At 61.4% G+C, this 57,671-nt stretch carries 45 protein-coding genes, 3 tRNA genes and 3 rRNA genes (2 of these 51 cut by a window edge); 26 read left to right on the top strand and 25 right to left on the bottom strand.

Annotation, left to right across the window (positions count from 1 at the left end; genetic code table 11):
• From MUY37_RS02935 to MUY37_RS02995, 13 genes are all read right to left on the bottom strand, one after another.
• Nucleotides 1-1,299 carry the 5' portion of an indolepyruvate oxidoreductase subunit beta family protein gene (locus MUY37_RS02935; RefSeq protein ID WP_499193921.1) on the bottom strand. 138 nt of this gene lie to the left of the window's left edge, so 1,299 of the gene's 1,437 nt are visible here — the first part of the coding sequence; its start codon is at nt 1,297-1,299; its stop codon lies beyond the left edge, outside the window.
• Nucleotides 1,299-3,422 (bottom strand): thiamine pyrophosphate-dependent enzyme, encoded by a 2,124-nt coding sequence (locus MUY37_RS02940; protein WP_499193922.1) that lies wholly within the window; start codon nt 3,420-3,422, stop codon nt 1,299-1,301. The genes MUY37_RS02935 and MUY37_RS02940 overlap by 1 nt, the downstream gene beginning before the upstream one ends.
• Nucleotides 3,423-3,426: 4 nt before the next feature.
• The gene (locus MUY37_RS02945; protein WP_499193923.1) at nt 3,427-4,200 is read right to left on the bottom strand and encodes a cyclase family protein; all 774 of its coding nucleotides are present in this window, start codon (nt 4,198-4,200) and stop codon (nt 3,427-3,429) included.
• 56 nt (nt 4,201-4,256) lie between these two features.
• Complete coding sequence (locus MUY37_RS02950; RefSeq protein ID WP_499193924.1) at nt 4,257-6,071, bottom strand: tetratricopeptide repeat protein; 1,815 nt, start codon at nt 6,069-6,071, stop codon at nt 4,257-4,259.
• Between the two features lie 335 nt (nt 6,072-6,406).
• A complete protein-coding gene (locus MUY37_RS02955; protein WP_499193925.1) occupies nt 6,407-6,925 on the bottom strand; it encodes a MarR family winged helix-turn-helix transcriptional regulator in 519 nt (172 codons plus the stop codon).
• 291 nt (nt 6,926-7,216) lie between these two features.
• The gene (locus tag MUY37_RS02960; protein WP_499193926.1) at nt 7,217-8,401 is read right to left on the bottom strand and encodes an acyl-CoA dehydrogenase; all 1,185 of its coding nucleotides are present in this window, start codon (nt 8,399-8,401) and stop codon (nt 7,217-7,219) included.
• A complete protein-coding gene (locus MUY37_RS02965) occupies nt 8,401-8,811 on the bottom strand; it encodes a RidA family protein (protein WP_499193927.1) in 411 nt (136 codons plus the stop codon). The genes MUY37_RS02960 and MUY37_RS02965 overlap by 1 nt, the downstream gene beginning before the upstream one ends.
• Nucleotides 8,808-9,230, bottom strand: coding sequence for an acyl-CoA thioesterase (locus tag MUY37_RS02970; RefSeq protein ID WP_499193928.1), 423 nt, complete (start codon nt 9,228-9,230; stop codon nt 8,808-8,810). Before MUY37_RS02970 ends, MUY37_RS02965 begins: the two co-directional genes overlap by 4 nt.
• Nucleotides 9,230-10,396 (bottom strand): acyl-CoA dehydrogenase family protein, encoded by a 1,167-nt coding sequence (locus MUY37_RS02975; protein ID WP_499193929.1) that lies wholly within the window; start codon nt 10,394-10,396, stop codon nt 9,230-9,232. The genes MUY37_RS02970 and MUY37_RS02975 overlap by 1 nt, the downstream gene beginning before the upstream one ends.
• Nucleotides 10,396-11,205: an enoyl-CoA hydratase family protein gene (locus MUY37_RS02980; protein ID WP_499193930.1), complete on the bottom strand. Its 810-nt coding sequence runs from the start codon at nt 11,203-11,205 to the stop codon at nt 10,396-10,398. The genes MUY37_RS02975 and MUY37_RS02980 overlap by 1 nt, the downstream gene beginning before the upstream one ends.
• Nucleotides 11,202-11,699 carry a MarR family winged helix-turn-helix transcriptional regulator gene (locus MUY37_RS02985; RefSeq protein WP_499193931.1) on the bottom strand — a complete coding sequence of 166 codons (498 nt, stop codon included), beginning with the start codon at nt 11,697-11,699 and terminating at the stop codon, nt 11,202-11,204. Before MUY37_RS02985 ends, MUY37_RS02980 begins: the two co-directional genes overlap by 4 nt.
• A complete protein-coding gene (locus MUY37_RS02990; RefSeq protein WP_499193932.1) occupies nt 11,696-12,472 on the bottom strand; it encodes an SDR family NAD(P)-dependent oxidoreductase in 777 nt (258 codons plus the stop codon). The genes MUY37_RS02985 and MUY37_RS02990 overlap by 4 nt, the downstream gene beginning before the upstream one ends.
• A gap of 1 nt (nt 12,473) precedes the next feature.
• A complete protein-coding gene (locus MUY37_RS02995; protein WP_499193933.1) occupies nt 12,474-14,774 on the bottom strand; it encodes a bifunctional salicylyl-CoA 5-hydroxylase/oxidoreductase in 2,301 nt (766 codons plus the stop codon).
• A 136-nt stretch (nt 14,775-14,910) separates the two neighbouring features.
• On the opposite strand from MUY37_RS02995, the gene MUY37_RS03000 reads away from it, so the two are divergent.
• On the top strand, nt 14,911-16,083 hold the full coding sequence (locus tag MUY37_RS03000) for a pyridoxal phosphate-dependent aminotransferase (RefSeq protein ID WP_499193934.1): 1,173 nt from the start codon (nt 14,911-14,913) through the stop codon (nt 16,081-16,083).
• A gap of 34 nt (nt 16,084-16,117) precedes the next feature.
• Nucleotides 16,118-17,773, top strand: coding sequence for a DUF885 family protein (locus MUY37_RS03005; RefSeq protein ID WP_499193935.1), 1,656 nt, complete (start codon nt 16,118-16,120; stop codon nt 17,771-17,773).
• A 170-nt stretch (nt 17,774-17,943) separates the two neighbouring features.
• Here MUY37_RS03005 and MUY37_RS03010 read toward each other — a convergent pair whose 3' ends face one another.
• Nucleotides 17,944-19,233: a pyruvate dehydrogenase complex dihydrolipoamide acetyltransferase gene (locus tag MUY37_RS03010; protein ID WP_499193936.1), complete on the bottom strand. Its 1,290-nt coding sequence runs from the start codon at nt 19,231-19,233 to the stop codon at nt 17,944-17,946.
• A 4-nt stretch (nt 19,234-19,237) separates the two neighbouring features.
• The gene (locus MUY37_RS03015; protein ID WP_499193937.1) at nt 19,238-21,589 is read right to left on the bottom strand and encodes a thiamine pyrophosphate-binding protein; all 2,352 of its coding nucleotides are present in this window, start codon (nt 21,587-21,589) and stop codon (nt 19,238-19,240) included.
• An 836-nt stretch (nt 21,590-22,425) separates the two neighbouring features.
• Between MUY37_RS03015 and MUY37_RS03020 the strand changes: the two genes are divergently transcribed.
• From MUY37_RS03020 to MUY37_RS03045, 6 genes are all read left to right on the top strand, one after another.
• Nucleotides 22,426-23,911 (top strand): 16S ribosomal RNA (locus MUY37_RS03020).
• Between the two features lie 204 nt (nt 23,912-24,115).
• Nucleotides 24,116-24,192, top strand: a tRNA-Ile gene (locus MUY37_RS03025).
• Nucleotides 24,193-24,205: 13 nt separating this feature from the next.
• Nucleotides 24,206-24,281 (top strand) — tRNA-Ala (locus MUY37_RS03030).
• Between the two features lie 271 nt (nt 24,282-24,552).
• Nucleotides 24,553-27,344, top strand: a 23S ribosomal RNA gene (locus MUY37_RS03035).
• A 118-nt stretch (nt 27,345-27,462) separates the two neighbouring features.
• A 5S ribosomal RNA gene (rrf, locus tag MUY37_RS03040) occupies nt 27,463-27,577 on the top strand.
• Together the 16S, 23S and 5S rRNA genes with 3 tRNA genes alongside form the textbook arrangement of a ribosomal RNA operon.
• A 277-nt stretch (nt 27,578-27,854) precedes the next feature.
• Nucleotides 27,855-27,931 (top strand) — tRNA-Met (locus MUY37_RS03045).
• Between the two features lie 155 nt (nt 27,932-28,086).
• Here the strand turns inward: MUY37_RS03045 and MUY37_RS03050 are convergent.
• Nucleotides 28,087-28,962, bottom strand: coding sequence for a LysR family transcriptional regulator (locus MUY37_RS03050; RefSeq protein ID WP_499193938.1), 876 nt, complete (start codon nt 28,960-28,962; stop codon nt 28,087-28,089).
• 98 nt (nt 28,963-29,060) lie between these two features.
• Between MUY37_RS03050 and MUY37_RS03055 the strand changes: the two genes are divergently transcribed.
• The gene (locus MUY37_RS03055; protein WP_499193939.1) at nt 29,061-29,831 is read left to right on the top strand and encodes a hypothetical protein; all 771 of its coding nucleotides are present in this window, start codon (nt 29,061-29,063) and stop codon (nt 29,829-29,831) included.
• Nucleotides 29,832-29,910: 79 nt separating this feature from the next.
• Here the strand turns inward: MUY37_RS03055 and MUY37_RS03060 are convergent, their stop codons facing one another.
• The 4 genes from MUY37_RS03060 to MUY37_RS03075 all read right to left on the bottom strand — a co-directional run bounded on the left by MUY37_RS03060 (nt 29,911) and on the right by MUY37_RS03075 (nt 33,663).
• Nucleotides 29,911-32,031: a TonB-dependent receptor gene (locus MUY37_RS03060; RefSeq protein WP_499193940.1), complete on the bottom strand. Its 2,121-nt coding sequence runs from the start codon at nt 32,029-32,031 to the stop codon at nt 29,911-29,913.
• Nucleotides 32,032-32,109: 78 nt separating this feature from the next.
• A complete protein-coding gene (locus tag MUY37_RS03065; protein WP_499193941.1) occupies nt 32,110-32,589 on the bottom strand; it encodes a hypothetical protein in 480 nt (159 codons plus the stop codon).
• A gap of 82 nt (nt 32,590-32,671) precedes the next feature.
• Nucleotides 32,672-33,010 (bottom strand): ArsR/SmtB family transcription factor, encoded by a 339-nt coding sequence (locus MUY37_RS03070; protein ID WP_499193942.1) that lies wholly within the window; start codon nt 33,008-33,010, stop codon nt 32,672-32,674.
• A complete protein-coding gene (locus MUY37_RS03075) occupies nt 33,007-33,663 on the bottom strand; it encodes a peroxiredoxin (RefSeq protein ID WP_499193943.1) in 657 nt (218 codons plus the stop codon). The genes MUY37_RS03070 and MUY37_RS03075 overlap by 4 nt, the downstream gene beginning before the upstream one ends.
• A gap of 74 nt (nt 33,664-33,737) precedes the next feature.
• On the opposite strand from MUY37_RS03075, the gene MUY37_RS03080 reads away from it, so the two are divergent.
• The 11 genes from MUY37_RS03080 (at nt 33,738) to MUY37_RS03130 (ending at nt 43,016) form a co-directional block, all read left to right on the top strand.
• On the top strand, nt 33,738-34,670 hold the full coding sequence (locus MUY37_RS03080) for an MBL fold metallo-hydrolase (protein WP_499193944.1): 933 nt from the start codon (nt 33,738-33,740) through the stop codon (nt 34,668-34,670).
• The gene (locus tag MUY37_RS03085) at nt 34,667-35,116 is read left to right on the top strand and encodes a YeeE/YedE family protein (RefSeq protein ID WP_499193945.1); all 450 of its coding nucleotides are present in this window, start codon (nt 34,667-34,669) and stop codon (nt 35,114-35,116) included. The genes MUY37_RS03080 and MUY37_RS03085 overlap by 4 nt, the downstream gene beginning before the upstream one ends.
• On the top strand, nt 35,113-35,532 hold the full coding sequence (locus MUY37_RS03090; protein WP_499193946.1) for a DUF6691 family protein: 420 nt from the start codon (nt 35,113-35,115) through the stop codon (nt 35,530-35,532). The genes MUY37_RS03085 and MUY37_RS03090 overlap by 4 nt, the downstream gene beginning before the upstream one ends.
• The gene (locus tag MUY37_RS03095) at nt 35,532-35,945 is read left to right on the top strand and encodes a protein tyrosine phosphatase family protein (RefSeq protein WP_499193947.1); all 414 of its coding nucleotides are present in this window, start codon (nt 35,532-35,534) and stop codon (nt 35,943-35,945) included. Before MUY37_RS03090 ends, MUY37_RS03095 begins: the two co-directional genes overlap by 1 nt.
• Nucleotides 35,946-35,985: 40 nt before the next feature.
• On the top strand, nt 35,986-37,188 hold the full coding sequence (locus MUY37_RS03100; protein WP_499193948.1) for an NAD(P)/FAD-dependent oxidoreductase: 1,203 nt from the start codon (nt 35,986-35,988) through the stop codon (nt 37,186-37,188).
• A 15-nt stretch (nt 37,189-37,203) separates the two neighbouring features.
• Nucleotides 37,204-38,961 (top strand): SulP family inorganic anion transporter, encoded by a 1,758-nt coding sequence (locus tag MUY37_RS03105; RefSeq protein WP_499193949.1) that lies wholly within the window; start codon nt 37,204-37,206, stop codon nt 38,959-38,961.
• A 228-nt stretch (nt 38,962-39,189) separates the two neighbouring features.
• Entirely contained in the window at nt 39,190-39,708 is a 519-nt protein-coding gene (locus MUY37_RS03110) for a ferritin-like domain-containing protein (RefSeq protein ID WP_499193950.1), read from the top strand.
• A gap of 35 nt (nt 39,709-39,743) precedes the next feature.
• Nucleotides 39,744-40,373, top strand: a complete 630-nt coding sequence (locus tag MUY37_RS03115; protein WP_499193951.1) for a peroxiredoxin — start codon at nt 39,744-39,746, stop codon at nt 40,371-40,373.
• A 77-nt stretch (nt 40,374-40,450) separates the two neighbouring features.
• Nucleotides 40,451-41,893, top strand: a complete 1,443-nt coding sequence (locus tag MUY37_RS03120; protein WP_499193952.1) for a cytochrome ubiquinol oxidase subunit I — start codon at nt 40,451-40,453, stop codon at nt 41,891-41,893.
• Nucleotides 41,893-42,888, top strand: coding sequence for a cytochrome d ubiquinol oxidase subunit II (cydB, locus tag MUY37_RS03125; RefSeq protein ID WP_499195104.1), 996 nt, complete (start codon nt 41,893-41,895; stop codon nt 42,886-42,888). Before MUY37_RS03120 ends, cydB begins: the two co-directional genes overlap by 1 nt.
• Entirely contained in the window at nt 42,888-43,016 is a 129-nt protein-coding gene (locus tag MUY37_RS03130; RefSeq protein WP_499193953.1) for a DUF2474 domain-containing protein, read from the top strand. Before cydB ends, MUY37_RS03130 begins: the two co-directional genes overlap by 1 nt.
• Before the next feature lie 18 nt (nt 43,017-43,034).
• On the opposite strand, the gene hutC is transcribed toward MUY37_RS03130, so the two are convergent.
• A complete protein-coding gene (hutC, locus tag MUY37_RS03135; protein ID WP_499193954.1) occupies nt 43,035-43,727 on the bottom strand; it encodes a histidine utilization transcriptional repressor HutC in 693 nt (230 codons plus the stop codon).
• Complete coding sequence (locus MUY37_RS03140; RefSeq protein WP_499193955.1) at nt 43,724-45,094, bottom strand: formimidoylglutamate deiminase; 1,371 nt, start codon at nt 45,092-45,094, stop codon at nt 43,724-43,726. The genes hutC and MUY37_RS03140 overlap by 4 nt, the downstream gene beginning before the upstream one ends.
• 65 nt (nt 45,095-45,159) lie before the next feature.
• Between MUY37_RS03140 and hutI the strand changes: the two genes are divergently transcribed.
• The 6 genes from hutI to MUY37_RS03170 all read left to right on the top strand — a co-directional run bounded on the left by hutI (nt 45,160) and on the right by MUY37_RS03170 (nt 54,122).
• Nucleotides 45,160-46,377, top strand: coding sequence for an imidazolonepropionase (gene hutI, locus MUY37_RS03145; protein ID WP_499193956.1), 1,218 nt, complete (start codon nt 45,160-45,162; stop codon nt 46,375-46,377).
• The gene (hutH, locus tag MUY37_RS03150; RefSeq protein ID WP_499193957.1) at nt 46,370-47,905 is read left to right on the top strand and encodes a histidine ammonia-lyase; all 1,536 of its coding nucleotides are present in this window, start codon (nt 46,370-46,372) and stop codon (nt 47,903-47,905) included. The genes hutI and hutH overlap by 8 nt, the downstream gene beginning before the upstream one ends.
• Entirely contained in the window at nt 47,902-48,690 is a 789-nt protein-coding gene (gene hutG, locus MUY37_RS03155; protein ID WP_499193958.1) for an N-formylglutamate deformylase, read from the top strand. The genes hutH and hutG overlap by 4 nt, the downstream gene beginning before the upstream one ends.
• Nucleotides 48,687-50,360, top strand: a complete 1,674-nt coding sequence (hutU, locus tag MUY37_RS03160) for a urocanate hydratase (protein WP_499193959.1) — start codon at nt 48,687-48,689, stop codon at nt 50,358-50,360. The genes hutG and hutU overlap by 4 nt, the downstream gene beginning before the upstream one ends.
• A 190-nt stretch (nt 50,361-50,550) precedes the next feature.
• Nucleotides 50,551-52,338, top strand: a complete 1,788-nt coding sequence (locus tag MUY37_RS03165) for a DUF885 domain-containing protein (RefSeq protein ID WP_499193960.1) — start codon at nt 50,551-50,553, stop codon at nt 52,336-52,338.
• 8 nt (nt 52,339-52,346) lie between these two features.
• A complete protein-coding gene (locus tag MUY37_RS03170; RefSeq protein ID WP_499193961.1) occupies nt 52,347-54,122 on the top strand; it encodes a DUF885 domain-containing protein in 1,776 nt (591 codons plus the stop codon).
• Nucleotides 54,123-54,192: 70 nt separating this feature from the next.
• On the opposite strand, the gene MUY37_RS03175 is transcribed toward MUY37_RS03170, so the two are convergent.
• The 3 genes in view from MUY37_RS03175 to MUY37_RS03185 are tightly spaced (at most 53 nt apart) and all read right to left on the bottom strand, a layout consistent with a single transcriptional unit that may run on beyond the window.
• Complete coding sequence (locus tag MUY37_RS03175) at nt 54,193-56,250, bottom strand: S9 family peptidase (protein ID WP_499193962.1); 2,058 nt, start codon at nt 56,248-56,250, stop codon at nt 54,193-54,195.
• 53 nt (nt 56,251-56,303) lie between these two features.
• Nucleotides 56,304-57,620 carry a PepSY-associated TM helix domain-containing protein gene (locus MUY37_RS03180; RefSeq protein WP_499193963.1) on the bottom strand — a complete coding sequence of 439 codons (1,317 nt, stop codon included), beginning with the start codon at nt 57,618-57,620 and terminating at the stop codon, nt 56,304-56,306.
• Nucleotides 57,617-57,671: the end of a hypothetical protein gene (locus MUY37_RS03185; RefSeq protein ID WP_499193964.1), read on the bottom strand. The gene runs 506 nt beyond the window's last position; 55 of the gene's 561 nt are visible here — the last part of the coding sequence; its start codon lies beyond the right edge, outside the window; its stop codon occupies nt 57,617-57,619. Before MUY37_RS03185 ends, MUY37_RS03180 begins: the two co-directional genes overlap by 4 nt.

The following is a 57,671-nucleotide window of genomic DNA, read 5'->3' on the forward strand; positions in this document are numbered from 1 at the left end:
CTCGAACGTGTCGCCATAGCCTTTGATCAGGCGCTGGCATTTGACCAGCTCCAGCGCGCTGGCGGGTTCGGCTGAGCGCACCAGGGCCAACCATTCCTCGATCCGCGCCTGTTCGATCCCGTAGCGCAATGTTCCGCGCCGCCAGCGCCGCCAGCCAGCCAGCGCATATAGTGCAAGGAACCAGGGCAAACGGGTCGTCTCGACGTGACGGCCCTTCGCAAACAATGGTTCGAAAAAGCGCTTCGCTCGCGTACTTGCAAGGAGCCGACAACCGATCGACGATGGCAGTGTCTCGCAGATTTCTTCAAGCCGGGGGTGGAGATACTCGGTCAGCTCGACGATCTGGCCATCTTCCGCCTTAACTTCTTCCCACACCCGCGCGAAGCGTGTGCGACGGATTTTGAGCGCAGCGACCCGGATCGTATCCTCGTAAGACATCCATAGCGCCAGGTGACGCGCGGCCTCCGCCAGCAAGGCACCCGTACCGACCAAGGCCTCCAGTCGATCGAGATACAGCTCGGCATAGGCACGATCCTGATACTCAATCAGGCGCCTGACGCCTTCCAGCGCGAAAGCATGCGCTTCGACGGGAAGACGCTGCTCCACCCGCTTTGCTAATGCGCGACCGGCCTTGCTGGTGGGTTCCGGGCGATCCGCCTTGAATACATTGGCTGCGCTGGACGTGCCCTCCGCCGCATCGAACCCCGCGGCGAAACCGCGCAGATTGGCATCAATGGCTTTCCCTCCGTCACGGATCGCTGTCTCGAACGCTTGGCGCGGGAAGGGCAGGCCGCCGCTCCCAGCAAGAGCGCCGAACATGATGGAGCTGATCACGCAGCTGTTTGCCTGTGCGGTGGCTTCCATGTCGAAGCCGATGAAGCGCCTCGCGCGTTCCTTTGCTGCAGCGAGAATGCGCTCGCTGCTGGCGCGCCCATCGCCCATCGCGGTCTTTTCGCTGATCGCGTAGACACGGTGGGTCGATCCGATGAGCAGCGTGTCTGTGGTTACGAAGCCGCGAAGGATCGCGCGGCCCGCCTCCATCAGTTCCGAAGCGACGACGATGTCTACATCGCCTGGGACCGGCATCAGAGCCAGAACAGGGGTCCGCGTTTCCTCGGCGGGAATCATTTCTACGTAATAGACGGTGGCGCCTGTGCGCTGAGCCACACCGGGCACCGAGGTTCCTTGTGCGATGTAGCCACACATCTCGCCCAGTTGTACGATCCAGTTGGCCAGTACGCCCCCGCCCTGTCCGCCCAGGCCCAGGACGGCAATGGTGATTCTCTTTCTTTGTTTCATCAGAAAGCCCTCGCCGCCAGCATGCGTTCGTCGCGCCGCTGAAGTGCGCCGATCACCCATTGCCGTATCCGCTGGCGGATACGGTCGCCCCGGTTAGGATTGGTGATGATTTGTGCCTTATAAAAGGACGGACACAGGATGGCGGCATGGCTCACCTCGCCGCACACGCCGCAACCCACGCAACTGTTCTCCACATGCGCCACCGGGTCTTGCCGCAAGGGGTCGGGGTTCGCACGGATCGAGAGCGAGGGGCATCCCGACAGCCGGATGCAGCTGTGATCGCCGGTGCATGTGTCAGGGTCCACGCCGAAGCGTTCGCGCACCACCCGCTGGCCGTTCTTTAGAGCACGGGCGATCTGCGGCTTGAGCCGGCGCTGTCGGTTTAGCTGGCATTCGGATTGTGCAATCAGAACTTTCGGCCCCTTTTCACGCGAGGTGAGTGCATCGCGAATGGCGTCGCGCATACCGGCGACATCATAGGTCCGGGTGCGCGTCTGCGCCCAGGTGATCCCGACTCCGCGCACCGCGCGTTCGATGGGGTTGTTGGTCTTGCGATGGGGCGGCTTGGCGCGCGATGACGGGATATCCTGCCCGCCCGTTGCCGCCGAATAACCATTGTCGACGATTATCGTCAGATTGTCGTCCTGGTTGAATACCGCATTCCCGATCCCGGACGTCAGCCCGTTATGCCAGAAGCCGCCGTCCCCCATGATCGCCACGGCGCGTTTGCCCTCGGGCTTGAAAGCCGAAGCGCCTGCGGTGCCGAGACCGTACCCCATCGTGGTGTTCCCAATGTGAAACGGCGGCAGGATGGAAAACAGATGACACCCGATATCGGCCGATACGTGAAGCTCGCCGATCTCTTTCTGGACCAGTTTCATGGCCGAAAAGATCGGTCGCTCAGGACAACCAGTGCAGAAGCCTGCCGGTCGGGGCGGGACGGTGGCAGGCGTTAGCGCCGGGGGCGGCGCAGGTTTTGGCTTCGGCGCGCGGCGTGGTGCGTATTCGCGCAGGAATTCCGAAACTCCGTCCCGAATAGCATCGGCAGTATATTCACCGGCTCGCGGCAGAACGTCTTTGCCGCATACCATCGTATCGAGACCGGCGCGACGGATTAGCGTATTCAGTTCGTGTTCGATGAATTCGGGCTGACCTTCCTCCACCACAAGCACAGCCCGTTTGTGGGCGCAGAAGTCGCGTACTTCGTCGGGGATCAGCGGATATGTGACGTTGAGAACATAGATCGGTAGTGACGCCTTGCCATAAGCATCCGACAGATCGAGCAGTTCGAGCGCGCGATTAAGCGAGTTGAATATGCCGCCCTGAACGATGATGCCGATCTCATCTTCTTCAGGGCCGAAGTGTTCGTTCAGGGTGTTCCGCCGGATAAAGTCCACCCCAGACGGCCAGCGTTTGTCAATTTTCTCTATTTCGTGCAGAAAGTTAGCCGGTGGCAAGACGATCCGGTCGACATCGCGCGAAGGCTCGGCCGCTGCTTCGGCCACGGTCAGCGGCGGACGGCAATTGTCGCGCGCGGTGAAGCTTCCGGTGACGTGGCAGGCTCGGACACGCAGTTCCAGCATAACCGGCGTGTTCGATGCCTCGGACAGTTCGAAGCCCTTTTGCACCATGTCGACGATCACCGGCAGGCTGGGGCGCGGGTCAAGCAGCCACATTTGTGATTTCATCGCGAAGGCATGCGTGCGTTCCTGCATGATCGAGGAGCCTTCGCCATAGTCTTCGCCGAGGATGATCAGGGCGCCGCCTGTGACTCCGCCGGATGCGACATTCGACAGCGCATCGGACGCGACATTCGTCCCCACCACGGATTTCCAGGCCACAGCGCCACGCAGCGGGTAATTGACCGAAGCAGCGAGCATGGCGGCGGCAGTGGCCTCGCTGGCCGAACTTTCGAAATGGACGCCCAGGTCGGACATAAGCTCGCTGGCGTCGGAGAACACATCCATCAGATGGCTGATCGGCGAACCCTGGTATCCGCCCACATAGGCGACGCCACTTTCCAACAGAGCTTTGGTAACGGCGAGAATGCCTTCACCATGGAAGGTTTCTCCCTCGCCGAGCTTCAGCCGTTCGATTTCTGCCTTGAAAGAGCGTTCCGCCATGCGTCTAGTCGGCCACCAGCGCCAGGACGCGTAGCGGGCTGCCTGAACCGTCTTCGATCTTGAGCGGCGCTGCCAAGATCATGCTGCCGGTCGCTGGAAGCAGATCGAGGTTTTCAAGGCACTGCAATCCGTAGCGCCCCGCGCCATGGATCAGCGTGTGTGCGGGATAGGCCGGGTCCAGCAGATGAGCCTGCCCGGCATCGGTGCCGATTGTCTCCACACCCAAGCCGTGAATGTCTCGATGCTCCAGAAGAAAGCGAACTGCCTCGGTCGTGGGTCCGGGCGTATGTGCACCGTCTTCGTGCCGGTTGGCGTAGGCTTCGCCCTCTCGTTTCGACCAATCGGTCCGTAACAGGACCCAACTGCGGGGCGGGATGGCGCCGTGGGCTTCTTCCCAAGCCTCTATATCCGCTACGGTCAGCAGGTAATCAGGATCGGCGGCGGACTGCTGCGAGATGTCGATTACGACCGCCGACGCCAAGAAATCCGCGGGGGGGATCGTATTGGTCGAATTATTCGGAAGGTCTTTGCCCGATGCCCAGTGGACCGGAGCGTCGAAATGGGTGCCAGTATGCTCGCTGACGGTGAAATTGTTCCAATACCAGGCGACACCACGCTCGTCGTAGCGCGAGATCTCTTCTTTGCTGAAACCCGCGCACTGATTGAACTCGGGTGGAAGGACGAGGGTAGGGGTGTCAGGCGATAGCGTCTGCGTGAGATCGATCGTGCGGATCGTTCCTGAAGCGATCCCGGCGGCGAGTTGCTGGAGAATGGTCATCTATTGGCTCCTCTCATCTCGGATGTTAGCCATAAAACTTGCATATGCAACCAATATCACGACTTGGGCGTCGGCACCACATCGAATGCGATCGTCGTTCGATGCGCTTCGGCAGCGAATGGAACCGTGCCGTGGTAAAAGTACGAAGGGAACAGGACGAGAAGGCCGGGTTCTGGGCATATGGTGCGTAGGATACGCTCGTGCCGCCCCAAGCGCAGACCGGTCTCGCCGAATTTCAGGCACCCTTCGTCGCCCTCCAGACCGGCAGGCAGCGCGACATAATAGACGGCACTGATCCAGCCGGCGGGATGAATGTGGTTTGTATGGTGTCCGCCTGCGCCCAGCCGCGCCGACCACGAGCCGGAAAAAGAGAAGCCTGCCGCTTTGCGACACAGGAATGGATGGTCCACATCATTAGGCAGCGCGGCGATGTATCGCGCCACCGCTTCTTCGATCATGGCCCGGATCGCTGTGATCTCGGGAATGTCGCTGTTGAATAAGTCGTCGGCAGTCTGCGTGCCGCCGCGCAACGTCTGCTCCAGCGGTGCCCGCTGGCCGCTGTGCAAGGCTCGTAGCGCACGGTTAAGTCGGCTATTGAACCCCTCGGTGTTGCCGTTCCGTGGGCTGAGTCGGAAGGTCCGGATCAGATCGGGGTTCTCGAGCCATTCGTACTTCCGATCGCCTTTCAGCCGCCAGACGATAGCTTGCAATGCCAGCATCTGTTGATCGTTAGGATCGGAGGCGAGCCGACGCCGAATCAGCGACAGCGCATCGTCATACCGGTCCAGGATCAACAAGATGCGAGCATATTCGCGCAAGGTCGGCGCGTGTTCCGGTTCTGCCTCAAGTGCCGCATCAAACGCTCTAGCTGTGTCGGCAGCCCTGCGGGAAGACCATAGCGCTTGGCCGAGGAGGCAGAGATGTTCGGCTCCACTAACGCCGCGAGACATCGCCGTTTCCAGTAGCTCGACAGCCCGCCCAGGCTCTTTCGCCAGCGTCAGACGCCTAGCGAGGCCTTCCAGCAAATCCGGGTGATCCGGATGAGACTCAAGGGCCTCGCGATAGCTTACGACATGCTCCGCGACCCTACCTTGATGCCAGAGCATTCGGCTCAGCGATTCGTGGATGGCCGCATCGGTCGGTGCCAGTTTGATCGCATGACGATAGGCCTGCGCCGCGTCTTCGAAACGGCCCAGATCCTGCAGGCAATGGCCGAGGTTGTAGGGTATCTCAGCCCGTTCGGAAGAGCTCGCCGCGCATTCGAGCAAGATCGGCAGGGCTTCGTGCGCGCGTCCGGCTTGCCGCAGCGCGACCGCCAAATTGTGCCGCCAAGGCAGATGGTCAGGCGTTGCCTGCAGGGCAAGCCGATAGGCCTCGATCGCACCCGGGTGATCCCCGATTGCGCCGCGCATCTCACCCAGGATGGCCCAGGCCCGCCCGTTCGGAGAAGCACGATCGAGGAGTGGGGCGAGACACGTTTCCACTTCCCCGAACTCCTGGAGCCGCGTCAGCGAAAGAGCCAGATTGATACGGGCATCGCTGTAGGCTGGAAGAAGCTTCAGCGCTTCGCGATAAGCCTCGGCGGCTTCGGAAATCTCCCCACGATCCAGCAGGCTGTTGCCCAGATTGTTGAGCACGTGAGGCTGTCGGGGAACCGCCGCCAGCGATCTGCGAAACAGGTCTACGGCCCGGCAATGGTCGCCTCGCTGCCGCGCTACCATGCCGAGCAATTGCAGCGCGTCCGGCTGGCGGGGCGTTGCGTCCAGAACTGCCAGCAGCCTCTGCTCGGCAGCGTTCAGCTTGCCCGCTTGCGCAAGCTGCAACGCGTCGCGAAGCATCGTTTTCTCCATGGATCGCGGTTGTGTTCGCATGTCGCGCTCCCTCTGGCGGACAGTTGAGTTCCCGCCTGACGGAGATCCGAAACCGATCGGACGCTCCCGTCATAAAATCACACGCTAAGTCATGTGTAATTGCACATAATAGTGCTGCGACGCAACGTTTGCCCCGAAAATTGGTGGTAAAGCGTGGGGGCGGCCCATCGCATGGTCAGCGGGAGAGGTATCGCGTCCGCTGCGTCGTCGCGGATCGCGATGAGATCGCCGAGGGTTTGATCATGCGCGCCATGCAGGCTGCTTCGCTACAGAAGCTGCGGGGTGTTCTATGTCTTCGCTGACGACGAAGTTGTTCAGTCGTCAGGCTGGGAACGCTACTCGATCGGCAATTTGCTGAGATTAGCACTTATCTTCTGAAGCGTGCGAAGAAGGTGAGCGATATCGCGGTTGCTGATCCCATCCATCGCCCGCATGAATTGCCGCCCCACTATGGGTGTAAGCTTGCGCAGCCTTTGTTCTCCAGCGGGGGTGAGCGTCACTTCGGTAATGCGGTTATCCTCGGCATTGGGCTCGGCCGTCACCAAGCCCTGCTCGAGCATGCGATCTATGATCCGGCTAATTGTGGAACGTTTGGTCAGTGCGGCTTCGGCGATTGCGCCGATACTCGCAGGCTGGCGTTCGCGAAGGACCGTCATCACTCGATAGATGGGTTTCGAGACCCCGTGCTTGTGCAGCACCTTATCCATATCTTCGTGATACTTGAAATCGGCGTGAGCCATCAGATAAAAAGGTGAATTGGCCAGCCGGAATGTCGCACTGCTGGGGTTGTAGTCACCACGATCTATCTGGTCTTCAACAATATCCTGCGATCTCTTGCCCGACACTGCTTTCATACTGTCCCTCGAACGCTTTTCCTCTCACCCGCATGGACGGCCGACAGAGCCGGTCCAATCGAGCACAGGTCTGGTTTGTCCGCAATCCCATACCCAGAATCCTCTCCGACCGACCGGCGCGAAGGGATTGCTTAACGGTTTTTGCGTGAATTTGATCCTATCCCCGATAGCGATCTTGTTCGGAAAATAAAGCGTTTTCAAGCGAAACCGAACGAAAAACCCGAGAAACGTGCGCCATCGCCTTGGAAAGAGGCATTGTCAGACAGTGGTGGGGCGGGCCTGCTGCCCCTGTCAGAACGCCGGGATTCCGGTGATGGCGCGACCCAGGATCAACGCGTGAACGTCATGCGTCCCTTCATACGTATTGACGGTTTCCAGGTTCATGGCATGGCGCATCACCTGATAATCGGCGCTGATACCGTTGCCACCGTGCATATCCCGGGCTGTGCGAGCGATGGCCAATGCCTTGCCGACGTTGTTGCGTTTGACGATTGATATCATCTCCGGCGCGAACTGTCCTTGGTCAATCAGTCGCCCGACACGCAGGCTCGCCTGGAGCCCCAGAGCGATCTCGCTCTCCATATCGGCGAGTTTCTTCTGATAGAGCTGAGTCGCCGCTAGCGGGCGGCCGAACTGGTGGCGGTCGAGTCCGTATTGGCGGGCGGCGTGAAAACAGTATTCGGCAGCACCCAAGGCACCCCAGCTGATCCCGAAGCGCGCGCGGTTGAGACAGGAGAACGGCCCCTTCAGGCCTGACACTTCGGGGAGCAGTGCCGTTTCCCGCACCTCCACGTCCTCCATCACGATCATGCCCGTAATCGATGTGCGTAGACTGAGTTTGCCGTCGATTTTCGGCGCCGACAGTCCGGGCGTGCCCTTATCGAGCACGAAACCGCGGATCGCGCCCCCGTGGGCCTCGGACTTCGCCCACACGACGAACACGTCGGCGATCGGAGCATTGGAAATCCAAGTCTTCGTCCCATTCAGACAATAGCCGCGCTCGGTCCTGACCGCTTGCGTCCGCATACCGCCCGGGTCAGAACCTGCATCGGGTTCGGTCAGGCCGAAGCAGCCGATCATCTTCCCACTCGCGAGAAGGGGAAGATAGTGGCGCTTCTGTTCCAGCGAACCGAAGGCGTGAATCGGATACATGACGAGACTGGACTGTACGCTCATCATCGAACGGTATCCCGAATCTACCCGTTCCACTTCGCGCGCGATGAGACCGTAAGCCACATAGGATGCTTCCACTCCTCCGTAGGCTTCCGGGATCGTCGGGCCAAGCAGCCCCAAGGCACCCATTTCGCGAAAGATGTCTGGATCGGTTTGCTCCTGAGCGAATGCATCGATCACACGGGGGGCGAGCCGGTCCTGCGCATAAGCCCTGGCGACATCGCGGATCATCCGCTCTTCTTCGTTCAGCTGTTCGTCCAGCAGAAAGGCATCGGACCAATCGAATTTCCGCACACCGCTCATCAGCGTGACGCCGCCGGGATTACCGCAGTGGTCTCGATCTCGACTTTTGCCGCCGCCTCGACCAGCCCGGTGACTTCCACCACTGCCATCGCGGGATAATTGTGTCCAAGAAGTTCGCGATACGTAGCGCCGATTGCGGATAAGCTCGTGAGGTATTCTTCGCGATCGGTGATGTACCAGGTCATGCGAACTATATGTTCGGGACCGGCACCGGCTTCGGCCAAGACGGCCAAGGTGTTTTCCAGCACTTGATGGAACTGGCCGGCAAGGTCGTGACACACGAATATCTCGTTCTCATCCCATCCGACGATTCCGGCCGTGAAGATCATACGACCGTCAGCAGCGATACCGTTGCTATATCCGCGCGGTCGTGGCCAGCCGGGGGGAAGCAGAGATTGATGGGCGCTCATGAAGGGTCCTTGTCGGCAAGTGCGTGTTTTTTAAGGAGGTCGAGAAAGTCGGCAGGCCAGGGGTGTGCGCGCATATTGGCGAGATCGATCAGCACCACGGTCGAGCGAACAGCGAAGCGCGCTTCGCCGCAGCAAGTGACGTCGATGCCAAGATCGAGCGAACTCCTGCCAATCCGCACGATCCGGAGGGTGAAGTCGAGCATGTCGCCCAGTCGGCTCGGTGCCGTGAACTCGGCCTTGAGGTCTACCGTCGGCAGCCCCATGCCCAGTTCGCCATGCATCGTGTTTCTGTCCACTCCGAGCACAGCCGCAGTCCAGTCCTCGACTACCGCGTCGCACAGTTCGAAATAGCGCGGATAGTACGCGATGCCCGCAGGGTCACAGTGCGCAAAGCGCAGGGGCAGTCGAGTGGTGAACATCAGTTAGCGCTTTGTGCAAGATGCTGGCGCGCGATGACCACTTTTTGCACTTCCGATGCACCCTCATAAATCCGCAGAGCCCGGACCTCGCGGTAGAGTGCTTCGACCGGACTGCCGACGGTAACGCCGAGCCCGCCGAACATTTGCACAGCCTTGTCGATCACCTGCTGTGCGCTGTCGGTTGCATGCAGCTTGGCGAGTGCGGCTTCGCGGGAGTTGCGTTCTCCCCGCACGTCGCGCAACCACCCCGCGCGATAGATCAGCAGGGCCGAGGTATCGATATCGAGTACCATTTCGGCCAGCTTGGACTGTGTAACGGCATTGTCCGCCAGTACCCCCTTCCCCAGCTTGCGCACGCGCGCCCGCTCGGTCGCCTCGTCGAGCGCGCGGCGGGCGAAGCCGAGCGCGGCGGCGCCCACCGTCGTGCGGAAAATGTCGAGTGTTGCCATAGCGGCAGCAAATCCGCGCCCCGCTTCGCCGAGCAGAGCTGTTTTCGGCAATTCCATATCGGTGAATGACAAAGTTGCCAACGGATGCGGCGCGATTACCGCGATCCGTTCGGTAACCGCCAGTCCGGGGGTTTCGGCGTCGACGATGAACGCAGATACGCCCTTGGCCCCCGGCGCCTCGCCGGTGCGCGCGAATAAAATATAGTAGTCGGCGATGCCGCCGTTGGAGATATAGGTCTTCGCCCCGTTGATGCGGTATCCCGCCGTTTTGCGATCTGCGCTTGTCTCCATTGCCGCGACGTCGGATCCCGAAAGCGGCTCGGTCAATGCGAAGGCGGCAATTTTCCTTCCGGCGGCAACCTCAGGCAGATAAGCTCGCTTCTGCTCTTCGGTGCCGAAGAGACTTATCGTCCCCGAGCCGAGCCCCTGCATTGCGAAGGCGAAATCGGCCAGGCCTGAATGCCGCGCCAGTGTTTCACGGATCAATGCGAGCGAGCGGATATCCAGCCTTTCGTGGATACCGCCATGAGCAGCCGGCACGCAATAGCGTAACCAACCCGCTTCCCCCAGCATACGGACAAGTGCGCGACATGCGCGGTCGATGTCCTCGGGATGGTCGTCCGTCAAATGGTCACCACACCAGGCTTCCAGATCGATAGCAAGCTGACGGTGACCATCATCGAGGAAGGGCCAGTCGAGAAAACTCCGGTCGGCCATCAGTCGCCTGCAAACTCTGGAGTGCGCTTGGCCGCGAACGCGACGAAGGCGCGTCGGAAGTCGTTGGTCGCCATGCAGATCGCCTGCGCTTGCGCTTCCATTTCGATCGCCGTCTCAATTGAAACTGCCCATTCAGTATTGAGCTGTGTCTTGGTGATCCCGTGGGCGAAAGTCGGGCCGCAGGCTACCGATCGGGCGAGAACAAGAGCCTCGTCTGCCAATGCTTCATGGGCGACCAGACGGTTGTGAAATCCCCAACGTTCACCCTCTTCCGCAGTCATCATCCGACCTGTGTAAAGCAGTTCCGACGCTCGGCCTTGACCGATGATGCGCGGCAATATCGCGCAAGCCCCCATGTCGCATCCCGCCAGGCCAACCCGCGTGAACAGAAACGCGGTCTTGGCTCTCGGCGTCGCGATCCGCATGTCCGACGCCATTGCCATGATCGCACCGGCGCCTACGCAGATTCCGTCAATCGCCGCGACTATCGGCTGCGGACAGGCCCGCATGGCCTTGACAAGATCGCCGGTCATCCGGGTGAACGCCAGCAGTTCGGGCATTGGCATTTCGGTCAACGGCCCGATGATTTCGTGGACATCGCCGCCTGACGAAAAATTGCCGCCGGCCCCGGTGACGATCACGGCCTTGACCGCCGGAGTGTAGCTCAGGACCCTGAAGGTATCGCGCAGTTCCGCATAGCTTTCGAAAGTCAGCGGATTCTTGCGTTCGGGCCGATCAAGCGTGACGGTTGCGACGCCATCGGCAAACTGCCAGTCGAAGTGTTCCGGCGAGAACTGTTCCGGGTTCATGCCTCATCCTTTCCGATTTGTGCCGCAAGCGTCTCTTTGAGCGTGCCGAGAAGATCGTAGAGCGCGGCCTGTCGATCCTGCCCCAGGCCCCCAAACATCGCGTCGATCCAGTCCTGGTGAGCCTCAGCCAGTCCCGCGAAGCATTGGCGGCCCTGCTCGGTCAGACGAACGATCGACGACCGACCGTCGGTGGGGGAAGGGGCGACGCCCACATATCCATCGCGAACGAGTGCCTGGACGACACCGGTAACGTTGCCGTTGGAGACGAGCAGTGCCTGCGACAATTGTCCCATCGTCATCCCTTCCGGATGACGGTCGAGCGCGGCCATCACGTCGAAGCGAGGAAGCGTGATATCGTATTGATCGGCAAAACGCCGCTTGACCTGCTTTTCAATGACCCGCGTACACGCCAGCAGTCGCAGCCACAGCCGTACGCTGTCGCGCTGTTTGGCATCGCTGCTCCGATAATCGAGCGCCAATGAGCTGTCGTTCACATCACTTCTCCACCAGCCACCATAATGGTCTGTCCGGTTATCGATCGGCTGGCAGGAAGGCAAAGCCAGGTCGCCGCATCCGCCACTTCGGTGGGTTCGATAAGCCGCTGCTGTGGGTTAAAGCGCGTAAGTTCAGCCGCCGCCTGTTCCGCACTGCGCCCGGTGGCGGTCTGAATTTTCGCGACCGCCGTTTCCACTATTCCGGTATCAGTAAAGCCGGGGCAGATGGCGTTCACGGTCAGGGGCATTCGCGCATATTCGGCCGCTAGGGCGCGGGTCAGGCCGATGGCACCGTGTTTCGATGCAACATAGGGCGCGGTATAAGCGTAACCTTTGACCCCGGCTGTAGACGCCACGGTCACGATGCGGCCCGCGGGTGCCGCCAGCAGATCGGGAAGTGCCGCCTGGCTACAATGAAACAACGCGTCCAAGTTGATCGCCATCGTCTTCCGCCACGTCTCGGCCGATATGTCGGCGAAGGGGCCGCTCGACGCGATTCCGGCATTGTTGATCAGGATACCAATGGGGCCGTGCTTGGTACGCGCGGATGCGAAAGCGGCATCCACCGCTTGGCGGTCCGCCACGTCCGCAGGCGCTATATGGACCTCGCATGCAAGCTCGGCGCGCAATTTTAATGCTGTCTTTTCCAGCGTTTCGCTTGTTCGGCCGACCAAAGTCAAGCGCACACCTTCGGCTGCCAATGCACGGGCGATGGCCGCGCCGATGCCCGATCCACCTCCGGTGACGACGGCGTGGACGCCCTTCAGCCGCAAGCTAGGCATTCTGTGCTGCTTCCATCTCTGCGGCACGTTTCAGATTGCGGGTCAATTGCGCCATGCCTGCAAGATAAGGCGGCGGCACGGCCGCCCCATCGTATTCGTGCTGCGCTGCTGCCCGCAACGTCCACATAGGATCGATCATGTGCGGTCGGCCCAGCGCGACCAGATCAGCGCGGCCGGCGGCGAGGATGGAATTGACGTGGTCGGTTTCGAAGATGTTGCCCACGGCCATCGTCGATACACGCGCCTCGTTACGGATCTGGTCGGCGAAGGGAGTTTGGAACATCCGCCCATAGACCGGTCGGGATGCCGCCCATGTCTGACCTGCGGAAACATCGATCAGATCGGCACCCGCGGCATGGAAAGCGTCTGCGATCCGCACGGCTTCGTCAGGAGTCACGCCGGCGGCACCCATCCAGTCGGTCGCGGAAATACGAACCGACATGGGGCGTTCGGCTGGCCAGACAGCGCGCATGGCGGTGAAAACCTCGAGCGGATAACGCAAGCGATTCTCCAGCGAACCACCGTATTCGTCGCTACGACGGTTCTGCAGCGGTGTAATGAAGCTCGAAAGCAGATAACCGTGCGCCGCGTGCATCTCCACCATGTCAAAGTCCGCCTCGATGGCGCGCCGTGTGGCGGCGACGAACTGGTCGCGGACCCGGTTCATGTCTTCCCGGGTCATCGGTTGCGGGGCCTGGCTGGCCTCGCTCCACGGCACATCGGAAGCTGCGATTAGCGGCCAGTTGTCGCAGTCGAGCGGTTCGTCCATGCCCTCCCAGCCGATCCTGGTCGAGCCTTTGGCCCCCGAATGGCCGAGTTGGAGGCACATCTTGGCCCGGGTTTCGCGATGTACGAAGTCGGTAATGCGGCGCCACGCCGCAACATGTGCGGAAGCGTACATGCCAGGGCATGCGGGCGTAATCCGACCGTCGGCCGACACGCAGGTCATCTCGGTATAGACGAGGCCAGCACCACCTTGCGCGCGGGTTCCGTAATGCACCAGATGGAAATCGCCGGGCGTGCCGTTCGTGGCGCTGTACATTGCCATCGGTGAAACCACGATCCGGTTGTGCAGCGACATTTCGCGCAGTTGGTAGGGGGCGAACATGGGCGGGGCAATTTCGTCGCACCCGTTTGGTGCCTGGGCCTGGAACCAGCGTTCCACCTCTTCCAGCCACGCTTGGTCCCGAAGACGAAGATTTTCGTGGCTGACGCGTTGAGACCGGGTAAGCAGCGAATAGGCGAACTGGAGCGGAGGAAACGACAGATAGCGATCGAGCGTCTCGAACCATTCGGTCGAGTTGCGCGCGCTGTTCTGCAGCTTCAGCACTTCGACGCTGCGCTCCGCCTGATACTCTGCAAGCGCCTGTTCCCGGTTGAGCCCGGGGCGGTTGAGAACTTCCGCCAGTTTGATCGCATCTTCCAGTGCAAGCTTGGTACCCGAGCCGATAGAAAAGTGCGCGGTGTGAGCTGCGTCTCCGAGCAGCACGAATTTATCGTATGACCAGTTTTCCGTTACGATGCGGCGGAAATTGAGCCAAGCCTGCGGCCCCGGGAGATGCGAGGCGTTGGACATCAGTTCGTGCCCGTCCAGATGGCTGGCGAAGATCGATTCGCACAGCGCAATGGCTTCTGGCTGATCCATTCGATCAAGGCCGAGCCGTCGCCAGGTTTCTGGCTCCATCTCCACGATGAAAGTCGATAGATCGCCATCAAAGCGATAAGCATGGGCCCATACCCACCCAGCTTCGGTCTGCTCGAACGCAAAAGTGAAGGCATCGAACCGCTTGGCTGTCCCGAACCAGAAGAATTTGTTTTTCCGGACCTGAATGTCAGCATCGAAATGCTCGGCGTGGACGGTGCGAATACGGCTGTTCGCCCCATCTGCGGCAATCACCAGATCGTAGCCATCCCAAGCGGCGAGCGCCGGGCTGGCTTCGTGCTCGAAATGCAAGCCAATGCCGAGTTCGCGGGCACGTTCCTGCAGTATCGCGAGCAGACGTTTGCGCCCGATGCCGATAAATCCATGCCCGCCAGAGCGGATGCACTGACCATGGATGTGAACCTCGATATCGTCCCAATGGGCGAATTCGTCGCGGATAATTTCCCCGCTGACCGCGTCGTTGGCCATCAGGTTTTCGACTGTCTGGTCAGAAAAAACGACACCCCAGCCGAACGTATCGTCTGCTCGATTGCGTTCGAATACGTCAATCTCGTGAGACGGATTGCGTAGTTTCATCGAGATGGCGAAATAGAGGCCCGCCGGGCCTCCGCCTGCGCATGCGATCTTCACTTCGCCAACTCCCTCATCATCATGTTGATGACCGCATGGCTAGGTCGACAAGCAATATATTTCAACCCTAAAATTTTAGGCTTGAAATATCGTATATCACACAATTATGCACATGTATGAGGGAATTGGAGATGCAATGATGAAATGGCCTGCACGACGCCTCGCGGCGGGATCGAAGAAAAGTTTCGGGATGTACGATGCTGCGTGCAAGCTCGATGCAAAAGGCGTGGATCTGATCCATCTCGAATTCGGACGTCCGCACGCCGACACGCCCGATCATATCAAGGAGGCCACCAAGGCAGCGCTCGATGCTGGCATCGTCCATTATGGTGATTTCCGTGGGACGCTGTCGTTTCGAGAATCCCTGGTTCGCAAGTTGCGCGATTTCAACGGTTTGGATTACGGGGTCGATGAAGTGTTGGTGACGAATGGCCTGACGCATGCCTCTTTCGCAGCTTTCATGGCCGCGATCGATCCGGGCGATGAAGTAATCCTGCTCGACCCGTTCTATCCGCAACATGTCGGGAAGACAGAACTGGCTGGCGGCAAGGTGGTGATCGCCGAGCTCGACAAGGCCAATGGGTTTGCCATCTCGCGTGAGACCATCGCGGCAAAAATTACTGATCGAACGCGTATGATCGTTCTGGTCAATCCGGCCAATCCTACCGGCAGGGTCTATACCCGTGAAGAGCTGCAGCATGTCGCCGACCTCGCGATCGAGCATGATCTGCTGGTCCTGTCGGACGAAGTTTACGAATATATCACATATGGCGCTGCCCGGCATGTCAGCATCGCAAGCCTGCCCAGAATGCGCGAGCGAACTATCAGCTGCTATGCCTTCACAAAAGCCTATTCCATGGATGGCTGGCGCATCGGTTATCTCGCTGCGGACTCCCGTCTCATGCCTGCTATCCTGCGCGTCGCCATGACCGATGTTACGCATGTCAATGTTTTCGTTCAGGAGGGCGCGCGTGCCGCTGTAGACGGACCGCAGGATGGTATGCAGGCAATCGTCGAGGCCGATCGGCGCAAGCGCGACATCGTGGTCCAGGCGTTGAATCAGATGCCAGGCGTCTCCTGTGTGGAGCCGGAGGGAACAATCTATGCCTTTCCCGATATCACCGGCACCGGGTTCAAATCGCAGGATCTGGCGATGCGCATACTCGAGGAGGCGCATGTCGTCGTCGAGTCGGGTGCGTTCTATGGCCCGGGCGGCGAGGGCCATTTACGCGTATGTTTCGGCTCGGAATCGGAAGCGCGGATTGTTGAGGGAATGAACAGGCTCGCGCGCTTTTTCAACGACCTGTGAGGAAGATTGACCGGGTACCGACTGGGAGGGATTGATGAAACTTGTCTTACGCGCTGCCGCTGCCCTGATGTCGATCGTAGGCATGCCGATGATGCTTGCGACGCCCGCTGCCGCGCAGGACCAGACCGAGCCGAGCGGCTATCGTGCGCTTCAGCTGCTCTATTCGCAGTTTCGGGCTATCGTGCCACCGCCGATGGTAAAGGGCGTTCCCGACTATTCGCCAGAGGCCATGGCGCGCCAATATGCGGAGCTGAAGACTCTTCAATCCCGATTGCGCGCTATCGACGATAACAACTGGCCGATTTCGCAGCGCGTAGATTACATGGTCGTGCTGGCCGAGATGCGGGGGTTCGAATTTCAGCACCGCGTTCTTCAGCCGTGGAAGCGCGATCCAGCGTTCTACAGCACGACCAACCTTGGCTTCGGGCCGAAGATGCACGGTGCGATCGCCATTCCCGATCTGCCGCTTGATCAGTTTGAGGCGACCGAACTGGCGGCCAGACTCGACGCTGTACCGGAGGCATTGCGGCAGGCGCGGGACAACCTCACCGACGCGCGCGGCGATCTTGCGCGCCTCGGGATCGCCCAGAAGCAGGTTGAAGTGAACGTCTATGGCCAGCTTGCCGAAGAAGCGGGGCGATTGCAGCCCGAACTGGTCGCGCCGGCACGCCGTGCGCAAACCGCTGCCCGCGACTTCAAGGTGTGGTTGGAAAGCATCGAGGCGCAGCTTCCCGCGCATGGTGGAGTAGGACGGGAGAATTATGCCTGGTATTTGAAAAACGTCCTGCTGCTCCCCTATTCGGTGAATGAGATCGAAACGCTTGGCGAGCGCGAATATCAGCGCCAGATCGCATTCCTGAAGATAGAGGAACATCGCAATCGCGCCATTCCGATGCCGGCTCCGATCCGAACCCGTGCCGAATTCGATGCCAAGCGGAAGGCGGAGGACGAAGATCTCCTACGTTTCTTGCGCGAGGGCGATTGGGTCACGATCCCCGATTATCTCACCCACGATCCGCTAGAGGGCCCCTATCAGTTTCCGTTCGAGAAGGATCCTTCTAAGCCGGGGTTGTTCGAGCCCCCTTTCGACCTTCACTTCTTCTTCCAGGCCGAATTCCGCGACGGACGCCCGCTGCGCGCGCATAACCTTCCCGGCCATGCCTTTGATGGATTGCAGTCGGCGCGCGATACGCGCCCGATCCGAGGGAAGCCGCGTATGTTCTTTGTCAACGGTGTGCGCAACGAGGGATGGGCGTTCTATCTCGAAGAGATGATTCTGCAGGCGGGGCTGCTCGACGACAGACCGAAGACGCGGGAGATCGATTATATCCTGGGCGCCAAACGCGCAGCCCGCATTTTGCCTGAACTCATGATGCAGAAGAATTCCTGGACTTGGGCAGAAGCCAATGCCTCACTAGTTGCTCGCACACCCAAGTGGATGGAGCCTGGTGATGCCGTGGCTCAGTTCGATATCGAGCTCTATTTGCGTCAACCCGGCTACGGCATCGGATACTACATGGGGAAGATCGAACTGGAAAAGCTCATGGCTGACGTCGCAATGCAGGAAGGTGATACGTTCGACATCAAGTCGTTCCACGATCGTTTCCGGGCTGCAGGGTCGATCCCGATTTCGCTCATCCGTTGGGAAATGACTGGCCAGAATAATGAAATCAATACGATGCGCGACTGAAAATCGGTCGCTTGGGGGCGGTGGTGGTTCGGCCTGATGCGCATATATTAAGAAGGACGTAGGCCAATCCAATCACTGGGCTCGCCAACATGCGAAAGCTGCTCTGAGTCCCTTGAATTTGCGAGCGATAAATGGACCCCGGCATCAAGGATCCCGCCGATCCATCACGGCTAGGCAAGCATCAGCATTGGCTGTTCAGCCAACCTGCGGAATTCGCCAAGGAAATCGGCTCCGGTCGATCCGTTTATGGCGCGGTGGTCGAAACTGGCCGTCGCGGTGAGCAGGTGGGCGGAAACGATCGCACCATCTTGCGACCACGGCCCCTCGCGGCTCGAGCCCACACCCAGGATCAGGCCCTGCGGCGGATTAATGATCGGCCCCATTGCGTCGATGCCATACATGCCGAGATTGGAGATCGAGGCGGTCCCGCCCCGGCAATCGTCGGGCTTGAGCCGACCTTCGCGCGCCTTTTCGGCTAAATCGCGCGCCTCCGCGGCGATCGCGGCGAGACTCTTCGCCGCGGCATCGCGGATCACCGGCGTTACCAGCCCGCCTTCGACCGCGACTGCCATCGCAATATCGACGCGGTGATAGCGATAGAGCGTGTCGCCGCCGAAGCTGACATTGGCGTCGGGCACGCGCTGCAATGCCACGGCCATGGCGCGGATGAGCATGTCATTGACCGAAAGCTTGATCTCGTCCGGGACCAGTTCCTCGTTGAGCCGTTGGCGAAGATTGATCAACGCATCAATCCGGCAGGTCACCGAGAGATAGAAATGCGGCACCGTCTGCTTGGATTCGCTCAGGCGCCGCGCGATGGTCTTGCGCATCCCGTTTAAGGGTTCGGCATCATGGGGGACGTCTGACACCGGGCCGTTTGCCTGATCGCCCGCGGCAGCTTTGGCAGGCGCGCTCGACTTGTCCTGCGATGTACGGGCGGTCGGATCGGTGACGATGTCCTGCCACAGGATACGTCCGCCGGGTCCGCTCCCGCGCATCGCATTCAGGTCCATTCCCTTGGCGGCGGCCAGCTTGCCTGCCAGCGGCGTCGCATCGACATTGAGATCGACCGGCGCGGCCCCCGCCGTACGCGGAGCCTCGATTGCCTTGGCGGCAGAGGGCGGTGGAGGCGGGGCTTGCTCTGCGGTGGCGGATTCATCGGCCGTCGCCGCAGCGTGCGCTTCGGCCCGATCGTCGCCGAGAGTCGGCATCGCCTCACCGTCCTCGGCCAGTATCGCGATGACCGTACCGACCGGAATATCCTCCGTCCCCGCGGTCACTTTCAATTCCGCAACCACGCCGTCCTCGGCCGCCTCGAATTCCATCGTCGCCTTGTCGGTTTCGATTTCGGCCAGCAAGTCGCCCGCAGCGATAGTATCTCCGGGAGAGACGAGCCATTTTGCAAGCGTACCTGATTCCATCGTCGGCGAGAGGGCGGGCAAGGTGATGTCGATCGGCATAGGGTTATCCCAGGAACAATTCGGCGGCGGCCTCGACGATGGCATCGGCATCGAGGCGGTATTCGCGGTAGAGGTCGACAAGATCGCCGGTCTGGCCGAAGCGGTCGGTCCCCAGCGCACTGACGCGCTGGCCCTTTACCCCGCCAAGCCATGAGAGCGCGCCGGGACTGCCGTCGATGGCGGTAACCAGCCCCGACGCCGACGGCAGCGCACCGAGCAGTGCCTCGACATGCGATGTGGCAACCGCCTCGCCCTGCCAGCGCGAAGCCTGCCGTGCCGACCAGTCGCGGTGGAGCAGGTCGGGTGAAGTCACGTTCAGCAGGCCCAGCCCTTTCACATCCTCCGCCAGCATCTCCCATGCGGCAAGCATTTCGGGTGCGATTGCCCCGGTAAAGACCAGTGCGGCCGCGGCCTCGGGGCCGGGTCGCTTGAGCCAGTAGCCGCCTTTGATCGCATCGGCCTGCCAGTCATCGTCTTCGCGCACGGCCTGTTCGATCTCGCGGGTGGAAAGGCGCAGATAGATCGACCCGCCGTCACCGCGCTGCATGTGACCAAAGCCCCATTCCATCAACAGCGCCAGCTCGTCGGCGAAAGCGGGTTCGAAATAGGTCAGGCCGGGCTGCCCCATGCCGATCAGCGGCGTGTTGATCGATTGGTGTGCGCCCCCCTCCGGCCCCAGCGTGAGGCCCGATGGCGTCGCCACCAGCAGGAAGCGCGCACCTTGGTAACAGGCGTAATTGAGCACATCGAGACCGCGGGCTATGAAGGGATCGTACACCGTGCCGATCGGGAGCACGCGCTTGCCGAACAGCGGCCCGGCAAGGCCGAAGGCGGCCAGCGCCAGAAACAAATTGTGCTCGGCGATCCCCAGTTCCAGATGTTGGCCCGCCGCATGGCCGGACCATTTTTGGGTCGAGGGAATACGCGCGTGCTGAAACACATCTTTCAGTTCCTGGCGCCGGAACAGGCCGCGTTGATTGACCCAGGCGCCCAGATTGGTCGACACCGTGACATCGGGCGAAGTGGTAACGAGATGAGCGGCCAGCTCGCTGTCCGACTTGGCGAGTTCGTGTAGGATCTTGCCGAAAGCGCCCTGGGTCGATTGCGTCGCTCCCGACGGAACGGTGATGGCGGGCACGGAATAGGTCTCCGCCGGGCTTTCCGGTTCGCGCGCGGCCAGCGGCGATTTCCGCACGAAATCCTTCAGGGCCTGCGCCGCATTGCCGCCGAGCCCGGCATAGGGCTCCCACTCTTCGCCTTCGGCAATGCCCATGTCTTCGCGCAAAGTCCCGATCTGGGTCGGCGTCATCAGCCCGGCATGGTTGTCTTTATGTCCCGCCAGCGGCAGGCCGAAGCCCTTGACCGTATAGGCGATGAACACCGTCGGCTGTTCGTCGGCTGCGTCGTCGAAGGCTTCCACCAGGCTTTCCATGCAATGGCCGCCCAGATTGGTCATCAGCATGTGCAGTGCGGCATCGTCGTAATCCGCGATGAGCTTGAGACTTGCCTTGCTGTCGGCCAGATCCCGCTCGAGCCGTTCGCGCCACGCGCTGCCGCCCTGATAGGTTAGCGCGGCGAAATCGGCATTGGGACAGTTTTCGATCCAGTCGCGCAGCGCCTTGCCGCCGGGACGGGCGAAGGCCGCCTGCTGCATCTTGCCATGCTTGAGTGTGATTACCCGCCAACCGCAGGTTTCGAAAATGTCGTCGAACCGCCGGAACATCCGGTCCGCTGTAGTCGCATCCAGCGACTGGCGATTGTAGTCGATGATCCACCAGCAATTGCGCAAATCGTGCTTGTAACCTTCGATCAGGCACTCATAGATATTGCCTTCGTCCAGTTCCGCATCGCCCATCAGCGCGACCATTCGCCCCGCGCTTTCGGGTGCGTTCCAGCCATGCGCGATGACGTAATCTTGGACCAGGCTGGCAAAAGCGGTGATCGCGACGCCCAGCCCCACCGACCCGGTCGAGAAATCGACCGGGATGCTGTCCTTGGTCCGGCTGGGATAACTCTGCGCCCCTCCGAAGCCGCGAAAAGTCTTCAGCTTGTCGAGACTTTGCCGCCCGAGCAGGTAATTGATGGCATGCAGCACCGGGCCGGCATGGGGCTTCACCGCAACGCGATCGTTCGGGCCGAGCGCGTGGAAGTAGAGCGCCGCCATGATTGCCGTCATCGAGGCGCAACTGGCCTGATGCCCGCCTACCTTCAGGCCGTCGCGATTTTCACGCAGGTGATTGGCATTATGGATCGTCCATGACGACAGCCATCGCAGGCGCTCGTCGAGCCGCTCGAGATTGGCGATTTCGGGAGCAGGGGGGGCAGTGTTGCCCCGATGATCGGTTTCGATATTCATGCAAATCCTCGTTCAGACGCCTTCTTACACCGATGTCTACGCATATGTGCAGCCGAATACGCCGCGATACGCGCTGGTTTCGGGCATGTTCTGGCATTCAGTTGCCGTTTCCCTGGCATGACCTGCCAATTGGCAGCGCAAAGCCCTCGGCCTGACCAGATGAATCCCGGTGACGGGAGTGTCTGGGGCGGGTCGCCCGTGAGGTTGCGGCCTGCCTCATCCACTGGTGCGAAGGTTGGGGTGCCCGAACTCTTATGCCCGGATATCGCCTGTGAGTCGCCTGGTCGAATCCGGTCATTTGGGGTGGTGCTGGCCTGACTCGCCTGAGCTTGTGGTTTCTGATTACCTTCGACGCCGCCTATGCATGATTGGATGTGAATTGAAAGCTGTTGGAATTGTTAGATTTTGCGGGAAGGTTTCGATATTTCTGCAAAAAGGCGTTGACCGTTTGCGGTGTGGGGCCTAGATGGCCCTCACCGACGCGGCGCTGACGGGTTCTACCGTTCGCAGCATTGGTCGCCAACATGAGTGGATAGCCGGTCCCCCGGTGTAAGTCGGGGAAGCACTAGCTGTCCGCTATTAGTGTCTGGTGGTTCTTTGACATTGTTGGTTTTTGATGAAGGGACATGTGGGCGACGGCGCCTGGTCCGGGGGTTTTAAGGCTCCGGATACCAGTAACCAAGCCGATTGCCACATCCATGCGGGCTCCACAGTCCGTGTGGTATGATGCATGTTCATTCGTATCCATTACGTTTGACAGTGCAGGTATCGGCTCCTTGAAGCTCTTGCTTGTTGGTTGGGCGATCTTCGGATCGCGGCTGATAGGTGAGTGACACAAACTTGAGAGTTTGATCCTGGCTCAGAACGAACGCTGGCGGCATGCCTAACACATGCAAGTCGAACGATCCCTTCGGGGATAGTGGCGCACGGGTGCGTAACGCGTGGGAACCTGCCTTTAGGTTCGGAATAACAGTTAGAAATGACTGCTAATACCGGATAATGTCTTCGGACCAAAGATTTATCGCCTTTAGATGGGCCCGCGTTAGATTAGATAGTTGGTGGGGTAATGGCCTACCAAGTCGACGATCTATAGCTGGTCTGAGAGGATGATCAGCCACACTGGGACTGAGACACGGCCCAGACTCCTACGGGAGGCAGCAGTGGGGAATATTGGACAATGGGGGAAACCCTGATCCAGCAATGCCGCGTGAGTGATGAAGGCCTTAGGGTTGTAAAGCTCTTTTACCAGGGATGATAATGACAGTACCTGGAGAATAAGCTCCGGCTAACTCCGTGCCAGCAGCCGCGGTAATACGGAGGGAGCTAGCGTTGTTCGGAATTACTGGGCGTAAAGCGCACGTAGGCGGCGATCCAAGTCAGGGGTGAAATCCCGGGGCTCAACCCCGGAACTGCCCTTGAAACTAGGTTGCTAGAATACTGGAGAGGTGAGTGGAATTCCGAGTGTAGAGGTGAAATTCGTAGATATTCGGAAGAACACCAGTGGCGAAGGCGACTCACTGGACAGTTATTGACGCTGAGGTGCGAAAGCGTGGGGAGCAAACAGGATTAGATACCCTGGTAGTCCACGCCGTAAACGATGATAACTAGCTGTCCGGGCACATGGTGCTTGGGTGGCGCAGCTAACGCATTAAGTTATCCGCCTGGGGAGTACGGTCGCAAGATTAAAACTCAAAGGAATTGACGGGGGCCTGCACAAGCGGTGGAGCATGTGGTTTAATTCGAAGCAACGCGCAGAACCTTACCAGCCTTTGACATCCTAGGACGGTTTCTGGAGACAGATTCTTTCCTTTCGGGGACCTAGTGACAGGTGCTGCATGGCTGTCGTCAGCTCGTGTCGTGAGATGTTGGGTTAAGTCCCGCAACGAGCGCAACCCTCGTCCTTAGTTGCCATCATTTAGTTGGGCACTTTAAGGAAACTGCCGGTGATAAGCCGGAGGAAGGTGGGGATGACGTCAAGTCCTCATGGCCCTTACAGGCTGGGCTACACACGTGCTACAATGGCATCTACAGTGAGCAGCGATCCCGCGAGGGTTAGCTAATCTCCAAAAGATGTCTCAGTTCGGATTGTTCTCTGCAACTCGAGAGCATGAAGGCGGAATCGCTAGTAATCGCGGATCAGCATGCCGCGGTGAATACGTTCCCAGGCCTTGTACACACCGCCCGTCACACCATGGGAGTTGGATTCACCCGAAGGTGGTGCGCTAACCTTTTAGGAGGCAGCCAACCACGGTGGGTTCAGCGACTGGGGTGAAGTCGTAACAAGGTAGCCGTAGGGGAACCTGCGGCTGGATCACCTCCTTTCTAAGGATGATTGCGAAAGCGCCGGCGCCAGTCGCTGGAAGAGCTTCGCAGTTTTCTACAGAACATTGCCGTCGTCCTCATGTCCTTTCATCAATCGGATACAGCCTAGCGGGTTTTTGTCTGCTCGGGCTGTTTGCCTGAGCTGGCTCATGCCGAGTAGCGGCCGTGCCTTTTCGTATGAGAAGGGGGCCTGCGCTGGCGTTTAGGCCCGTAGCTCAGTTGGTTAGAGCGCACCCCTGATAAGGGTGAGGTCGGTGGTTCAAATCCACTCGGGCCTACCATTTGCCTGGATACGGGGCCTTAGCTCAGCTGGGAGAGCACCTGCTTTGCAAGCAGGGGGTCATCGGTTCGATCCCGATAGGCTCCACCAGGCACTAACTGATCCGATTGTATGAAACGAGAGCGGATCTCGCGGTTTGCGCGAGTAGGCGATTTCGATCGCCGTCTTTGACATTGTGAATGGGTTTTTAAATCGATGCCGTGGCGCATGGATTTGCAAAGGTTGGTCTTCGGGCCGATCGATGCGATCGATGCATCACAAACAAGATCAATCAAATTGATTTATCTGGCTGAGATATTCCTCCGCACTATCGTGAGACTTCGGACTTTTATGCAGGTCTGTCGTTGATGGTGTGGATTCTCAAGCGTGAGGTAAGAGCATTTGGTGGATGCCTTGGCATGTGCAGGCGATGAAGGACGTGGCACGCTGCGATAAGCGTCGGGGAGTTGTGAGCAAACTTTGATCCGGCGATTTCCGAATGGGGAAACCCACCCTCACCATTTCCTTTCGATTGTTTTCGGACAGTCGGAAAGAGGTGGATAGGGTATCACCGAAGTGAATATATAGCTTTGGTGAAGCGAACCCGGGGAACTGAAACATCTCAGTACCCGGAGGAAAAGACATCAACAGAGATTCCCGTAGTAGTGGCGAGCGAACCGGGACCAGGCCAGTGCCTTCATTTCAACTAGCAAAACACTTTGGAAAGAGTGGCCATAGCGGGTGACAGCCCCGTATGCGAAAGTGATGATGAAGGACTTGAGTAGGGCGGGACACGTGAAATCCTGTCTGAACATGGGGGGACCACCCTCCAAGCCTAAATACTCGCACATGACCGATAGCGAACACAGTACCGTGAGGGAAAGGTGAAAAGCACCCCGATTAGGGGAGTGAAACAGTACCTGAAACCGGATGCTTACAAGCAGTTGGAGCCCCATAGGGGGTGACAGCGTACCTCTTGCATAATGGGTCAGTGACTTAATCTACCATGCAAGCTTAAGCCGTTAGGTGTAGGCGCAGCGAAAGCGAGTCTGAATAGGGCGACTGAGTATGATGGATTAGACCCGAACCCCGGCGATCTAGGCATGGCCAGGTTGAAGGTGCGGTAACACGCACTGGAGGACCGAACCGGTGAATGTTGAAAAATTCTCGGATGAGCTGTGTTTAGGGGTGAAAGGCCAATCAAGCCGGGAAATAGCTGGTTCTCCGCGAAATCTATTGAGGTAGAGCGTCGGATGTATGCCGATGGGGGTAGAGCACTGGATGGGCTAGGGCTGCGCGAGCGGTACCAAACCTAACCAAACTCCGAATACCATCGAGTCTTATCCGGCAGACAGACGGCGGGTGCTAAGGTCCGTCGTCAAAAGGGAAACAGCCCTAACCTACAGCTAAGGTCCCCAAGTCATATCTAAGTGGGAAAGCATGTGGGAATCCCAAAACAACCAGGAGGTTGGCTTAGAAGCAGCCATCCTTTAAAGAAAGCGTAACAGCTCACTGGTCTAAATAAGGGTTCCTGCGGCGAAGATGTAACGGGGCTAAAGATATGCACCGAAGCTTAGGGTTCAGAATTTATTCTGAGCGGTAGCGGAGCGTTCCGTAAGCGAGTGAAGGCGAAGGGTAACCGACGCTGGACGTATCGGAAGTGCGAATGCTGACATGAGTAGCGACAAACAGGGTGAGATGCCCTGTCGCCGAAAGACCAAGGGTTCCTGCTCAACGCTAATCGGAGCAGGGTTAGCCGGCCCCTAAGACGAGCCCGAAGGGGGTAGTCGATGGGAACCACGTAAATATTCGTGGGCCTGAAGATGTGTGACGGATCGTGGAAGTTGTTTTCTCTTATTGGATTGAGAGGGCAGCCAAGCGGTTCCAGGAAATAGCCTCTTCACTATAGACCGTACCCGAAACCGACACAGGTGGTCAGGTAGAGTATACCAAGGCGCTTGAGAGAAGTATCCTGAAGGAACTCGGCAAATTGCCTCCGTACCTTCGGAAGAAGGAGGCCCCATATCGACGCAAGTCTTTGTGGGGGGCACAGGCCAGGGGGTAGCGACTGTTTAGCAAAAACACAGCACTCTGCTAAGTCGGCTTCAAGACGACGTATAGGGTGTGACGCCTGCCCGGTGCTCGAAGGTTAAGAGGAGGAGTGCAAGCTCCGAATTGAAGCCCGAGTAAACGGCGGCCGTAACTATAACGGTCCTAAGGTAGCGAAATTCCTTGTCGGGTAAGTTCCGACCTGCACGAATGGCGTAACGACTTCCCCACTGTCTCCAGGATATGCTCAGCGAAATTGAATTCTCCGTGAAGATGCGGAGTACCCGCGGTTAGACGGAAAGACCCCGTGCACCTTTACTGCAGCTTCAGAGTGGCATTAGGAAATTACTGTGTAGAATAGGTGGGAGGCTTTGAAACTCGGGCGCCAGTCCGAGGGGAGCCAACCTGTGAAATACCACCCTGTGATTTTCTGATGTCTAACCACGCACCGTTAGCCGGTGTTGGGACCCTCTGTGGCGGGTAGTTTGACTGGGGCGGTCGCCTCCTAAAGAGTAACGGAGGCGCGCGATGGTAGGCTCAGGACGGTTGGAAACCGTCTGCAAGAGTGCAATGGCATAAGCCTGCCTGACTGCGAGACTGACGAGTCGAGCAGAGACGAAAGTCGGTCATAGTGATCCGGTGGTCCCTCGTGGAAGGGCCATCGCTCAACGGATAAAAGGTACGCCGGGGATAACAGGCTGATGATTCCCAAGAGCTCATATCGACGGAATCGTTTGGCACCTCGATGTCGGCTCATCACATCCTGGGGCTGGAGCAGGTCCCAAGGGTTTGGCTGTTCGCCAATTAAAGTGGTACGTGAGCTGGGTTCAGAACGTCGCGAGACAGTTTGGTCCCTATCTGCCGTGGGCGTCGATTGTTGAAAGGAGTTGCCCCTAGTACGAGAGGACCGGGGTGAACGTGCCTCTGGTGTACCTGTCATCCTGCCAAGGGTGCCGCAGGGTAGCTATGCACGGACGGGATAACCGCTGAAAGCATCTAAGCGGGAAGCCTCCCTTGAGATAAGCAATCTTCGAACCGTCATAGACCATGACGTTGATAGGCCGGGTGTGGAAGCGCAGTAATGCGTGGAGCTAACCGGTCCTAATAGTTCTTTTCGCGCTTGTAGGATCCATACCATCAACGACAGCCCTGCGCTGTCTGCGATCGGAGGAAATCTCCAAAGCCGGATAAGCCCTTAGAAGCTCAACAGCATCGATTTAAACCCTGACCGCCCGCTCTATTGCTTGGTGGCTATAGCGTCTGTGACCCACCCGATCCCATCTCGAACTCGGCCGTGAAACCGGACAGCGCCGATGGTACTAGTGCTCAAGCACTGGAAGAGTAGGTCGTCGCCAGGCATTACAGCAGGCGGTCAAGGTCGGGCCCCATCGAAGTACCACTTCGATGGGCACCGTATAAACCCATTCACATGTCTCAAAAGCCGCTGCCGGGATACCCCGAGCGGCGGCTTTGTCGTCTCCGGCGCATGCGTCCAGAGGCGAAATGCCATCGAAGCCCAAGGGGCTTCGCAAGGCCGACCGGCCGTCCGCAGCGACGCGACCTTCAGGTCGCATGAGCGAGGATAGCCAAGCCGACATATGTCGGCGCCGGCGCTTGAGGCAGTCAAATAGGTACCGCGGGGTGGAGCAGTCCGGTAGCTCGTCAGGCTCATAACCTGAAGGTCGTTGGTTCAAATCCAACCCCCGCAACCAAAACCAAATCAACACACAACAAACCGCAAACCTAACGCAGCTGATCTAGTTGCGGGCTTCCCCCATAGTTCGCGTGATGAGGCGAGGGATGGGCGGTCCTGTAACTCGATAGCCCCCAACCTGTAGATCGTACCGGGACCGGCGGGGGATCCGGATCACGTCGGGGCGCATTTGCCTGTCACCAGGTCGGCCTTGGCTGCGAGCGCATCGTAAACAAAATCGGCGACGGCCCGAATTCGTGGCGTATGCCTGAGATCGGGATGCGCAAGCACCCAGATGTCCTGCTGCCGGACTGGCATTTCCTCGGTCAGCCTTACCAGGTTAGGCTCCGGGTCGGCCATGAAACATGCCCCCCGGCCCAGACCGAGGCCTTGGCACAAAGCGCGGTGGCGCGCCGTGATGTCGGCCATCCGCAGCCCGATGGGCGCGTGGGGGAAGGGGGATGTATCCAGCCAGTCGGGCCACATTCCCGGATCGAGGGGCGCGATCCATTGCAGTGCTTCTTGCGGGGTTCGTTCCAGATAAGTGCGGTCCGCATAGTAGGTGACGTGTAGCGTGCAGGCCCTGCGCCCGACGAGGTGATCGGGCGGTTGCTGTGCGCCGCGCACCACAATGTCCGCTTCCGACTTGTCGAGATCGACGAACCGTGACGTGGTATCGACCCGCAGGTCGATTGCCGGATGTCGTGCAGCCAGTTCGAATAGATCGTCCAGCAACAAATACTGCGCGATCGCTTCGGGCAGCGATAGCGTAACCACGCCTGAAAGCGCCTCGCCCGCAGCGTTCTGACGCCGGGTTGCTTGGAAGGATAGCTGTTCCATCCGCTCCGCGATCTCGACCAGCTGCTCGCCCAGCGGAGTGGGCAGATACCGGCCCGGCGCCCGATCGAACAGCTTACCGCGACGCGTTTCTAGCCCAGCCAAGCGTCGCGACACGGTCGTATGCGTCGTGCGCAGCATCTCGGCGGCGCTTCGCATGCTGCCCGATCGCGCCATCGCAAGCAGCAGGCGGTAGTCGTCCCAATTCTCCATTGGTTCGTTTTCGCACCATATATGCCCAAATACTAGCCGAGACCGGTAGGTGAGGCGCGATTACGGTGCAAATTGATCGCACCTGCTGGAGAATACCCATGCCATTCCTTGCTCTATCGAGAAGCGCGACGTCGGCAGTCGCGCTGTTTCTGACCAGTTCGTTTGTCGCAATGGCGGAGCCCGCCGCCGCGCAAGACGATCCCGCGCCCGTAACGGTCGAGCTGCGCAAGGGAGAGGTGCTTCAGGTAATCGCGCCCGAAGCCCGCGAAGGAGGACTCGAGGCCCGACGGAGCTATTACCGCGATGTAATCCCCATCGCTGAGAATTACGGTTTCAGGCGCCTTGGTCAGCTCGATGTCGAGCAGAAAGTGGTCGGCGAATTCGATCCCGGCGCCTTCATCTTCTTTTCCTGGCCCAGCGCGGTGAATGCACAGGCCTTTCTCGACCGACCGGATCTGCCCGAGATCCGGGCTCGGCGGCCCGATGGTTGGCGCGAACTCAAGATCTTCGACGCTCTCGTCGAGGAAAATACGACATTGATACTCGATCCGAACAAGGACTATTCGATCGTCGTCGCGTGGTTCGATCCCGCAAATCCCGGCGACTACGTGCGCTATCTCGAGGGGATCGAGCCGGCGGTCGAACGCAAGGGCGGGCGTTTCATCTACAAGATGCGCAACCCCACGCTCGAGACCAATGCCAACTCCGAGGCAGCGCCCGGGCAGATCACCTTCGTCGAATGGGCCGACCGCGAGGGCTTCGTCCGCGTCCAGAAAACGCCCGAATATCTCGCCCACCGCAGCTACTTCGCGTCGGGTACGACCAGGTTCGAGTTCTATTGGCTCGGCGTGACGGGGCGAAATCGCTGACACCACCGCACGAGGCCAAATTCTCTGTCGGTAACGACCGGAGCAGCCGTGTCGGGCCGCTCCGGTCGTCACGTATAGCTCAAAACTGCGTGGTCAGCCGCACCCAGGCGCCACGGCCGGGGCCTGGCAGACGCTCGCCCAGCGGCACATCCGATGTGCCGACACGGCTGCGGCCGGCGAGGTGGGGCTGGTACTGCTCGTCGAACAGGTTCTCCACGCCCGCTTCGATCCGCAGATCGGGGCCGACCGCATAGCGGGCGAACAGGCCGACGACGGCGTAGCTGTCGCTCGGCTGCTCATCGTTCGATGCAGAGATGCGGTCCTGACTCGCCGCTGCCATGAGCTCGGCGCCGAATGACAGCCGGTCTGCCAGATAGGCTGCAGATAGCAGCAAATTGGCCGGGGCAATCCGATAGAGATCGTCGTCTATGTCGCGGCGCTTGCCCCTGACAAAGCTCGCGACGCCGGAAATCTCGAAACTCTCGATAGGGCGAAAGCTGAAATCGAGATCGGCGCCGTACAATTCGGCGTCCACATTCCCGAAGGTAAGGGGCGTGGGATCGCCATTCATGGCTGCGATCATCTCGACCGGACTATCGATCACACCGACGCTGCCGTCATACGGCACGCCTTGGATGAAGTCGTCGACCCGGCGATAGAACACGCTCGGTCGGAACGAAAATGCGCCGGTTTCAAGGTCTAGGCCGACTTCGGCGATCCACGCGGTTTCGGGCTCGATGCCCGGATTGCCGACATAGATATTTCCGTCCGCCAAGCCATAGCTCGCTTGTGTCGGCAGCCACCCGAATCGTTCGAGCAGGCTGGGCACCCGCTCTTTGCGCGCCAGAGTCACACGCGGGGTGACGGTGCCAAGCGGCAGCCACGCACGCATTACGCCGTCTACCGTGGTATCCGACGCGGTCCGATCGGCCGCAGCGAAGGCCGCGGCGAGCGCTCGCGGCCCCATTGGCACCGCGCTACCAAGCTGCGGCACTCCCGCCGAGTGTTCGGTGCGATCGATCCGGCCGCCCAGCTCGAACTCCACGCCTCCGATATCGCCGCGCCACTGCGCGAATGCGCCAAGCCTCTCGCTGCGGAAGTTGGGCTGCGCTTCGATGAAGAAAGCGGAATTGGTTGGATTGGTGATGGTCACGAACTTGTCGGCCAGTTCCGCATCCGCGCCGATCTGGATGTAATCCCGATCCGTGCCGAAGCGCACAGAGCCCTCGGCAGTGGTGGTATCTGCATCGGCAAAGGTTGCGCGGGCGCGCATTGGAGAAGCGGCGGGTTGGCGGGTCGTCTGATTGTCCATCAGGTGCCGCACCGCGACATGGCCGAGCCGCAGGTCGAGGTTGACGTTCACGGCGATTTCGCCGCGAAATCCGCCCTGAACGAAATCGGTATCGAAGAACACGATGTCGAGCGCGAAGGGCGGATTGCCGGTTGGGTCGGTTTCGCTGCGGCGATATTCGATGAAGAGTTCGCCCGGTCCGGCACGGAACCCGGCATGGGCACCGTAAAGGGTTCGTTCGAAGGAGGAGCCACCGACCGTGCCGTCGGCAAAGCTGTAATCGTCCCCTTCTTCTTTGCTGGCCAGCACACCGAAGCGCCAGCGTTCATTGGCAAGGCCGATCAAGCCGCCAAGGGCATAACTGTCATCGGCGCTGCGGTATTGGCTCGCAAACCGCGCCTGGGGCGAAAGCGCCGAACCGCCGGAGAATTGCGTCTCCACCAACCGGGCATCGATCGCGCCGGCCAGCGATGGGCCTTGCGAGACCGGAGCCACACCGCGCGCGATTTCTATCCGGTCGAGGAGTATGGATGGCGCGTAATGCAGCGGCGGGTCCATCGCATTCGGGCCGCCGGTGGCGAAGCGCTGGCCATTTACGCGGCCGAGGACTCGCTGTCCGGAGAGGCCGCGATAGGAAAGCTGGCCGGATAGCGCGCCGTTCCCCACGAGAAAACCGCCCGGCGTCCGCGCCGCAATCGCTGCGGCATCGGGAGGCAGGGCAACTTGCTGGGGCGGTGCGACCACGTCTTCGCCGACGTTGCTGCGGCGCGGTGCGGTGACCGTAATCGTATCGGTCAGAACCGGATCGGCGTCATCGGTGGTATTCTCGTTCTCGGCCGAGACGGAATGGATGGGAAACAGGGCGCAGGATGCGAGCAAGCTCGCCCTGCAAAGGGCGTTCAAAAACATGGTGATCTCGTTTGTTTGGTGTGCACGCGGGCGCGCTGCGGCATGCTGCCGGGCTACGCGCGAAGAATTGTGACCGGGTCAGGAATTCCGTGGCGGCGCACGCAAAGGTGGTCGCAAATGGCGGACCGGAGCAAGGGCGAGGGTCGGGAGAGGACGAGCATCCGCCCCGATGCCGCCTAGCGCACTTGCGAACTCCGCCGGTTTTTCCGGAAGCGTTCCAGCAAAGGCCAGGGCGGAGAATGCACAGTCGACCTTGGAGGCCGTTGAAGCCGGTTGCTCGTCACCCAGGGGCGGCGTGTGGTGCCCCATCGCGGCATGATCGAGCGCATTGGGGGCCACCGTTTTGTGAATCTTGGCGGAAGCGAGCGCGCGGTAGAGCGCGTTCGTTTCCGGACAGGGATCGATAGTAACGAAATGCGTCGTCGAGGGCGCAACCATATGGCCCGCCGGGACGATCGCATTCATCCCTAGCGCGGCCAGAAGCAGCGCGAGAAAGATGCCGGGGCGCAGGGCGGAGGTGCGACGAATGCGCGTCAGGAGAGAGAGGGGCGGCAACACGGGGGGTATCGTCTATCCTGCGCGGTCTCGATCAAGATATATCGGGCATCCTCGCGCTGCCGCCCATATCGCTAGAACCCTGTCACGACAACCGCGCGAAATTCGCTACTCCGGGCGATGGTGTGCGGACATGCGGGCGTTTTGCCGATGCGGCCATGTCGGTTCCGGAAATAGATGCGCCAAGTTGCGAAAGGCGGTCCTCGTTCAGGCTGTAATAGACCAGCTTGGCATCCTTGCGGGTTTCGACGAGCTCCGCTTTGCGCAAGACGCCGAGCTGCTGCGAAAGCGCAGGCTGGCCGATGCCGGATGCCTTTTCGATTTCGCCGACATTGAGTTCTCCGGCTCTCAATATCTGGATGATCCGGAACCGTAGCGGATGGGCGATGGCCTTCAGTTCCTCGATAGGTGCCTCGTCCCTCATTTGCGCTTGCCCCTGCTGGCTTTACGCAGGAACCATGCGGTTTGATCCTTTGCCGCGAAGACCTCGTCCAGATTCTGGGTCGGCGGCGTGAGCAGAGGCTCGCCCGGGGTCCAATTGGCAGGCGCCAGCGCATTTTCCGCATCGATGGCCTGAAGCCCATCGAGCATGCGCAGCATTTCCGGAATCGAGCGGCCCATATTGGCCGGATAGCAGGTCATCGCCCGGATCACGCCGGTGGGATCGATGAAATATGTCGATCGCACCGTCGCGCTGTCGCTATCCTGCGGCGAGACCATTCCGTATACTTCGCCGATCACCAGCGTAGGGTCCTCGACGATGGGAAACCGTATTTCGACATCGAACCGGTCGCGGATCATGCGCAGCCAGGCGAAGTGCGAAAACAGGCTGTCGACGGACAGCGCCATGAGCGCGCAATCGCGTTTCTCGAAATCGTCGGCCTGCCGGGCGAGCGCGACGAATTCGGTCGTGCAGACCGGTGTGAAATCCGCAGGGTGCGAAAACAGGATCAGCCATCGCTTCCTGAAGTTGGTCAGCTTGACCGGCCCTATCGTGCTCCGCGCCTCGAAATCGGGTGCGGTGTCGCCGATTCTCAGGCCTCGGGGAGTGCCTTCATACTTTTCGCCCATATCCATCGCCAGACCCTTAGCACTTGACACACAGAAAGCAATACATATACACACTTTACGTAATCAAAGGAGTTTTTGGCATGGTTGGGCATGACATGGCGCTGCAAGCGGCGGCGGATCAGATCGGGCGCGCTCAGGATGAAAAGGCCCTGCGCCCCTCGATCGCGGGCTTTTTCGACGAGGCGACGAATACGGTCAGTTACGTGGTACATGATCCCGCCACGTGCGAGGCTGCGATCATCGATTCGGTGCTCGACTACGAGGCGGCTGCCGGACGCACGTCATACGGGTCCGCGGACCGGATCGTCGAATACGTCAATTCCCATAATCTGAAAGTGACGTGGCTGATCGAAACGCATGCCCATGCCGATCATATTTCGGCCGCGCCCTATCTGCAGGAAAAGCTGGGCGGTAAGCTGGCCATCGGCGCCGAGATCATCCGGGTGCAGGAAGTGTTCGGCAAGCTTTTCAATGCCGGAACAGATTTCGAACGCGACGGATCGCAATTCGATCACCTCTTTACCGACGGGGAAAAATTCAATCTCGGCGAGATCGAGGGCATCGCTCTCCACGTGCCGGGGCACACGCCTGCGGACATGGCCTTCATTATCGGTGACGCGGCGTTCGTCGGCGACACGATCTTCATGCCCGATTTCGGGACCGCGCGGGCGGATTTCCCCGGCGGCGATGCGCGCGAATTGTTCCGTTCGATCCGGCGGCTGCTCTCCCTTCCGGAAGATACGCGTCTGTTCCTGTGCCACGATTACAAGGCGCCGGGGCGCGATGAATATGCCTGGGAGACGACCGTCGGCCAGCAGCGCCGCGAAAACGTCCATGTGAAAGACGGCGTGACCGAGGACGAGTTCGTCGAGATGCGCACCACGCGCGACAAGACGCTGGCGATGCCCAACCTCATCATGCCGTCGGTGCAGGTCAACATTCGCGGCGGGCGCCTGCCCGAGCCCGAGGCTAATGGCGTCAGCTACATCAAGATCCCGGTGAACGCGGTATGATGTTGCCCGGTTTTCCCGAAGCGGCGCCGCTTGCCGGTTTGGTCGGCGGTATACTGATCGGACTGGCTGCGGCGCTGATGTTGCTCGGCGCGGGCCGCATTGCCGGCGTGTCCGGGATAGCCGCACGCGCGACCGGCATCGGCGACAGCGGCATGTCCAGATCGAGCGCCTGGATGTTCCTGATCGGCTTGCCGCTGGGGGCGCTGATCGTTGCCATGGCAACGGGGGGGATCGAAGCCAGCTTCGCCAGCCCCCTCTATCTCGCTGTCGCAGGGCTCGCGGTCGGCGTGGGGACGCGCCTTGGCAGCGGCTGCACCAGCGGCCACGGCGTCTGCGGTGTCAGCCGCTTCTCGCAGCGCTCGGTCGTCGCGACGCTCACTTTCATGGCGTTCGGCATTGCCACGGTCGCGGTGATGAACATGGCGGGACTGGAGGTGCTGCAATGATCCGGCGTCTGCTCCCCCCGCTGCTGTCGGGAACGCTGTTCGGGGCAGGCCTTGCCCTGGGCGGAATGACCAATCCCGCCCGGGTGCGCGGCTTCCTCGACCTGTTCGGCGATTGGGATCCGACGCTCGCTTTCGTGATGGGCGGTGCGGTGGTTGTCATGGCCATCGCCTGGCGCTTCCAACCACGCATGGCGCACCCATTCTTCGCGGAAAAATTCGCCCTGCCCGATCGCAGCGACCTGACCGCGCGCCTGATCGGCGGATCGGCGCTGTTCGGGATCGGCTGGGGTATTGCGGGCCTGTGCCCGGGGCCGGGTGTCGCGGCGCTGGTGATCGAGCCTGCGTCAGCGGCGATCTTCGTGGTCGCCATGCTTGCGGGCATGTTTCTGGTGCGCCTGACGGAAGGAAACGGATAATGGATGATATTCGAGAAGTAACGCCGGGCTTTGCTGTGGCACCGCAAATTCAACCCTCGGACATGCGCGCTGTGAAGGAGCGTGGCTTTGCCACCCTAATCTGCAACCGACCCGATGGCGAGGAAGAGGCGCAGCCAAGCGTCGATGCAATGCGCGAAGCCGCACAGGCGGCGGGCATCGCATTCCACCATATTCCGGTTTCGGGCGGCGCGTTTCCCGATGCGGCGATCGCGGCCTTTCGCGCGGTTCGGCGCGGGACCGATGGGCCTGTGCTTGCCTATTGCCGTACCGGCACGCGCTCGATCACGCTCGAGACGCTGGCCAATCCGGATGGCATCGACCGCGACAAGCGGCTGAAGCGGGCCGCCTCCGCCGGGTACGACCTCGGCACTCTGCGCGACACGCTCGGCTGACGCATTCGGGAGAAGACAGATTTCCACATCGCATACAGTCGTGGTGATCGGCGGGGGCGCGGCGGGCATCGCGACAGCCGCCTCGCTGCTCAAACGCCGCCCCGGTCTCGACATCGCGATTGTCGAGCCGGCCGATACCCATGCCTATCAACCGGGCTGGACGATGGTTGGCGGCGGGATCTTCGAACCCGAAGTCACGCGGCGACCGATGGCCAGCGTGATGCCGCGCGGCGTCGAATGGATCAGGGCGGCGGCCAAATCCTTCCAGCCGGACGATAATCAGGTGACGCTCGAGGACGGCTCCACCCTGCGCTACGAAGTGCTTGTCGTCGCCCCAGGTATCCGGTTGGCGTGGGAAAAGATCGCCGGTCTCGAAGACACGCTGGGCAAGAACGGGGTAACGTCCAATTACCGGTACGACCTGGCCCCCTATACGTGGGAGCTGGTTCAAGGCCTTACCTCGGGCCGGGCCATCTTCACGCAGCCACCCATGCCGATCAAATGCGCCGGTGCGCCGCAGAAAGCCATGTATCTCTCGTGCGACCATTGGCGTCGCGAAGGTATGCTCGACCGGATCGATGTCGAGTTCTGCAATGCGGGCGGGGTGCTGTTCGGCGTTCCCGATTATGTTCCCGCTCTGATGAGCTATGTCGAGAAATACGATATCGGACTTCGGCTGGGCAATAATCTCGTTTCGGTCGACGGCCCGGCACAGCAGGCCGTTTTCAAGACCGAAGACGGCGAGGTGACTCGCGATTTCGATATGCTCCATGTCGTTCCGCCACAGGTTGCGCCTCAGTTCCTGGCCGACAGCCCACTGGCGGCCGAAAGCGGTTTCACCGACGTCGATCAGCATACTTTGCGCCATAACCGCTACGACAATGTCTTCGGGCTTGGCGATGCCGGGTCGATGCCCAATGCCAAAACGGCGGCCGCGGCGCGCAAACAGGCGCCGGTCGTCGCGGTGAACGTGCTGCAGCAGCTCGCCGGGCGGGGGCCGAAAGCGGGATATGATGGCTATGGGTCCTGCCCGCTCACGGTCGAGCGCGGAAAAATCGTCCTCGCCGAATTCGCCTATGGCGGCAAGCTTGCTCCGAGCTTCCCGACCTGGTTGATCGACGGAACTAAGGCGCAGCGCCTGTCCTGGATGCTCAAGGCCGATGCATTGCCCTGGATCTACTGGAACGGCATGCTCAAGGGCCGCGAATGGCTTGCCGGTCCCGGTAATATGATCGCGCAGTAGGAAAGGGCATTGCCGGTGCTTTCGCGTTACCTGCCAATCCTCGAATGGGGGCGGACATACAACAGGAACGTCCTGACGGATGACCTGATGGCGGCGGTGATCGTCACCATCATGCTTATCCCGCAAAGCCTGGCCTATGCGCTATTGGCGGGCCTGCCGCCGGTGGTGGGGCTCTATGCCTCGATCCTGCCCCTGGTGCTTTATGCCGTGTTCGGGACCAGCCGCACGCTGGCGGTGGGGCCGGTGGCGGTGATCTCGCTGATGACGGCCTCTGCCGCCAGTGCGATCGCAGATCAGGGCACGGCGCAATATCTGGAAGCGGCGATCACGCTCGCCATGCTTTCGGGGGTGATGCTGGCGATCCTCGGCATTCTGAGGGCGGGCTTTCTCGCCAACCTCCTCTCGCATCCGGTTATCAGCGGTTTCATAACCGCATCCGGCGTTCTCATCGCGACCAGCCAGCTCAAGCACATCCTCGGGGTGAGGGCGGGAGGCGACAACTGGCCGGATATGCTCGGATCGCTCGCGGCATCGATCGGCGAAACGAATGGCTGGACGCTGGCCATCGGAATCCCGGCGACCGTGTTCCTGTTCTGGGTCCGCAAGGGCGCCAAGCCGGCACTGCAGAAGCTGGGCCTGCCTGAACGGGCGGCGGACATGACGGCCAAGGCCGGTCCGGTGGTCGCGGTCGCGCTGACGATTCTGGCCGCGATCGCTTTCGATCTGCAAGATAAGGGCGTCAACATTGTTGGCGCGATTCCGCAGGGCCTGCCGCCCTTTGCAATGCCATCGACCGACCTGGCGCTGATCGAACGTTTGTGGGTCCCCGCGCTGCTGATTTCGATCATTGGTTTCGTCGAAAGCGTTTCGGTCGCGCAGACGCTGGCCGCCAAGCGCCGCCAGCGCATTTCACCGGACCAGGAACTGATCGGCCTGGGTGCGGCCAATGTCGCCAGTGCGTTTTCCGGTGGCTATCCGGTGACGGGCGGCTTTGCCCGCTCCGCAGTCAATTTCGATGCCGGTGCGCAAACACCCGCCGCGGGCGCCTATACCGCAGTGGGCATTGCACTCGCCACGCTGTTCCTCACACCGCTATTGTTCAGCCTGCCTATCGCCACGCTGGCCGCAACGATCATCGTCGCTGTGCTCAGCCTGGTCGATCTCAAGACGCCCGGCCGCCTGTGGCGCTATTCGAAGGCGGATTTCGCCGCGCATATCGCCACCATCGCCATTACGTTGATTGCCGGTGTCGAGATGGGCGTGATTGCGGGCGTGGTCGTGGGTTTGCTGCTGTATCTCTGGCGCGCCAGCCGCCCGCACGCAGCGATCGTCGGGCGGGTTCCGGAGACCGAGCATTTCCGCAATGTCGAGCGGCACGAGGTCTTCACCGTGCCGCACGTGCTATCGATCCGTATCGACGAGGCGCTGACCTATCTCAATGCACGCTGGCTGGAGGAATACGTCCTCGAGGAAGTGGCCGAGCGGCCCGCCGTGCGTCACGTGATCCTGATGTGCAGCGCGGTCAATGCCATCGATGCCTCGGGCCTGGAAAGCCTCGAAGCGATCAACCACCGGCTCGGCGATGGCGGCATCGGCCTCCACCTGTCGGAGGTCAAGGGACCGGTGATGGACCGCCTGCAACGGTCGCATTTCCTCGAAGAGCTGAACGGTCAGATATTCCTCTCCCAATCGCACGCTTTCGAAAAATTGGTATCAGACGATGGCGCGCCCCCCGAAGCGCATGATCACTATCTGGCGCGCGGCCTTATCTGAGCGGCGGCGTTCCGGCTTGGTTTAAAAGCGGCAGCGTCGCTGTGCTGACCGGAGTTCATTTAGGAAAAAAGTGTATTTGAAGGGCGCAAGGTTCGTTCCGGCGGCTTGCGCAGAGGCGAGTTGCGCTCGACTCACTACCGATTGCATAATTCGATTACATTAAGTGATAAATAAAAGTTCTCCTTGGGGCGCGCGTGATGTAGGGCTGTGCGTCGAAAGGAGGCCGATATGTCCGGTCCCGATTACCTCCTGCCGGCCCTGATATCCGGTCTGGCGGTGGTGTCCGGTTGCACGCTCGCGAGCGCCCCCAACCCCGCCGACACTGACGGCAGAGCATTGCGTATGGCGCTCGACGACGAATACCGGGCCGAAGCAACCTATGCTGCGGTCATCGACGCGTTTGGCGAAGTGCGTCCCTTTATCAGGATCATCGACGCCGAGCGCCGTCATGCGGCCCGGGTGAAGGCGGAAATGGACCGTCTCGGCATCACCTATGATCCGGTCAATCCCTATCTCGGTTCGATCTCGGCACCGCCGACATTGCTCGCGGCCTGCGAGCAGGGCGTTTCTGCCGAAATCGAGAATATCGCGCTATACGACCGCTTGCTCCCGACCATTCGGGACGATGGCGTAAGAGCGGCCCTGAGCGATCTTCAAAGGGCGTCTCGCGAACGTCACCTTCCCGCTTTCGAGCGGTGTGTCGCCCGTGGCGGGCAGGCCGGGCGAGGTCCCGGTCGCCGTCGCTAGAACCTTCGTTCCTGTTACCAGAGAGGACTTTCCCCATGTCTCTTCATATTGGCGATACCGCGCCGAACTTCACAGCCGCCACCACCACCGGCGAGATCGACCTGCACGAATGGTCGGGCGATAGCTGGGTGTTTTTCTTCAGCCATCCCGCAGACTTCACCCCCGTCTGCACCACGGAAATGGGCATGACCGCGAAGCTTGCCGAGCAATTCGAACAGCGCAATGTGAAGCCTCTCGGCCTTTCGACCGATACGGTCGAGGAGCATTGCAGGTGGGTAAAGGACGTCGATGAGACGCAGGGCGTAACGCTTCGATTCCCGATCGTCGCCGATCCCGATCTGAAGATCGCCCGGCTTTACGACATGATTCATCCCGACGAGAGCGAGACGGCCGCTGTCCGTTCCGTCTTCATCATCGATCCGCAGAACAGGATTCGCCTGACGATGACCTATCCGATGAGTGTCGGGCGCAATTTCGATGAAATTCTGCGCGTCATCGACAGTCTCCAGACCGGTGATCGGGCGGGGATCGCCACGCCCGCCAACTGGATGCCCGGCGAGGACGTGATCATCCCGCCTTCGGTCAGCGATCAAGAGGCGCGCGAGAAATTCCCGCAAGGGTTCGAGACGATCAAACCCTATCTGCGCACCACGCAGCTAGGGTGAGGGCCGCAGGGACGCGTCCCCTTGTTCCGCCCCGGGGAGGCGTCCTAGACCCATGCACAGACTGACAAGGTAGGCCCATGTTCGAACAGTTCGACGCCCTCTTGCTCGCACGTATCCAGTTCGCCTTCACGGTGAGCTTCCACTTCTTCTTTCCGGCCTTCACGATCGGGCTTGCGAGCTTTCTGATGGTTCTCGAGGGGCTGTGGCTCAAGACCGGCAAGCAGCTTTACCTCGACCTGTTCAAATACTGGGTGAAGATCTTCGCCATCGTATTCGCGATGGGCGTCGTCTCCGGCATCGTCATGAGCTATCAGTTCGGCACCAACTGGGCCGTATTCTCCGACGTTGCCGGGCCGGTGATCGGGCCGCTGATGGCCTATGAGGTGCTGACCGCCTTTTTCCTCGAAGCCGGATTCCTCGGGGTAATGCTGTTTGGCATGAACAAGGTCGGCAAGAAGCTGCATTTCTTCGCGACCTGCATGGTGGCCCTGGGCACCTTCGTGTCCGCCTTCTGGATCCTGTCGGTGAACAGCTGGATGCAGACGCCCACAGGCTTCGAAATGGCTGCCAACGGGCAGATTCTCCCGGGCGAAAGCTGGTGGGACATCGTCTTCAATCCGAGCTTTCCCTATCGCCTGGTCCATACGGTCATGGCTGCTTATCTGACCACTGCCTTCGTGGTGGGCGGGGTGGGGGCGTGGCACCTGCTCAAGGACCGGGCTAACCTCCATGCGCGCAAGATGTTCTCGATGGCGATGTGGATGGCGGCGATCGTCACACCGCTCCAAATCTTCGCGGGCGATCTGCATGGTCTCAACACGCTGGAACACCAGCCGCAGAAGGTAATGGCGATGGAGGGGCATTTCGACAGCCACCCCGATGGTGCGCCGCTGATCCTGTTCGGGATACCGAATAGCGCGGAAAAGCGGGTCGATTACGCGATCGAAATCCCCAAAGCTTCTTCGCTCATTCTCAAGCACGATGCCGATGCGCCGCTGGCCGGGCTCGACACCATACCCGACGACGAAGAACCGCCCGTGGGGATGGTCTTCTGGTCGTTCCGCATAATGGTCGGCCTGGGCTTCGCCATGCTCGGAATCGGTCTGTGGAGCCTCTACGCACGATGGCGAAAGAGGCTCTACGATTGGCCGCTGCTGCACAAGGCGGCGGTCGTCATGGGGCCATCGGGCTTCGTCGCCGTGCTGGCGGGCTGGATAACTACCGAAGTCGGACGCCAACCTTACGTCGTTTACGGCTTGCTCAGGACCGCCGACGCAGCAAGCCCGCTCGACGCGCCCGCCGTGGCCGGTTCGCTGCTGGCATTCATTGTCGTCTATTTTGCCGTCTTCGGCATCGGCATCTGGTATATCCTGCGCTTGATGAGCCATGCACCGCATGTCGGCGAACTGGGTGCGAAGCGCGGCGATACGGGGCCGATCCGCACTGCCGGTATCACGCCCGGCCCTACCCAGAATCCGAGCCATGATGAACCGCTCCCGACAGAAAAGGAGGGTGAATGATGGATCTCACCGTCATTTGGGCATTTATCATTGCCTTCGCCGTGTTCGCCTATGTGGTGATGGACGGGTTCGATCTGGGCATCGGTATCCTTTTCCCGACCTTCGATGTGGGCCGTGAACGCGACCGGGCGATGAATTCGATCGCGCCCGTATGGGATGGAAACGAGACCTGGCTCGTGCTTGGCGGCGGCGGGCTGTTTGCGGCCTTTCCGCTTGCCTATGCCGTCATTCTGCCCGCGACCTACCCGCTGATCATCGCAATGCTGCTGGGGCTGGTCTTTCGCGGCGTGGCCTTCGAATATCGCTGGCGCGATCCGGGGCACAGGCGTTTGTGGGATGCGGCCTTCACCGGCGGTTCGCTGGTCGCGGCCATGGCCCAGGGCATGACACTGGGCGCATTGCTGCAGGGTATCGAAGTGGTCGATCGGGCCTATGCCGGAAGCTGGTTCGACTGGCTGACGCCCTATACATTGCTGTGCGGTCTCGGCGTCGTCGTTGGCTATGCGCTGCTCGGCAGCACCTGGCTGATCTGGAAGCTCGACGGGCCGGGCCAGGCCCATGCCCGAAAGCTCGCCCTGCGTTCGGCTCTTGCAACCATTGTGCTGATGGGGGCGGTCAGCCTGTATAATGTGTTCCTCAACGCCGAATATGCCGAACGCTGGCTGACGGCGCCGGAAATCTACTTTGCCGCGCCCGTTCCGATCCTGACCGCCATCATCGCGCTGTCGATGATCCAGGCCATCCGCAAGGCCCGGAACAGCAAGCCGTTCTGGCTTTCCATCGCGCTGTTCTTTTTCGGAATGGCCGGGCTGGGCGTGACGATGTGGCCCTATGTAGTGCCGCCCGGCGTGACCATCTGGGATGCCGCCGCACCCGAGCGGAGCCAGATCTTCATGCTGATCGGTGTCGCCATCACCTTGCCGCTTATCATTGCCTATACGGCCTGGGCCTATTGGGTCTTTCGCGGCAAGGTCGCCGACGAGGGCTATCATTGATGGCCCCGCTGCCGGAACGGGAACCGCCCCTGTGGCGGCGCCTGGCCTGGATGGCGGCAATCTGGGTGGCGAGCGTGGCTGTGCTCGGGGCCATCGCCTGGATCATCAGGCTGTGGCTGGCTCCATGATATAAGCCGCCGAGGCTCCTAGATCGCGAAGGCGATCCGGTGATTTGGGGCGTAGCGAAGTGTCATCGTGGTTACAGGACGATCGTCGAGCCATGTGGTCCGTTCCATCGTAAGCAGCGCCTTGCCATCGATCGTGCCGAGCATTGCGGCCGTGTGCCGATCGGCATTGGTCGCCAGCAATGCCACCTCGCCGCGTGTGAAAGGCACGGTTCGCACCAGCCATTCATTGGCGCTCAGCGCGCCGAGGTCGGCATGTTCGAACTGCGGAACCGTGGCGAGATTGATCCAGCGGGTCTCGAACGCGAACGGGGCTTCATCGGCCAGATGCAGCGTCTCGAGATAGACGGAACGCGCATCGCCCACAGCCTTCAGACGTTCCACCACCGCTGGAGGCGGCGATGCCAGCTTTCGCTCGATGATCTTGCAGCGATAGGCGCTACCGGCCTCTTCAACCTGTTCGCGCAGCAGTTGGATGCGCAAGCTCGCCTGCGGTAGCGGCAGCGGGCGCACGCGCGTGCCACCCTTGCGCTTGCGCTCTACCAGGCCTTCCTCGGCCAATGCCTGCAATGCGCGATTCACCGTGGTGCGTGAACAGCCATATTCCTGCGCGAAATCGGCCTCGCCCGGGATCAGTTCGCCCAGCTTCCATTCGCCTGCGACGATGCGCGCGCGGATCGCTTCACGGATGCCGTGATGGGTGTTCGGATTCACAGCGCCGCGCCAAGCTCGCGGATCGTGCGGGCAAACCGGGATCGGATTTCGGAAGCGCGACGATGTTCGCCGTTTTGAACGATATGCCGCCCCGCCGACCACACGTCGCTGACCGCGCGCCTTTCGACCCCGAATATCCACGCATCGAGCCGCTGGTCTGCCTGAGGCCAGTCGAGGAAGGGCAGGTCGTCGCGCAGTGCCACGATATCGGCCAGCTTGCCTGTCTCGATCGATCCCGCATTGCGTCCGATCGCCTGCGCGCCGCCACGCGCGGCACGTTCGTAAAGGTAACGTCCGTTGGAGCGAGTGGCGTCGTCGGTCAGCACGGCACGCTGGCGATGGGCCAGGCGCTGCGAGAGTTCAAGCATGCGCAGTTCTTCCGCAAGCGAGATTCGGATGTTCGAATCAGAACCAATTCCGATGCGCCCTTGCGCCGCGAGATAATCGCGCGCCGGGAAAATCCCGTCGCCGAGATTAGCCTCGGTCGTCGGGCACAGACCTGCGACCGCACACGAAGCCGCAAGGTCGGATGTTTCCCTCGCATCGAGATGCGTGGCATGGATGAGGCACCAGCGCCTGTCGACAGGCAGGTTGTCGAGCAGCCAGCGCACCGGGCGCGCGCCGAGATGGGCCTCGACCTCTTCGACTTCCTTTACCTGTTCGGCGGCGTGGATGTGAATCGGGCCGTCCGGGCACAGCGCCTGGCATATATCGAGCCCCTCGCGGTCCACCGCGCGCAGCGAATGCGGGGCCACCCCAAGCCGGAAGTCGGCCGGCATGTCGCGGGCGCATTCCGAAATCCGGGCGTAAAGCGTTTCGAATGCGGCAGCCGAACTGCCGAAGCGTACCTGACCGCCCGTCAGCGGACGTTTGTCGAGCCCGCCATGGGTGTAGAGCACCGGAAGATGCGTAAGGCCGATCCCGCTGCGCTCGCTCGCGGCGAAGATGCGCCGCGAAGTTTCGGCTGGATCGTTGAAATGCCCGCCGCCGACCCGGTGATGGAGGTAATGGAACTCCGCCGAAGCGGTGTAGCCTGCTTCCGCCATTTCGAGCTGCACCAGTGCGGCGATCGCCTCGATATGATCGGGCTCAAGGATGTCGAGGAAGCGATACATGACCTGCCGCCAGGTCCAGAAATCGTCGGCTCCGGCGGGGCCGCGGGCCTCGGCCAGCCCGGCCATCGCGCGCTGGAAACTGTGGGTGTGGACATTGGCCATACCGGGCAGCGCCGTGCCGACCGCTCCGGCTGCGTCGAAGCCGCGAGGCGAGATTTCGGCGATTACCCCCCTTTCGTCCACATGGATTGCGTGATCCGCCAGCCAGCCCGAGGACGTGAGGACCTGCCGTGCCGAAATTATGCTTCCCATTGGCCGTTGCGCCTTTCTAATATTATGTGCATACATAATCACACAGAGAGGAGCTGCGCAAGTCCATGACGGGTCGAGTGTTCATCAATTGCAGAGCCGCGACGATGGTCGCGGATGAAGTCGGCTACGGGCTGATCGACGATGCGGCGATCGCGGTGGATGAAGGGAGGATAGCCTGGGTCGGGCCGCGTGGCGTGCTTCCCCGGGACCTTGATTGTTGGGAGCGCGTCGATCTCGGCGATGCGCTCGTCACGCCGGCGCTGGTGGACTGCCACACCCACATCGTCTTCGGCGGTGATCGCAGCCGCGAATTCGCGCTGCGCCTGGAAGGCGCGAGTTACGAGGAGATAGCGAAGGCAGGGGGCGGCATTCGCTCGACCGTTGCTGCCACTCGCGAGGCCAGCGAGGAAGAGCTACTCGCCAGCGCCCTGCGCCGGGTGGACGATTTGATCGCAGACGGTGTTGCGGTCATTGAGGTCAAGTCCGGATACGGTCTCACCATCGAACACGAGATGCGCATGCTTCGCGTCGCGCGGGCGATCGAAGCCGAACGCCCCGTCCGCATCGTGACAAGCTGGCTTGCTGCCCATGCGCTGCCGCCCGAATTCGAGGGCGAGGCCGACCGTTATATCGACGAGATTGTCATTCCGGGCCTCCAGGCTGCCGCTGCCGAAGGCCTGGTCGATGCCGTCGACGGCTTCTGCGAGGGAATCGGTTTCAGCCCGGCGCAAATCCGCCGCGTATTCGAAACGGCGCGTGATCTTGGCATCCGTGTCAAACTGCATGCCGAGCAATTGAGCGATCTCAAGGGCGCGGTGCTGGCCGCCGACTACGATGCCTTGTCCGCCGATCACCTGGAATGGTTGGCACCTGGGGACGCCGCTAAGCTAGCTGAAAAAAATGTGGTGGCGGTGCTTCTCCCCGGGGCTTTCTATGCCCTGCGCGAAACGCGTCTGCCGCCGATGGAGGCGCTACGCGAGGCGGGTGTCGCGATGGCGCTGGCCACCGATTGCAACCCTGGAAGCTCGCCGCTCTCTTCGCTGCGGCTGGCCATGAACATGGGCTGCACCTTGTTCCGCATGACTGCCGAAGAAGCGCTGGCGGGGGCGACGCGGAACGGGGCGAAGGCGCTCGGGCTGGAAGCCGATTACGGCACGATCGAGGCAGGTAAACGCGCCGACCTTGCAGTGTGGGATGTGTCCCACCCTGACTATCTCAGCTATTGGATCGGCGGACGCCTGCTGCGCGGCCGCATTGTTGCAGGAACCCACTACCATGCGTGACTCGCTGTCGCCCGGATCGCTCGGCATGGCCGAGCTGGAGGCACTCTATCGCTCCTCCGGTTCCTTCCGGATCGATGATGCCGCCATGGCGGCGGTAGCGCAGTCGGCCGATCGACTGCGTTTGGCAGTCGGCTCGGACGAAGCGATCTACGGGGTCAATACCGGCTTTGGCAAGCTGGCCAGCGTGCGCATCGGGGCAACCGATCTCGGGACGCTACAGCGCAATCTCGTCCTCTCGCACAGCGCCGGTTTCGGCGAACCGCTCGCCCCCGAGATCGTGCGCTTCATAATCGCGCTCAAGTGCCTTTCGCTCGGGCGCGGGGCATCGGGCGTGCGCCCGGTGGTGGTGGAGCGGCTTCAACAACTGGTGGAGGCGGGCGTCACTCCCGTAGTGCCCGAGAAGGGATCGGTCGGTGCCTCGGGCGATCTTGCACCGCTTGCCCATGTTGCGGCCACGCTGATCGGAGAGGGCGATGCTTTCTATCGCGGCGAACGCATGGCGGCGGGCGAGGCGCTCCAGCGCGCCGGGTTCGAACCGCTGGTGCTCGAAGCCAAGGAAGGTCTTGCCCTTCTCAACGGTACGCAGGTCTCGACCGGGCTTGCCCTGGCCGCGCTGTTCGATAGCTGGCGGCTGGCCGTCAATTCGCTGGTCACCACCGCGCTGTCGCTCGATGCAGCGATGGGATCCACGGCGCCTTTCCGCGAGGAAATACACACGCTGCGCGGCCATCGCGGCCAGATCGTCGCGGCAGAGGCGGTTCGCACCCTTCTCGAAGGCTCGCAAATTCGCGAAAGCCACCGCGAGGACGATTTGCGGGTGCAGGACCCTTATTGCCTGCGCTGTGCGCCGCAGGTGATCGGCGCCTGTCTCGACCAGCTTGCCCATGCGGGCAATGTCTTGCGGATCGAGGCCAATGCCGCGACCGACAACCCGCTGGTCCTGTCCGATGGTAGCATCGTCTCTGGTGGTAATTTCCATGCCGAACCGGTCGGGATGGCGGCGGATGGGATTGCCATTGCCGTGTCCGAGATCGGCGCTATCGCCCAGCGTCGCATCGCGCTATTGGTCGACCCGGCGCTGAGCTTCGGCCTCCCCGCATTTCTCGCGCCCTCGCCGGGCCTGCAATCTGGCCTGATGATCGCCGAGGTTACCAGCGCTGCCCTGATGAGCGAGAACAAGGCGCTTGCCAATCCGCGCGTGGTCGATTCTACCCCGACCTCGGCCAATCAGGAAGACCATGTTTCGATGGCCTGCCATGGCGCGCGGCGGCTGTTCGAGATGAATGCCAATCTCGCGGCCATCCTTGGTATCGAGGCGATGACCGCCGCGCAGGGCGTCGAATGCCGCGCCCCGCTGGAAACCAGCGCGACCCTGCAAATAGCGATGACGCGCATCCGCGCCGCCTCGCCCGCATTGACCGGGGACCGCCTGATGGAACCCGACATCGCGGCCATGGCGGAGCTGCTCGGCGCGGCGGTTCTGGCCGAGGGCATTGCCGCCGAGACGATCGCCGGTTTCGGTGCATGAGCCCCGTCACCATTATACCCGGCACCTCGCCGATCGTGCTCGCGCAGCCGCATTCGGGGACTTTCGTGCCCGGGAATATCCGTGCGAAGCTGACCGAACGCGGGGCGATGCTTGCCGATACCGACTGGCATATCCCGCAGCTCTATGACGGCCTCGTCCCGCAAGCGACGATCGTGCGGGCCGAATTCAATCGCTACGTCATCGATGCCAACCGCCCGCCCGATGGCGAGAGCCTCTATCCCGGCCAGAACACAACCGGTCTGGTGCCACTGGTCGATTTCGAGAACCAGCCGCTTTGGCACGAAGAGCCGGACGAAGGTGAGATTGCTCGCCGCCGCGAGGCCTTCCACGCGCCCTACCACGCCGCGCTCCGCGCCGAACTCGACCGCGCGCGCGCCGCGCATGGTTTTGCTGTGCTCTATGATTGCCACTCAATCCGGTCGCATCTGCCTTTCCTGTTCGATGGTACGCTGCCCGATCTCAATATCGGCACCAATGGGGGTGTATCCTGCGGGCAGGCAATCGAACGCGCTGTCGCCATCGCCTGCGCCAATGGCCCTTACAGCTATGTCGTAAATGGCCGCTTCCGCGGCGGCTGGACCACGCGGCATTACGGCCATCCCTGCGAGAGCATCCATGCGATTCAGATGGAAATCGCCCAATCGACCTACCTCGAAGCCGAAGAAACGCCCTTCACTTTCAGTCCAGACAAGGCCGCCGACCTGCGCGACACGCTCGCCGAGATATTCGACGGCATCGAAAGCACTTTCGGAGATCTTAAATGACCATCGACCGCCGCAATGCCCGCGACATCAAGTCGCCCACCGGGCCTGAACTCACCTGCCGTAGCTGGCAGGCCGAGGCACCGTTCCGCATGATCCAGAACAATCTTGACCGCCAGGTGGCGGAAAATCCCGATGAGCTGGTTGTCTATGGCGGGATCGGCCAAGCGGCCCGTAGCTGGCAGGATTTCGAAGTGATCCTGTCGAGCCTCAAGACGCTTTCCGACGACGAAACGCTGCTGGTCCAGTCGGGCAAGCCGGTCGGCGTGTTTCGCACGCATGCCGATGCGCCGCGCGTGCTTATCGCCAATTCCAACATCGTGCCGCACTGGGCCAATTGGGACCATTTCAGCGAGCTCGATAGGAAGGGCCTGATGATGTACGGCCAGATGACGGCCGGTAGCTGGATCTACATCGGCACGCAGGGCATCGTGCAGGGCACGTATGAAACCTTCGTCGAGGCCGGCCGCAGACACTATGATGGCGATCTGACGGGCAAATGGATTCTGACCGGGGGACTCGGCGGAATGGGCGGCGCGCAGCCGCTCGCCGCTGTCATGGCCGGGGCCTGCTGTCTTGCGGTGGAATGTAATCCCGAGAGCATCGATTTCCGCCTGCGTACCCGCTACCTCGACGAGAAGGCCGAGAGCGTGGACGAGGCGCTCGCCATGATCGAGCGCTGGACCGCCGCGGGCGAGGCGAAATCGGTCGGCCTGCTGGGCAATGCCGCCGAAATCTTCCCCGAACTGGTGAAACGCGGCGTGCGTCCGGATATCGTCACCGACCAGACCAGCGCGCACGATCCGGTGAACGGCTACCTCCCCGAAGGCTGGACCATGGGCGAGTGGCGCGCCAAACGTGAAAGCGATCCCAAGGCGGTCGAAAAGGCCGCGCGCGCCTCGATGCGCAAGCAGGTCGAGGCCATGCTGGCCTTTTGGGACGCGGGCGTGCCCACGCTCGATTACGGTAACAATATCCGTCAGGTCGCGCTGGAGGAAGGGCTGGAAAACGCCTTTGCCTTCCCCGGTTTCGTGCCTGCCTATATCCGCCCGCTATTCTGCCGCGGTGTCGGCCCGTTCCGCTGGGCCGCGCTCTCGGGCGATCCGGAAGATATCTACAAGACCGATGCCAAGGTGAAGGAACTGCTGCCCGACAACCACCACCTGCATCACTGGCTCGACATGGCGCGCGAACGGATTGCCTTTCAGGGCCTGCCCGCACGCATCTGCTGGGTCGGGCTGGGCGACCGTCACCGCTTGGGCATGGCGTTCAACGAAATGGTCGCGAATGGTGAACTGAAAGCCCCCGTCGTGATCGGCCGCGATCACCTCGATTCCGGTTCGGTTGCCAGCCCCAACCGCGAGACCGAGGCGATGAAGGACGGCTCGGATGCGGTCAGCGACTGGCCGCTGCTCAATGCCTTGCTCAACACGGCCAGCGGCGCGACCTGGGTCAGCCTGCACCATGGCGGCGGGGTCGGCATGGGCTTTTCGCAGCACGCCGGGATGGTCATCGTCGCCGACGGGACCGAGGATGCCGCCCGGCGTCTCGAACGGGTGCTGTGGAATGATCCAGCGACGGGCGTCATGCGCCATGCCGATGCAGGCTATGAAGAGGCGCTGGAATGTGCGCGGGAAAAGGGGCTGGACCTGCCCGCCATCCTCGGCGGTTAGGCCGCCGGTCGCGACTATCTCCCCTAGCCGCCGCACGAGTCTTCGCGGGTCCAGGGATGGGGCACCAGCGGAGAGCTTGCGCATGGCTGGACGTTTCCTGCGGATCGGCGGAACCCGTTTGTCGAACAGGCTTTGCGGTGCCGGTATGACCGGCTAGCCTGGCCCGCACGATCTCAGGGGAGAGTCTCGCATGACCCGCACTTACACTCGTATCGCTTCGGCGATCGCTATCGCCTGCGCCACGGTTTCGACACCCGCCATCGCGCAGGATCATTCGGCGCATCACAGCGGGATGTCCGCCAATGAGCGTGAAGCCGCCAAACTTCACGATTTGTTCGAGCGCAGCGAAGCCGCCATGCTCGACCGCAATCCGGTGAGCGCTTTTTTCCGTGGCGATTTCTCCGATGCCGACAAACTCGGCGATTTCTCGCCTTCGAGTTATGCGGCGGACCGTGCGGCGGCTGACGCCAATCTCGCCGAACTCGCCACAATCGACCGCTCGGCGCTGGGCGAAACAGATCGCATTGCCTACGACGTCTTTGCGTATACGCAGGAGCGCACGCTGGCGATGACCGCGCCCGATGTGCTGCCGACTGTGCTCGCCCTGCCGATAGATCACTTTCGCGGACTGCATGTTTACTATCCGCGCCTTTCCGCACCCGGGGCGCTGATGCCCTTCGATACGGTCGAGGATTACGAGAACAATTTCAGCCGCCACCGCGAATTCGCGAAGGTGATCGACGATTCTATCGCGCGCTTCCGCACTGGCGCCGAACAGGGCATCACCTTGCCGCGCATGTCGGTGGAACTGATGATCGAACAGCTTGGTCTGCAGATCGATACACCGGTCGAGCAGAGCCCTTATTGGGCTCCGGTGGCGAATTTTCCCGATACGGTTCCGGAAACCGAGCGCGCGCGGTTGACCGAGAAGCATCGCGAAACGCTGACCGGCACGCTGATCCCTGCGCTTGCCAAGCTGCGCGATTATCTTGCGAATGAATATCTGGAACAATCGCGCATCAGCATCGCGGCGACCGACAATCCCGGTGGCGATGCCTATTACGCCTACCGGATCGAGGAAAATACCACGCTGGCGCTGACCGCGCGGCAGATCCACGAAACCGGGCTTGCCGAAGTCGCCCGGATCAATGCCGCCATCGATGCAGCCAGGGCGGAGGCCGGCGATCGGACGGGCAAGACCTATACCACCAAGGCCGATTTGCAGGCCGCTTGGTACGAGGTTGCCGGGCAGGTCGACCCGCTGATGGACGAGGTTTTCCTGCGCAAGCCCGAGACCGAACTGAGGATCGAACCCTACGAGCCCTATCGCGAGAAGTTCTCTCTCGCGGCAAGCTACATGCCCGGCAAGGCCGATGGGTCACGCCCCGGCACGTTCTATTTCAGCGGCTACAACGTGGCCGAAAGAAAGCTCGGCACCTCAATCTCGCTCTACATGCATGAAGGCAATCCGGGGCATCACTTCCAGTCGATGTTTGCGATCGAAAACGAGGAACTGCCTGAATTCATGCGCTATGGCGGGTTTACCGCCTTCAGCGAAGGCTGGGGGCTCTACGCCGAAAGCCTGGGCTACGAACTGGGTCTGTATGACGATCCGGTCGAGCGGCTGAAAGCGCTCGAGGGCGGCGAAATGCTGCGCGCGGTGCGGCTGGTGGTCGATACAGGCATGCATGCGCTTGGCTGGAGCCGCGAGAAAGCCATCGAATATATGACGGCCAACGGAGCCGCGCGCGATTTCGCGGAAAGTGAGAGTGCGCGTTACATCGTGATGCCGGCGCAGGCGCTCGCCTACAAAACGGGCGAACTGAAGATCAAGGAGCTGCGCGCCCGGGCCGAGGCCGCGCTGGGCGATGCCTTCGATGTCCGCCGGTTCCACGAACAGGTACTCAATACCGGCGATATTCCGCTGCCCGTGCTCGAAGCCAAGATCGACGCCTGGATTGCGGGCGGCGGACAATAAGAGGGATCATGATGAACCGCACAGTTCTGCGCCTTGCCACTGCGCTGACGATATCGACCGCTAGTCTCGGAGCGCCGCTGGCCCATGCCTGCGATCCGATCGAGACCGCCGAGACCGAAAGCGAGCGCCTGCGCGCGCTGATGGCCAAGAGCGAGGCGGCCTATCTCGATCGCAACCCCGTCGCCGCTTTCTATCGCGGCGACTTCTCCGATGCGGGCAGCCTCGGCGATTTCTCGCCCGCATCCTACGAGACCGAGCGGGCGGCCGCCATGTGCGACATCGCCGCGCTGGGCACCATCGATCGCGCGGCGCTTACGGCGGGTGAGCAGATTGCCTACGATACGTTTCGCTATTCGAAGGAACGCGTTCTTGCGGGCACCGAACAGGACGTGCTCAGGACGATCCTCGCCCTCCCGCTCGACCATTTTCGCGGCATTCAGGGCGACTATCCCGGCTTCTCCGCACCTGATGGCATCATGCCGTTCAAAACCCCCGAGGACTACGCCAACAACATCGCGCGCCATGCGGCCTATTCCCACATGGTCGAAAACGTGGTCGCGCGTTTCGATACCGGAATCGAACAGGGGATCACGCTGCCGCGTCTGACGGTCGAACTGATGATCAAACAGCTCGACACGCAGCTCGCCGCGCCCGAAGGCGAAAATGCCTATTACGCGCCGCTCCGCCAGTTTCCCGAAGGTTTCACCGAGGCGCAGAAAGGCCGCGCACGTGCCGCATTGACGGCAGCGATCGAAGGGACGCTCTACCCCGCCATGCGCCGTCTGCGGGCCTATCTTTCCGAGACCTATCTGCCGCAAGCTCGCGATACCATCGGGGCGACCGAAGCCCCCGGGGGCGATGCCTATTACGCCTATCGCATCGAGGAGATGACCACGCTGTCCCTGACGGCCGAGGAGATTCACCGTCTCGGCCTTTCCGAAGTTGCCCGGATCAACAAGGCGCGCCAGCAGGCGATTGCCGAGCGTGGCGACCGCCGACCGCAGGTCTACAAGACCAAGGAAGCGTTGCAGGAAGCCTGGTACGAAGTGGGCAGGGAGGTGGATGCCGCGATCGGGCCGCTATTCCTGCGCCAGCCGCAAACGCCGCTCAGGATCGAGCCCTACGAACCCTATCGCGAACAGTTCTTCCTCGCCGCATCCTATCGCCCTGGCGAGGCCGATGGTTCGCGCCCCGGGACTTTCTATTTCAGCGGTTGGAACGCGGCCGAGCGCGAACTCAGCCCTTCGGTCCGGCTCTATATTCACGAGGGCAATCCCGGACATCACTTCCAGATCATGTTCGCGATCGAGGACGAGGGCTTGCCGGACCTGCTGCGCCACGGCTGGTATACCGCCTTTGGCGAGGGCTGGGCGCTCTATGCCGAAAGCCTGGGCTACGAGCTTGGCCTCTACGACGATCCGGTCGACCGTCTACAGGCGCTCGAAGATGGCGAATTGAAGCGTGCGGTGCGGCTGGTGGTCGATACCGGCATGCACGCGCTCGGCTGGACCCGCGAACAGGCGGTGGAATATATGGTCGAGAACGGCAATCCGCGTGACTATTCGGAAAACGAGGTCGCCCGCTACATCGCCATGCCGGGCCAGGCATTGGGCTACAAGATCGGTGAATTGAAGATCAAGGAATTGCGCGCGCGGGCCGAGACCGCGCTGGGCGAGGATTTCGACATTCGTGTGTTCCACGATGAGGTGCTGAACAGCGGAAACATCCCGCTTGCCGTCCTCGAAGCCAAGATCGACGACTGGATCGCCGCGGGCGGCAAATAGGCTTCGCTCCATGAAAAAGGGGCCGCGCGACGCAGTGTCGCGCGGCCCCTTTTCGTAAGCGCGTGAGCGATCAGTCCTCGCTCTTGGTCCCCGTCGTCCCGGCGGGAAGCGCGGGACGTTCGGGTGGCAGCGCAGCGTCGCGATCACCCGTCTTCAGATAGGTGTCGAACCAGCGCATCATGCGCAAATTGTAGTCGTAGCGCGCGGCGGCCTTGCGGTTGCCGTGACCTTCGCCCGGATAGAACACGAGCCGCACCGGCACGTCGGGCTTGCGGATCTTCATCGCGCGATAGAGCTCCAGGCTCTGGCCCGGATCGACACGCGTGTCATCTTCGCCATGCATGATCAGCAGCGGGGTGTTGGCCTTGTCGACATGGAAGATGGGGCTGACTTCGAGCATGGCCATCCAGTCGTCCCACGGCCACTTGCCGCTGTGGACATTGTACATTTCGTACGGAATGTCGCCCGTGCCGAACTTGCTGACCTGGTTCGAAATGCCGACGAACATCACGCCTGCCGCGAATTCCTCGCTCCAGCGGGTCGATGACCATGCGGTGGCATAGCCGCCATAGGAGCCGCCGGTTACGCCGGTGCGGTCGGGATCGGCGATCCCTTCGGCGACCAGCGCGCGCTTGGCATCGACCAGATCGGTGAACTCGGGGTCGGTGTAATTGCCGGTGTGCTGCTTCGAAAACGCCGTGCCGTAGCCGGTCGAGCCGCGATAGTTCGGCAGGAAAACGGCATAGCCCTGTCCGGCCGCGACATGGCCGGGCTTGGAATAGACGGTCTGCCAGCCATTGCTGTCATGAGCTTCCGGCCCGCCATGGACGTTGAGGATCAGCGGGGCGCCGCCTGCCGGGGCTCCGCCGACCGGCTCGATCAGCACGCCTTCGACTTCCTGCCCGTCGCGTGCTGTGTAGCGGAAGGTGCGCTGCTCGCCGAAATCGATCTCGCTCAGCCAGGGGTTGTGGCTGGTCCAACGGGTGAGGTTGTCGCCATCAAGGCGGAACAGCTCGGTCGGGTGCCGGGGCGCGTTCGCCTCGACCGCGATTACCGAACCGGCGGTTTCGACATTGGTGATGATCAGCGCGCCCGGGTCGATCTCGCGTTGGAGCGAGCCGTCGGCATTGTGGATGCGCAGAACGCTCTGCGCGCCAACATGCACCGCGGCGACCAGACGCCCGTCATCCATATATTCGACATCGACCACCGCTTCGGGCGCACCCGCATTATGCGCGGTGACCGTGCCGGTCGCGGTATCGACGAAATGGATTGTGGTCGCCGCCGGATCGTTCATGTCCACCGCCGCGATCAGCGCCAGCTGGCTGGCGTCGGGCGAGATCTCGACATCGTCGATTTTGCCCGGCGTGTTGATGACCATCCGTACATCGCCCGAGGCCATGTCGAGGATGTTGACCTTCTTGTTGACGTATTCGTCGTCGATCTGCGTGGTCGGCGCGGTTTCGATCACGCCGATACGCGCATCATCCGCGATCTGGAACGAGGTGACATAGCCCGGCACGGTCACCTGCTGCGGCTCGGCATCCAGTTCGCCGCCGATGCGCGCGCGGAACAGGCGATTGAGCTGCTGCTCTTCCTCGTAGACGACCGAATTGAAGCCCGCCTTGTTCTGCTTGGTGCGGTCCTTGTCTTCCTCGGCCGCGACCAGCAGGTGCATGTGGCTGCCATCGGGCGACCAGGCATAGGAGCGCACCGCGGCACCCTTAACATGGGCTAGCTTGCGCTGCGCACCGCCATCGACGGGGATACCCCATACGGCGGTCTTCTCGTCCTTGCCGTCGGCCCACAGGAAGCTGACCACGCGGCCGTCGGGCGAGAATTGCACGCCGCTGACATTCATGTCGTCGGGGAGGAACTCGCGCGCATTGCCTGGGCCGTAGGCCATCGACAGTTGCTGCGTCGTGGTTCCATTCTCTTCGCCCTCGGTCACGTCGGGCAGGCTGGCGGTGGTATAGGCGATGCGGCTGCCATCGGGCGAGACGGCGATGGTTCCGACCGCTTCGATCTTGGCGACGTCCTCGGGGGTCATCGGTCGGGCCTGCGCCTGAGCGGCGATCGAGGCGGTGGCGAGCAGGGCGGCGGCGGTCAGCGGCGCGCGAAGTTTCATAGCGGTCGGATCCTCTCCAAAGGGATTGCTGGGGCCGCTATAGCGAAGCAGCGCTAGGGGGCAAATCCCGGGGTCGCAGAAGCCGGACCGCGCGCACCGGCCCGCCGGGACCGATGCACTGCGGCGGCTGTGATGGCGAGCGTCACGATCCAGAAGATGGCCACGAAGGGCGCCTCGTTGCCCCAGGTCAGGCGCGCGATCAGCGTGGTGACGATGGCTACGGGTACGCCGATCGTGATGCCCCACCAGCCAGCGCGGATGGTGCGGCGCGGGCGGCCCTTGCGCGCCTGCTTGTCGAGCCAGATGAAGGTTCCCGTGGCGACCACGGCGCTCAGCGCGATGCCGAACAGGATATAGGCGATCATGACCGGCAGGCCGCCGTAATTGCCGAAATGGAGATTGTAGATCGACGCGGCGAATTGCTGGCCCAAGGTGCCGTCGGCAAGGCCGGTCGTTCCGCGAAACGTGCCATCGGATGCGAAGGCGTAATATTCGCCGAAGATCAGCCGCCGGTCGTGCTCACCGATGATCTGGATATGCTGGCCGCGTGTTCCGGGGTCGTGGAGAATGAGATAGGATACCCGCACGGCCGGATATTCACGCGCCATATAGCGCAGCACCGGCGCGACCCGGGGCAGCGGGGCGGGGGTGTCGTCGGCTTCGGGTTCGGCCCCGAACACGGGGGCGAGCGCGGCATCGCCATCGCCGCCATAAGCGATCTGGGCAAGGCTGGAGCCCGAGATGTAGAACAGACCGATCATCGCGCCGGTCAGCGCCATCGCCAGCGCGAAGGGCAGTGTCCACACCGCCAGCCGGTTGTGCCAGTCCAGCGTGGCGACATCGTCTCGCCGCCGCGCGCGCAGCCGGAACGCGTCGCGGAAGATGCGCGGATGGGCCACTATTCCCGAAACCGCGAGCGCGACGATCATCGCGCCGAACAGGCCGACTAGCGTCATGCCCCAGACCGGCGGCAGGTTGAGCCGGTAATGCAGCGCAAGCAGGAATTCGGCCCAGGCATTTTCTTCCGGCACCACGATCGCCCCCTTGCCATCGACATGCACCGCCTGCGTATCGGTGGTGACGGTGGTGCGCGGCAGCGCGTCGGTGGGCATGTGGACGAACAGATGGGTGGTCGGTTCGCGATCCGCTTCGGAGGCGACGACATTGGCGATCGCAGCATCGACCGCCGATGGAGCGATCGCCTGCATTTCGGGCGCGCCCGGTTGTTCGAGCCTCTGCCATTCCTCGTACAGCACGATCGCCGTTCCGGTGACGCAGATGAGATAAAGCAGCGCGCAGCATATCAGACCGATGGCCGAGTGCGCCGCCACGCCCCGCCGCACGGTGTCCTTGGCGAAGAGCGGTTTCACGGCTGACCTCCTAAGGCGAACAGGGGCAGCGATACGGCAGCAAATGTGGCG

It is taken from the genome of Qipengyuania sp. ABI-127-1 (assembly GCA_022953095.1).
Taxonomy (GTDB): Bacteria; Pseudomonadota; Alphaproteobacteria; order Sphingomonadales; family Sphingomonadaceae; genus Qipengyuania.

Bases quoted from the DNA above. Each gene is read 5' to 3' on its own strand.
- MUY37_RS02940 (WP_499193922.1), bottom strand. From the start codon at position 3,422: ATGGCGGAACGCTCTTTCAAGGCAGAAATCGAACGGCTGAAGCTCGGC.
- MUY37_RS02945 (WP_499193923.1), bottom strand. From the start codon at position 4,200: ATGACCATTCTCCAGCAACTCGCCGCCGGGATCGCTTCAGGAACGATC.
- MUY37_RS02950 (WP_499193924.1), bottom strand. From the start codon at position 6,071: ATGCGAACACAACCGCGATCCATGGAGAAAACGATGCTTCGCGACGCG.
- MUY37_RS02955 (WP_499193925.1), bottom strand. From the start codon at position 6,925: ATGAAAGCAGTGTCGGGCAAGAGATCGCAGGATATTGTTGAAGACCAG.
- MUY37_RS02960 (WP_499193926.1), bottom strand. From the start codon at position 8,401: ATGAGCGGTGTGCGGAAATTCGATTGGTCCGATGCCTTTCTGCTGGAC.
- MUY37_RS02965 (WP_499193927.1), bottom strand. From the start codon at position 8,811: ATGAGCGCCCATCAATCTCTGCTTCCCCCCGGCTGGCCACGACCGCGC.
- MUY37_RS02970 (WP_499193928.1), bottom strand. From the start codon at position 9,230: ATGTTCACCACTCGACTGCCCCTGCGCTTTGCGCACTGTGACCCTGCG.
- MUY37_RS02975 (WP_499193929.1), bottom strand. From the start codon at position 10,396: ATGGCCGACCGGAGTTTTCTCGACTGGCCCTTCCTCGATGATGGTCAC.
- MUY37_RS02980 (WP_499193930.1), bottom strand. From the start codon at position 11,205: ATGAACCCGGAACAGTTCTCGCCGGAACACTTCGACTGGCAGTTTGCC.
- MUY37_RS03000 (WP_499193934.1), top strand. From the start codon at position 14,911: ATGATGAAATGGCCTGCACGACGCCTCGCGGCGGGATCGAAGAAAAGT.
- MUY37_RS03005 (WP_499193935.1), top strand. From the start codon at position 16,118: ATGAAACTTGTCTTACGCGCTGCCGCTGCCCTGATGTCGATCGTAGGC.
- MUY37_RS03010 (WP_499193936.1), bottom strand. From the start codon at position 19,233: ATGCCGATCGACATCACCTTGCCCGCCCTCTCGCCGACGATGGAATCA.
- MUY37_RS03015 (WP_499193937.1), bottom strand. From the start codon at position 21,589: ATGAATATCGAAACCGATCATCGGGGCAACACTGCCCCCCCTGCTCCC.
- MUY37_RS03050 (WP_499193938.1), bottom strand. From the start codon at position 28,962: ATGGAGAATTGGGACGACTACCGCCTGCTGCTTGCGATGGCGCGATCG.
- MUY37_RS03055 (WP_499193939.1), top strand. From the start codon at position 29,061: ATGCCATTCCTTGCTCTATCGAGAAGCGCGACGTCGGCAGTCGCGCTG.
- MUY37_RS03060 (WP_499193940.1), bottom strand. From the start codon at position 32,031: ATGTTTTTGAACGCCCTTTGCAGGGCGAGCTTGCTCGCATCCTGCGCC.
- MUY37_RS03070 (WP_499193942.1), bottom strand. From the start codon at position 33,010: ATGAGGGACGAGGCACCTATCGAGGAACTGAAGGCCATCGCCCATCCG.
- MUY37_RS03075 (WP_499193943.1), bottom strand. From the start codon at position 33,663: ATGGATATGGGCGAAAAGTATGAAGGCACTCCCCGAGGCCTGAGAATC.
- MUY37_RS03080 (WP_499193944.1), top strand. From the start codon at position 33,738: ATGGTTGGGCATGACATGGCGCTGCAAGCGGCGGCGGATCAGATCGGG.
- MUY37_RS03085 (WP_499193945.1), top strand. From the start codon at position 34,667: ATGATGTTGCCCGGTTTTCCCGAAGCGGCGCCGCTTGCCGGTTTGGTC.
- MUY37_RS03090 (WP_499193946.1), top strand. From the start codon at position 35,113: ATGATCCGGCGTCTGCTCCCCCCGCTGCTGTCGGGAACGCTGTTCGGG.
- MUY37_RS03095 (WP_499193947.1), top strand. From the start codon at position 35,532: ATGGATGATATTCGAGAAGTAACGCCGGGCTTTGCTGTGGCACCGCAA.
- MUY37_RS03110 (WP_499193950.1), top strand. From the start codon at position 39,190: ATGTCCGGTCCCGATTACCTCCTGCCGGCCCTGATATCCGGTCTGGCG.
- MUY37_RS03115 (WP_499193951.1), top strand. From the start codon at position 39,744: ATGTCTCTTCATATTGGCGATACCGCGCCGAACTTCACAGCCGCCACC.
- MUY37_RS03120 (WP_499193952.1), top strand. From the start codon at position 40,451: ATGTTCGAACAGTTCGACGCCCTCTTGCTCGCACGTATCCAGTTCGCC.
- cydB (WP_499195104.1), top strand. From the start codon at position 41,893: ATGGATCTCACCGTCATTTGGGCATTTATCATTGCCTTCGCCGTGTTC.
- MUY37_RS03130 (WP_499193953.1), top strand. From the start codon at position 42,888: ATGGCCCCGCTGCCGGAACGGGAACCGCCCCTGTGGCGGCGCCTGGCC.
- MUY37_RS03140 (WP_499193955.1), bottom strand. From the start codon at position 45,094: ATGGGAAGCATAATTTCGGCACGGCAGGTCCTCACGTCCTCGGGCTGG.
- hutI (WP_499193956.1), top strand. From the start codon at position 45,160: ATGACGGGTCGAGTGTTCATCAATTGCAGAGCCGCGACGATGGTCGCG.
- hutH (WP_499193957.1), top strand. From the start codon at position 46,370: ATGCGTGACTCGCTGTCGCCCGGATCGCTCGGCATGGCCGAGCTGGAG.
- hutG (WP_499193958.1), top strand. From the start codon at position 47,902: ATGAGCCCCGTCACCATTATACCCGGCACCTCGCCGATCGTGCTCGCG.
- hutU (WP_499193959.1), top strand. From the start codon at position 48,687: ATGACCATCGACCGCCGCAATGCCCGCGACATCAAGTCGCCCACCGGG.
- MUY37_RS03165 (WP_499193960.1), top strand. From the start codon at position 50,551: ATGACCCGCACTTACACTCGTATCGCTTCGGCGATCGCTATCGCCTGC.
- MUY37_RS03170 (WP_499193961.1), top strand. From the start codon at position 52,347: ATGATGAACCGCACAGTTCTGCGCCTTGCCACTGCGCTGACGATATCG.
- MUY37_RS03175 (WP_499193962.1), bottom strand. From the start codon at position 56,250: ATGAAACTTCGCGCGCCGCTGACCGCCGCCGCCCTGCTCGCCACCGCC.